The sequence below is a fragment of the Helicobacter pylori genome (assembly GCF_014497725.1).
In the GTDB taxonomy this organism is placed as follows: Bacteria; Campylobacterota; Campylobacteria; order Campylobacterales; family Helicobacteraceae; genus Helicobacter; species Helicobacter pylori_DE.
Genome location: NZ_JACTGF010000002.1, coordinates 287,735 through 332,592, shown reverse-complemented (window position 1 = coordinate 332,592; position 44,858 = coordinate 287,735). Strand labels below are relative to the sequence as shown.

Annotated in this window: 46 protein-coding genes and 1 tRNA gene (1 of these 47 cut by a window edge); 27 read left to right on the top strand and 20 right to left on the bottom strand. The window is 39.0% G+C overall.

All coding sequences use genetic code 11. The annotated features are described in order from the left end of the window. Nucleotides 1-276: 276 nt before the first annotated feature. The 5 genes from H7N69_RS03515 to H7N69_RS03495 form a co-directional block, all read right to left on the bottom strand. Nucleotides 277-1,032 (bottom strand): HugZ family heme oxygenase, encoded by a 756-nt coding sequence (locus H7N69_RS03515; protein WP_187884812.1) that lies wholly within the window; start codon nucleotides 1,030-1,032, stop codon nucleotides 277-279. 59 nt (nucleotides 1,033-1,091) lie between these two features. Next, nucleotides 1,092-2,717 (bottom strand): arginine--tRNA ligase, encoded by a 1,626-nt coding sequence (gene argS, locus H7N69_RS03510; protein WP_187884811.1) that lies wholly within the window; start codon nucleotides 2,715-2,717, stop codon nucleotides 1,092-1,094. 2 nt (nucleotides 2,718-2,719) lie between these two features. Beyond that, nucleotides 2,720-2,959, bottom strand: coding sequence for a twin-arginine translocase TatA/TatE family subunit (gene tatA / locus H7N69_RS03505; protein ID WP_000508590.1), 240 nt, complete (start codon nucleotides 2,957-2,959; stop codon nucleotides 2,720-2,722). Nucleotides 2,960-3,029: 70 nt separating this feature from the next. Beyond that, nucleotides 3,030-3,650 carry a guanylate kinase gene (gene gmk / locus H7N69_RS03500; protein ID WP_079305032.1) on the bottom strand — a complete coding sequence of 207 codons (621 nt, stop codon included), beginning with the start codon at nucleotides 3,648-3,650 and terminating at the stop codon, nucleotides 3,030-3,032. Continuing rightward, entirely contained in the window at nucleotides 3,643-5,070 is a 1,428-nt protein-coding gene (locus H7N69_RS03495) for a hypothetical protein (protein ID WP_187884810.1), read from the bottom strand. Before H7N69_RS03495 ends, gmk begins: the two co-directional genes overlap by 8 nt. Nucleotides 5,071-5,211: 141 nt before the next feature. On the opposite strand from H7N69_RS03495, the gene H7N69_RS03490 reads away from it, so the two are divergent. Further along, nucleotides 5,212-5,754, top strand: a complete 543-nt coding sequence (locus tag H7N69_RS03490) for a phospholipase D-like domain-containing protein (RefSeq protein ID WP_187884809.1) — start codon at nucleotides 5,212-5,214, stop codon at nucleotides 5,752-5,754. A gap of 7 nt (nucleotides 5,755-5,761) precedes the next feature. Here H7N69_RS03490 and H7N69_RS03485 read toward each other — a convergent pair whose 3' ends face one another. After that, nucleotides 5,762-6,499, bottom strand: coding sequence for an outer membrane protein (locus H7N69_RS03485; RefSeq protein WP_187884821.1), 738 nt, complete (start codon nucleotides 6,497-6,499; stop codon nucleotides 5,762-5,764). 131 nt (nucleotides 6,500-6,630) lie between these two features. On the opposite strand from H7N69_RS03485, the gene flgH reads away from it, so the two are divergent. The 4 genes from flgH to pseH are packed head-to-tail and all read left to right on the top strand — an operon-like array spanning nucleotide 6,631 to nucleotide 9,453. Next, nucleotides 6,631-7,344, top strand: a complete 714-nt coding sequence (gene flgH / locus H7N69_RS03480) for a flagellar basal body L-ring protein FlgH (RefSeq protein WP_187884808.1) — start codon at nucleotides 6,631-6,633, stop codon at nucleotides 7,342-7,344. A gap of 23 nt (nucleotides 7,345-7,367) precedes the next feature. Then, a complete protein-coding gene (gene pseF, locus H7N69_RS03475; protein ID WP_187884807.1) occupies nucleotides 7,368-8,051 on the top strand; it encodes a pseudaminic acid cytidylyltransferase in 684 nt (227 codons plus the stop codon). Beyond that, on the top strand, nucleotides 8,042-8,914 hold the full coding sequence (locus H7N69_RS03470) for a CMP-N-acetylneuraminic acid synthetase (RefSeq protein ID WP_232260177.1): 873 nt from the start codon (nucleotides 8,042-8,044) through the stop codon (nucleotides 8,912-8,914). The genes pseF and H7N69_RS03470 overlap by 10 nt, the downstream gene beginning before the upstream one ends. Continuing rightward, nucleotides 8,911-9,453, top strand: coding sequence for a UDP-4-amino-4,6-dideoxy-N-acetyl-beta-L-altrosamine N-acetyltransferase (gene pseH / locus H7N69_RS03465; RefSeq protein WP_187884806.1), 543 nt, complete (start codon nucleotides 8,911-8,913; stop codon nucleotides 9,451-9,453). Before H7N69_RS03470 ends, pseH begins: the two co-directional genes overlap by 4 nt. Here pseH and H7N69_RS03460 read toward each other — a convergent pair. Further along, the gene (locus H7N69_RS03460) at nucleotides 9,386-10,324 is read right to left on the bottom strand and encodes a tetraacyldisaccharide 4'-kinase (protein ID WP_187884805.1); all 939 of its coding nucleotides are present in this window, start codon (nucleotides 10,322-10,324) and stop codon (nucleotides 9,386-9,388) included. The genes pseH and H7N69_RS03460 overlap by 68 nt on opposite strands. Further along, nucleotides 10,321-11,103 carry an NAD+ synthase gene (locus H7N69_RS03455; RefSeq protein WP_097680779.1) on the bottom strand — a complete coding sequence of 261 codons (783 nt, stop codon included), beginning with the start codon at nucleotides 11,101-11,103 and terminating at the stop codon, nucleotides 10,321-10,323. Before H7N69_RS03455 ends, H7N69_RS03460 begins: the two co-directional genes overlap by 4 nt. Before the next feature lie 84 nt (nucleotides 11,104-11,187). On the opposite strand from H7N69_RS03455, the gene H7N69_RS03450 reads away from it, so the two are divergent. From H7N69_RS03450 to H7N69_RS03410, 9 genes are all read left to right on the top strand, one after another. Then, nucleotides 11,188-11,264 (top strand) — tRNA-Arg (locus tag H7N69_RS03450). An 87-nt stretch (nucleotides 11,265-11,351) separates the two neighbouring features. After that, nucleotides 11,352-12,344 carry a ketol-acid reductoisomerase gene (gene ilvC, locus H7N69_RS03445; RefSeq protein ID WP_187884804.1) on the top strand — a complete coding sequence of 331 codons (993 nt, stop codon included), beginning with the start codon at nucleotides 11,352-11,354 and terminating at the stop codon, nucleotides 12,342-12,344. Nucleotides 12,345-12,367: 23 nt separating this feature from the next. Next, a complete protein-coding gene (minD, locus tag H7N69_RS03440) occupies nucleotides 12,368-13,174 on the top strand; it encodes a septum site-determining protein MinD (RefSeq protein WP_001019048.1) in 807 nt (268 codons plus the stop codon). Beyond that, entirely contained in the window at nucleotides 13,171-13,404 is a 234-nt protein-coding gene (gene minE / locus H7N69_RS03435) for a cell division topological specificity factor MinE (protein ID WP_000051430.1), read from the top strand. The genes minD and minE overlap by 4 nt, the downstream gene beginning before the upstream one ends. Before the next feature lie 6 nt (nucleotides 13,405-13,410). Then, nucleotides 13,411-14,211: a DNA-processing protein DprA gene (gene dprA / locus H7N69_RS03430; RefSeq protein WP_187884803.1), complete on the top strand. Its 801-nt coding sequence runs from the start codon at nucleotides 13,411-13,413 to the stop codon at nucleotides 14,209-14,211. Next, nucleotides 14,208-14,612 (top strand): Holliday junction resolvase RuvX, encoded by a 405-nt coding sequence (gene ruvX / locus H7N69_RS03425; protein WP_187884802.1) that lies wholly within the window; start codon nucleotides 14,208-14,210, stop codon nucleotides 14,610-14,612. The genes dprA and ruvX overlap by 4 nt, the downstream gene beginning before the upstream one ends. Nucleotides 14,613-14,741: 129 nt before the next feature. Next, on the top strand, nucleotides 14,742-15,101 hold the full coding sequence (locus tag H7N69_RS03420; protein WP_232260176.1) for a tetratricopeptide repeat protein: 360 nt from the start codon (nucleotides 14,742-14,744) through the stop codon (nucleotides 15,099-15,101). A 186-nt stretch (nucleotides 15,102-15,287) separates the two neighbouring features. Further along, the gene (locus H7N69_RS03415) at nucleotides 15,288-15,626 is read left to right on the top strand and encodes a hypothetical protein (RefSeq protein WP_000699922.1); all 339 of its coding nucleotides are present in this window, start codon (nucleotides 15,288-15,290) and stop codon (nucleotides 15,624-15,626) included. After that, the gene (locus tag H7N69_RS03410) at nucleotides 15,610-16,170 is read left to right on the top strand and encodes a hypothetical protein (protein ID WP_187884801.1); all 561 of its coding nucleotides are present in this window, start codon (nucleotides 15,610-15,612) and stop codon (nucleotides 16,168-16,170) included. The genes H7N69_RS03415 and H7N69_RS03410 overlap by 17 nt, the downstream gene beginning before the upstream one ends. Before the next feature lie 210 nt (nucleotides 16,171-16,380). On the opposite strand, the gene H7N69_RS03405 is transcribed toward H7N69_RS03410, so the two are convergent. Genes H7N69_RS03405 through pyrG form a run of 3 tightly spaced genes read right to left on the bottom strand, consistent with a single transcriptional unit; the run spans nucleotide 16,381 to nucleotide 20,437 of the window. Then, entirely contained in the window at nucleotides 16,381-17,262 is an 882-nt protein-coding gene (locus H7N69_RS03405; RefSeq protein WP_187884800.1) for an RluA family pseudouridine synthase, read from the bottom strand. Next, nucleotides 17,262-18,812, bottom strand: coding sequence for a single-stranded-DNA-specific exonuclease RecJ (gene recJ / locus H7N69_RS03400; RefSeq protein WP_187884799.1), 1,551 nt, complete (start codon nucleotides 18,810-18,812; stop codon nucleotides 17,262-17,264). The genes H7N69_RS03405 and recJ overlap by 1 nt, the downstream gene beginning before the upstream one ends. Nucleotides 18,813-18,820: 8 nt before the next feature. Further along, entirely contained in the window at nucleotides 18,821-20,437 is a 1,617-nt protein-coding gene (gene pyrG, locus H7N69_RS03395) for a glutamine hydrolyzing CTP synthase (protein ID WP_100975237.1), read from the bottom strand. Nucleotides 20,438-20,696: 259 nt separating this feature from the next. On the opposite strand from pyrG, the gene H7N69_RS03390 reads away from it, so the two are divergent. From H7N69_RS03390 to H7N69_RS03350, 9 genes are all read left to right on the top strand, one after another. After that, nucleotides 20,697-21,359: a phosphatase PAP2 family protein gene (locus tag H7N69_RS03390; protein WP_097709829.1), complete on the top strand. Its 663-nt coding sequence runs from the start codon at nucleotides 20,697-20,699 to the stop codon at nucleotides 21,357-21,359. Nucleotides 21,360-21,402: 43 nt separating this feature from the next. Continuing rightward, a complete protein-coding gene (gene fliF, locus H7N69_RS03385; protein ID WP_187884798.1) occupies nucleotides 21,403-23,106 on the top strand; it encodes a flagellar basal-body MS-ring/collar protein FliF in 1,704 nt (567 codons plus the stop codon). Between the two features lie 17 nt (nucleotides 23,107-23,123). Next, nucleotides 23,124-24,155, top strand: a complete 1,032-nt coding sequence (fliG, locus tag H7N69_RS03380) for a flagellar motor switch protein FliG (RefSeq protein ID WP_000201853.1) — start codon at nucleotides 23,124-23,126, stop codon at nucleotides 24,153-24,155. Beyond that, nucleotides 24,142-24,918, top strand: coding sequence for a flagellar assembly protein FliH (gene fliH / locus H7N69_RS03375; RefSeq protein ID WP_000056265.1), 777 nt, complete (start codon nucleotides 24,142-24,144; stop codon nucleotides 24,916-24,918). The genes fliG and fliH overlap by 14 nt, the downstream gene beginning before the upstream one ends. A 2-nt stretch (nucleotides 24,919-24,920) precedes the next feature. Next, entirely contained in the window at nucleotides 24,921-26,771 is a 1,851-nt protein-coding gene (gene dxs / locus H7N69_RS03370) for a 1-deoxy-D-xylulose-5-phosphate synthase (RefSeq protein ID WP_187884797.1), read from the top strand. A gap of 14 nt (nucleotides 26,772-26,785) precedes the next feature. Next, on the top strand, nucleotides 26,786-28,576 hold the full coding sequence (lepA, locus tag H7N69_RS03365) for a translation elongation factor 4 (RefSeq protein WP_187884819.1): 1,791 nt from the start codon (nucleotides 26,786-26,788) through the stop codon (nucleotides 28,574-28,576). Nucleotides 28,577-28,590: 14 nt separating this feature from the next. Further along, nucleotides 28,591-29,349 (top strand): protein NO VEIN domain-containing protein, encoded by a 759-nt coding sequence (locus H7N69_RS03360; RefSeq protein ID WP_078243036.1) that lies wholly within the window; start codon nucleotides 28,591-28,593, stop codon nucleotides 29,347-29,349. 2 nt (nucleotides 29,350-29,351) lie between these two features. After that, on the top strand, nucleotides 29,352-29,588 hold the full coding sequence (locus H7N69_RS03355) for a hypothetical protein (RefSeq protein ID WP_187884796.1): 237 nt from the start codon (nucleotides 29,352-29,354) through the stop codon (nucleotides 29,586-29,588). Between the two features lie 251 nt (nucleotides 29,589-29,839). Then, nucleotides 29,840-30,058 carry a hypothetical protein gene (locus H7N69_RS03350; RefSeq protein ID WP_187884795.1) on the top strand — a complete coding sequence of 73 codons (219 nt, stop codon included), beginning with the start codon at nucleotides 29,840-29,842 and terminating at the stop codon, nucleotides 30,056-30,058. 32 nt (nucleotides 30,059-30,090) lie between these two features. Here the strand turns inward: H7N69_RS03350 and H7N69_RS08005 are convergent, their stop codons facing one another. Genes H7N69_RS08005 through H7N69_RS03340 form a run of 3 tightly spaced genes read right to left on the bottom strand, consistent with a single transcriptional unit; the run spans nucleotide 30,091 to nucleotide 32,424 of the window. Continuing rightward, a complete protein-coding gene (locus H7N69_RS08005; protein WP_021176328.1) occupies nucleotides 30,091-30,219 on the bottom strand; it encodes a hypothetical protein in 129 nt (42 codons plus the stop codon). 55 nt (nucleotides 30,220-30,274) lie between these two features. Further along, nucleotides 30,275-31,084, bottom strand: coding sequence for a flagellar hook-basal body protein (locus tag H7N69_RS03345; protein WP_001179205.1), 810 nt, complete (start codon nucleotides 31,082-31,084; stop codon nucleotides 30,275-30,277). 53 nt (nucleotides 31,085-31,137) lie between these two features. After that, entirely contained in the window at nucleotides 31,138-32,424 is a 1,287-nt protein-coding gene (locus tag H7N69_RS03340; protein ID WP_187884794.1) for an MFS transporter, read from the bottom strand. Between the two features lie 90 nt (nucleotides 32,425-32,514). On the opposite strand from H7N69_RS03340, the gene H7N69_RS03335 reads away from it, so the two are divergent. After that, entirely contained in the window at nucleotides 32,515-32,679 is a 165-nt protein-coding gene (locus H7N69_RS03335) for a hypothetical protein (protein WP_187884822.1), read from the top strand. A gap of 9 nt (nucleotides 32,680-32,688) precedes the next feature. Here the strand turns inward: H7N69_RS03335 and H7N69_RS03330 are convergent, their stop codons facing one another. From H7N69_RS03330 to H7N69_RS03305, 6 genes are read right to left on the bottom strand one after another with little or no spacing between them, the layout of a single operon-like run. After that, nucleotides 32,689-35,280, bottom strand: coding sequence for a DNA translocase FtsK (locus H7N69_RS03330; protein WP_187884818.1), 2,592 nt, complete (start codon nucleotides 35,278-35,280; stop codon nucleotides 32,689-32,691). Then, complete coding sequence (gene addB, locus H7N69_RS03325; RefSeq protein WP_187884793.1) at nucleotides 35,277-37,613, bottom strand: ATP-dependent deoxyribonuclease AddB; 2,337 nt, start codon at nucleotides 37,611-37,613, stop codon at nucleotides 35,277-35,279. The genes H7N69_RS03330 and addB overlap by 4 nt, the downstream gene beginning before the upstream one ends. Beyond that, nucleotides 37,610-39,535, bottom strand: coding sequence for a transketolase (gene tkt / locus H7N69_RS03320; RefSeq protein ID WP_187884792.1), 1,926 nt, complete (start codon nucleotides 39,533-39,535; stop codon nucleotides 37,610-37,612). The genes addB and tkt overlap by 4 nt, the downstream gene beginning before the upstream one ends. Nucleotides 39,536-39,581: 46 nt before the next feature. Then, nucleotides 39,582-40,424, bottom strand: a complete 843-nt coding sequence (locus H7N69_RS03315) for a bifunctional riboflavin kinase/FAD synthetase (RefSeq protein ID WP_187884791.1) — start codon at nucleotides 40,422-40,424, stop codon at nucleotides 39,582-39,584. Beyond that, nucleotides 40,390-41,097, bottom strand: coding sequence for a 23S rRNA (cytidine-2'-O)-methyltransferase TlyA (gene tlyA, locus H7N69_RS03310; protein WP_187884790.1), 708 nt, complete (start codon nucleotides 41,095-41,097; stop codon nucleotides 40,390-40,392). Before tlyA ends, H7N69_RS03315 begins: the two co-directional genes overlap by 35 nt. Next, nucleotides 41,097-41,612 carry a hypothetical protein gene (locus H7N69_RS03305; protein WP_000523532.1) on the bottom strand — a complete coding sequence of 172 codons (516 nt, stop codon included), beginning with the start codon at nucleotides 41,610-41,612 and terminating at the stop codon, nucleotides 41,097-41,099. The genes tlyA and H7N69_RS03305 overlap by 1 nt, the downstream gene beginning before the upstream one ends. A 66-nt stretch (nucleotides 41,613-41,678) precedes the next feature. Between H7N69_RS03305 and pyrB the strand changes: the two genes are divergently transcribed. From pyrB to H7N69_RS03290, 3 genes are all read left to right on the top strand, one after another. Continuing rightward, on the top strand, nucleotides 41,679-42,602 hold the full coding sequence (gene pyrB, locus H7N69_RS03300) for an aspartate carbamoyltransferase (protein WP_187884789.1): 924 nt from the start codon (nucleotides 41,679-41,681) through the stop codon (nucleotides 42,600-42,602). A gap of 294 nt (nucleotides 42,603-42,896) precedes the next feature. After that, nucleotides 42,897-44,336: an outer membrane beta-barrel protein HofB gene (gene hofB / locus H7N69_RS03295; protein WP_187884788.1), complete on the top strand. Its 1,440-nt coding sequence runs from the start codon at nucleotides 42,897-42,899 to the stop codon at nucleotides 44,334-44,336. 90 nt (nucleotides 44,337-44,426) lie between these two features. After that, on the top strand, nucleotides 44,427-44,858 hold the start of the coding sequence (locus H7N69_RS03290) for an ABC transporter ATP-binding protein (RefSeq protein ID WP_187884787.1). The gene runs 1,224 nt beyond the window's last position; only the first 432 of its 1,656 coding nucleotides appear in the window; the start codon lies at nucleotides 44,427-44,429; its stop codon lies beyond the right edge, outside the window.

Below are 44,858 nucleotides of genomic sequence, written 5' to 3'. Positions count from 1 at the left end.
TTTTATACATTGGAACGCATTTGCATTAGAATGCATTTGCATTGGAATGTATTTGGAGTATTATAGCATAAAGCGTTTTTTTTTTTTTTTTGTCATTTGGGGAAAATTTTGTCATTTTTTTGATTTTAGCGCTTTTTGTGGTGCTTTTTGTTTGGTGTTAGCCTAATAAAAAGGCTTTTAGTATTTTTTAAGATTAAATACTAAAGAGCTTGATTTTGCCGTAACCTCTTTAAAAATCGCTCTTTTGGGGCGTTTGCCCCTTATGAGCGAGAAAGTTTATTTCTTGTGAGCGAAATTGTGTGGGTTGCCTTTATCCCCAACATAAGCGATTTTATCGCCTAAAATATCATAAGCTTGACCAAAGCCTTTCACAAAACGCCCTTCTTTGAAATCCAATGCGATCAAATGGAAATCTTGCATGGCACGAATGGTTTTAATGCCCCCAGCACCGCCGGTTTTTTCAATGAAAGAATCAAACGCTTTGTCAAACTCCGCCCCTCTTTCAATAAAACGAGCGTTGGTTTTATAACGCAAGCGTTTTCTCAAAATAGCTGATTTAGCCTTGCTCTCGTCTTCTAAAAACATCACTTCCACATTGTGGGGGTTGTTTTTAAGGCCGGCAAAATGTTCAGCCACTTCGCTCACATAAATGTAGTATTGTTTGCCATCGCTCATTAAAGGCGCATAAGAGCATACCACATGCCCATTAGGGTGTAAGGTCGCCAAACAAACAGAATCAAAGCTTTCTTTAAAAGCCTTAACTTCTTCTTCCACGCCTTTTAAATCATGGGTTTTTTCTACGCTTTGACACAATTCAATGATAGCGTTTTTGTAGTCTTTGGGGTCTTTGACTTCGTGGTTAAATTCAATCCTTAAGGTTTGATTGTTATTGTAACCAATCACAACGCCTTGAGGATCCACGCTTTTAAAGGCGACATTTTCAGTATGATGGACTTGCCCGAATTTTTTCAACAAACCTTTCATGTCTTCTACATGGTGAGCGTTCATGTGTTCTATAATACGATTAAGCATAATATTCTCCTTAATTCCAAAAAATAAGGGAATGTTATAACAAAAAATTAAATATTAGCTTAATCTTTAGCGGAAATTTTGGTTTTTATCTCTATGCCTAAAAGTTTGAAAGCGTTACTTAAACTCAAGCTCACCATTAAACAAATCTTTAAAAGCTCTTTAGCTTTAGGGGTGTTTAAAATCTTGCCAGCGTTATAGAAGCGGTGGAATTCTGAGGCGAGGGTTTTTGCGTATTCGCACATTTTTTGCAAGCCGTATTCTTCAAAAGAGGATTCAATTGCTTTAGGCAAGCTTAAAGCGCTAAAAAGCAGGTATTTTTCCTCAGCGTTTAAATTTTTTAAAGGGGTTTGCAAAATTTCTTCTTTAGAAAAGGGGGATTTTTCTAGCATGGTGTGGATGCGCGAATTAGCGTAATAGATATAATAAATAGGGTTTGAGCTGTCTTGCTTTTTTAAAGTATTGACATCAAATTCTAAATGGGTGTCAAGCCGTTTGCTTAAAAAAATAAACCTCAAAGCGTCTTTACCCACATCATCAATCACATCTTTAATCAAAATAAAATTACCCGCTCTTTTGCTCATTTTGTAAGGCTCGTTATCTTTGAGCAAGCGCACCATTTGAGCGAGTAAGACTTCAAGTTTGTTGGAATCATGGCCCAAAAACTCAAGGCTAGCTTTCACTCTAGCGATATAGCCGTGGTGGTCTGCCCCCCAAATGTTGATATATTTGGTGTAATTTTGCTTGAATTTTTCATCATGATAGACAATATCGCCGGTTAGATAAGTGTAGCTCTTATCTTCTTTAATGAGCACCCGATCGCTTTCATCTTGGTATAGGGAGGATTTGAGCCAGATTTTAGAATCCTTTTCATAAAGGGCGTTCGCTTTTTCTAATCGCTCAAACACCGCATTTTTATGTTTAAAAACTTCTTTTTCGCTCGCATAGGAATCAAAATGAATGCCTAAAGCGTCTAAATTATCCTTAATTTCTAAAAGCATTAAATCTTTAGCGTAGCCGCTCAAAACTTCAATAATCGTTTCTTCGTTTTCTTTAAAAAGGCTTGGCTCTAAATCGTTACTCGCCTTTTTGGCGATTTCAATGATGTATTCGCCTTTGTAAAAAACTTCCGGATAAGTTACGCTCTCTCTTAAAACATGTTCTTTGTAAGCGAGCCATACCGAAAGCCCTAACAAGCGGATTTGAGATCCCATGTCATTGACATAATATTCGCACAAAACTTCATGCCCCAAAAAGCGAGCGATTTTAGCCAAACTATCGCCAAACACCGCCCCTCTAGCATGCCCTATGTGTAAAGGCCCTGTGGGGTTAGCGCTCACAAATTCTAAAAAGATTTTTTGAGAATGTTCGCTTTTAATTTGAGAGCCAAATTGTTCTTTTAATTCTAAAGCCTTTTGGGTGAAACGCTCTAAAAGATCTAAAGAAAGCGTGAAATTGATATAGCCCTTACAAGCCACTACGCTGTCAAAAAACCCTTGAGTTTTTTCGTGCGTGCTGATTTTAAGGGCTAACTCTTCAGCGATAACTAAGGGCGATTTTTTAAAAACTTTGGCGAGATTGAAAGCAATGGGCGTAGCGTAATGCCCATGCTCTCTGTCTTTAGGGTATTCAATAATGACTTCAGCTTCTAAAATCTCTTCTAAAACGCCCTTAATGAGAGTGTGCATGCTTAACTTTCTTGTTTGCTTTTAATCTCGCTAGTTTCATGCACCTTGGTTTGCGTTGCTTGAGCGTCTAGGGTTTTTGGCTCGTTTTTAGCCTCTTCTTCATCGTCTTTCACGGCCTTTTTGAAATTCTTAATCCCACTGCCCAAACCCTTAGCCAATTCGGGGATCTTTTTAGCCCCAAACAACAACACAATCACTAATAAAACGATGACCCAATGCCATATGCTTGTGAATCCGCCCATATTTTACTCCTTAATCTATTGGTTGGTTTTTATTTGAATTATAGCTTTTTTAAAAAATAATTGATAGGTTTTATAGGGTTTCGTTTTTCCAGGCCTTGCATATTTTTTCAAAATTAAACGCTTTTAAGCGATAAACTAAAGTTTTTGCGATGCTTAAGATGATTTCTTTGGATTTTTCTAAATCTTCATTGATAATGAGGTAATCAAAGCTTTCCAAGCACTGCATTTCTTTATAAGCGTTGATCAAGCGTTTTTCTATCGTCTCTTTAGAATCCGTCCCCCTTAAAAGCAAGCGCTCTTTTAAAATCTCTTGGTTTTTGGTGCTAATAAAGACTGAGCATGCGTTGGGGTAATGCTTTTTAAGGATCTCATGCCCTTGCACATCAATATCAAAAATGACGATTTTGCCCTCTTTTAAGGCTTTTTCTACAGGGATTTTAGAAGTGCCATAGTAGTGGTTATGCACGATCGCCCATTCTAAAAACTGCCCTTTTTCTATGCCTTGTTTGAATTCTTCTTCGCTGACAAAATTGTAATGCAAGCCATCAACTTCGCCCTCTCTGGGTTTTCTCGTGGTGGTGGAAAGGGAAAAATGGGTTTTTGGGATTTTTTCTTGCAAATACTTTGTAAGGGTGCTTTTACCCGCTCCGCTAGGGCCTGAAAGGATGAGTAAATTAAAATCGTTATTCATTAGGTTTTTTATCCTCTAAAGTGATTTTAATGTTTAAGGTTTTGTTTTCTAAAAGGCTTTTAAAGGACTCTTGATTCAGGCTTTTTAATAAATCCTGTAAGTTTAAGTGCAATTCTAGAGGGCTGGAAGTTTTGTCGCTTTCTTCTTTTTCTTGCGGGGTTTCTGTGTCGTTTTCATTCTTGGAGATTTCTGTAACACTCTCTTTAGGGGTTTCTGTGGCGTTTTCATTATTAGGGGTTTTTGCAACGGCTTCATTTAAAAAGGGCAATTCTTCCCCCATCGCTTTAGCCATCACCGGCTCAGGAATGTCTTCAATATTTTCGTAATGATCTTCTTGGGGGGTTTCTTTATCTTGTAAATTTTGTGCACTTTCTTGCATGCTTTCATCTTTGGGTGTTTCTTTTTCTTGGGTTTCTTCTTGCGGGGTTTCTTTTTCTTGCGCTTGGGGGATTTCTAATTCTTGCGGTGTTTCTGCGATTTCTTGTTTTTCTAACTCGTGTGCTTGGGTTTCTTGGAGAGCTTCTGCGCTTTCTTGCGTTTTTTCTTTATTCTCTTGGCCGTTAGAGTTTTCTTGGATTTCTTTGACTAATTCTTGCATGGCCTCTAATTCTTGCGCGCTTGGGGAATCTTGCGTTTTTTCTTGTTTTTCTTCTTTAATTTCTTGCGTTTCTTCTCTGATTGGCTCTTGTTCTTTGGTTTGCTCTTGCGTTTCTTCTTTAACTTCTTCTTGCGTTTCCAACTCTTTAGAAACTTCTTTATCTTTGAGAGTTTCACCCTCTTGCGTTTCATCATCTTTAGGCTTTTCTTCTTCTTGGGGCATTTCTTTAATCTCTTCTTTTTCTTCTTCTTGGGGCGTTTCTTTAATCTCTTCTTTTTCTTCTTCTTGGGGCGTTTCTTTAATCTCTTCTTTTTCTTCTTGCGCATCTAAAGTGGGGAGTAACTGCTCTTCATTATTAGGCTCTTCTTTGGCTAGGGCCTCTAAATCGCCTAAACTTTCTAACTCGTCCCAATTGGTTTCTAAAACTTCTTGAGTTGGGTCTAAATTCTGGCTAGGCTCTAGCTCGCTTGCGTTAGAACCAAGCTTTTTTTGAAGGACTTTCAACATTTCAGTGGGTAAAAAAGGTTTTTTGATTTTCATCTCAAAGCCCTCTAAAAAGGGCTGCGCTTCATTGCCCTTTTTATACATGCACACGCTGTTTTTATTTTGAGAGATGATTTCTTTTAATTCTAGCCAATCCACTTGGTCTAGTTTCTCCAAACATTCATCATCGGCTATCAAAATCCATTCTGGATCTTTTTTAAGGTGTGCGGATAGCTCTTGATAGCGGTTAAAATCTTCCATAGACAATTCTAATTTCTTAGAAACACTCTCAAGCAGCTTTGTGATCATGGGGTTTTGGTTGAATAGAATCATTTTCATTTTAGGGACTCCTTATTTGATAAGAAACGCTTCTTTAAGCCTATCAATTTTTATCGCTTTTTTTAAATCTTTTATTATAATCAAAAATCCACTTGGTTGGTTGTTTTTATCATGAGTGTAATTTAAAATAAGGATCATTTGATGTTAAACAAGTTTAAAAAAATCGTTAGCGCGGGTGTGTTAGTAGGCTGTTTAGGGGTTTTGCAAGCTAAAAACAGCTTATTTGTCTTACCTTATGAGCAAAAAGACGCTCTCAATTCTTTAGTTTCTGGCATTAGTAACGCCAGAGAGAGCGTGAAAATCGCTATCTATAGTTTCACGCACAGAGATATTGCAAGAGCGATTAAAAGCGTAGCGAGTAGGGGGATTAAGGTGCAAATCATTTATGATTATGAAAGCAATCATAATAACAAGCAATCCACTATCGGCTATTTGGACAAATACCCTAACACGAAAGTGTGCTTATTGAAAGGGCTTAAGGCTAAAAACGGGAATTATTACGGCATTATGCACCAAAAAGTGGCGATCATTGATGATAAGATCGTGTTTTTAGGCTCAGCGAATTGGAGCAAAAACGCTTTTGAAAACAATTATGAAGTGCTTCTAAAAACCGATGACACAGAGACGATCCTCAAAGCCAAGAGTTACTACCAAAAGATGTTAGGAAGTTGCGTTGGGTTTTAAAAGCCCTTTAGAAGTGGTAATTATACCCCACATAAAAGGCAAAGACCCTACGCATTTGAACCTTGAGTGCATCAGTGGTGTAGTATTTGTTATTAATGGTGGGGAATTTAAAACCGATTTCAAATTCATGTTCATCTACAAATAAAGCCTTGAGGCCAAAGTTGAATAGGAATTGAAAAGAGGTGTTATCAACCGCTCTGCTGTTAGTGATGCCTAATAATTCCTGCCCTTTATTGCCAATATACCAGCTATTCCCCGCAATCGCAATCCCCCCAAAAACGCCAATATCCACGCCAATATCATCTTGATAGAAACTCCCTTGGAAGAAATTCCATATCGCATCCACGCCCACGCCATAAGTGATCATGTTATTGCCGCCATAATAGCCTTTAGGGTATCTCATGCCATAGCCTTGCCAATCTAAAAAAGCAAAATAGCGCAAGCCCAAGATTTTATCCGGATGGAAAAAGTGGTTATAGCCCATGACTAAGCCAATCCCATTAGATCCCATGTTGGTGAGCTTTTTAACGCTATTAACGCTAGTCATTACATTGGTGTAACCGGTTTGATAGCTAGTCACTTCTCTAACTTCATGGATATTAGTCATTAAATTGATAGAACCTGTTTGGTAATTGACTCCCATATACAAATTTTTTGTCCAAGAAGGCGCTGCACTTTCTTCTTTAGCTACTAAGGCGTGTGTCAGTAAGCTTGCGCTAACTAACATTTTTAACAAGGTTCTCAATTTCATCTCCTGCAAGTTAAGTTTCATTATAAAGATCTAAATTTTACAACAACTTGCTCAAAATTAAGCATTTATTCTTTATAAGAGAGTATAATTTAGGGCTTAAAATAACTCAAAAGTAAGGCTAGTGGATGAAAAAAGCGCTTTATTTAGGGGCTGTTGCGTTTAGCGTTGCATTCAGCATAGCATCAGCCAATGAGCCAAAAATTGATTTTAACCCTCCTAATTATGTAGAAGAAACCCCCTCTAAAGAATTTATCCCTGAATTGAACAAGTTGGGGAGTTTGTTTGGGCAGGGTGAACGCCCTTTATTTGCGGACAGGAGGGCGATGAAGCCTAACGATTTGATCACAATCATTGTCTCTGAAAAAGCGAGCGCGAATTATTCTAGCTCTAAAGATTATAAAAGCGCTTCAGGGGGTAATTCCACGCCACCAAGGCTCACTTATAACGGGCTAGATGAAAGAAAGAAAAAAGAAGCGGAGTATTTAGACGATAAGAATAATTACAATTTTACTAAATCCAGCAATAACACGAATTTTAAAGGCGGTGGCTCGCAAAAAAAGAGCGAAGATTTAGAGATCGTGTTGAGCGCTCGCATCATTAAAGTGCTAGAAAACGGGAATTATTTCATCTATGGGAATAAGGAAGTGCTAGTGGATGGGGAAAAGCAAATCCTTAAGGTGAGTGGGGTGATCCGCCCTTATGATATTGAAAGGAATAACACTATCCAATCCAAGTTTTTAGCCGACGCTAAGATTGAATACACGAATTTAGGGCATTTGAGCGATTCCAATAAAAAGAAATTCGCTGCTGATGCGATGGAAACCCAAATGCCTTATTAATAAAGAGCGTTTGAAAGCCTAGCATGAGAGCGATCGCTATTGTTTTAGCCAGAAGTTCCAGTAAAAGGATCAAGAATAAAAATATCATTGATTTTTTCAATAAACCCATGCTCGCTTACCCTATTGAAGTGGCGCTAAATTCCAAGCTTTTTGAAAAGGTGTTTATCTCTAGCGATAGCATGGAGTATGTGAATTTGGCTAAAAATTATGGGGCGAGTTTTTTGAATTTGCGCCCTAAAAATTTAGCGGACGACAGGACCACGACTTTAGAAGTGATGGCCTATCACATGAAAGAATTAGAATTAAAAGATGAAGATATAGCGTGTTGTTTGTATGGCGCTTCAGTATTTTTACAAGAAAAACATTTAAGAAACGCTTTTGAAATTTTAAAAGAAAATACGGATTATGTTTTCACATGCTCTCCCTTTAGCGCTTCGCCCTATCGTTCTTTTAGCCTTGAAAACGGCGTTCAAATGGCTTTTAAAGAGCATTCAAACACGCGCACACAAGATTTAAAAACGCTCTATCATGACGCAGGGTTGCTTTATATGGGGAAGGCTCAAGCCTTCAAAGAAATGCGGCCTATTTTTAGTCCAAATTCTATCGCTTTAGAATTATCGCCCCTAGAAGTCCAAGACATTGACACTTTAGAAGATTTAGAATTAGCCAAGCTCAAATACAGCCGTTTGAAAAACGCATGCCAGTAAAAATTTTGTGCGATGCGTTTGTAACAAGCGGTTTAGGGCATGTGAGGCGTTGTGAAAAAATCCTTTCTTTTATAGAAAGATTAGGGGTTGAAGCGAGCCTTTATTTACACAAGCAAAATGATATAAGCGCTTTTTTAGAGGGCGTTGGCAATGATGATTTGTTGATTGCAGACAGCTATTGTTTAAATTCAAAAGATTTTTATCTTTTAAAAGAAAAAGCCAAAAGCCTTATGGTGATAGAAGATGAAGAGCATGCTAAGGGGTTTTACCCTAAAAACACTAAGATCATGAATTTCACGCTGAACGCTTTAAAACACTACCATCATTTATCAAAAGATTATCAGTATTATTTGGGGGTGGGGTTTTACCCTGTTGATATTCGTTTTGTTTATGAGCGCCCTATCAATACGGAAAATAAAGAAGTGCTGATCACTCTAGGAGGGAGCGAGCAAAAAACGCTCAAAGAGATAGTCAAAATTTTAGAAAATAAGAACGTGAATTTGCATATCATTTCACCTTATACGCCTAAAAATCCTCCCAAAAACGCGCGCTATTACAGCCCTTTAAGCCCTTTAGAGTTCAGTTCTTTGATGAAATTTTGTGCTTGCGCTATTAGCGCTTCTGGTCAAACCCTCTATGAATTAGCCCTTTCTCAAACGCTCTCTCTTATCCTTCCCATCGCTTCTAATCAGATCGTTCAAAGCAAGGAATTTGAAAGTTTGGGTATTTTCAAGCAAACGAGCTTAAAAACTCTAGCTAAAGATTTTGAAAAATTACAAATTCAAAAAAATCAAGCTTGGGCAAAAACCCTAGCCTTTGGGAGTGAGCTAGAGGGCGCATTGAGGGAGTTTTTAGAAATTTGAAAAAAAATTATTCTTATAAAAATATCCAAGCGATTGATTTTACCCAGTTAAACGATGAAGAAAAGCTGTTGGTTTTAGAGTTTCGCAACCACCCAAACACTGCCTTATGGATGTATAGCGCTAATATTTCTTTAAAAACGCATTTGCAATTCATAGAAGATCTCAAAAATTCGCCTAGCCACCGCTATTTTTTGTTTAAAGAAGAGGGCGTTTATTTAGGGGTTGGCTCTATCACTAAAATCAATTTTTTTCATAAGCATGGGTATTTGGGGATTTATAAAAACCCTTTTTTGAAAAATAAGGGGGGGACTATTTTAAAAGCTTTAGAACGCATCGCTTTTGAAGAGTTCCAATTACATTCTTTGCACTTGGAAGTGATGGAAAACAATTTCAAAGCGATCGCTTTTTATGAAAAAAACCATTATGAGTTAGAGGGGCGTTTGAAAGGCTTTATCTCTAAAGATAAGGAATTTATAGACGTTCTTTTGTATTACAAGGATAAGAAAGGATATAACGATCAATTTTTTCTAAAACTTTAGGGCAAATTTCTAGTTTTAAATCCAACACGCTTAAAGGCAAGTTGCAATCTTGTAATTTGACGAGATCTTTTGAAGTAACCAATAAGGAAGTGGCGTTATTTTGATAAAACTCTTTTTCTAAAAGCTCCAAATCAAAAGGGGCATGGTCTCTAAAATACAATTTTTTAACCACTTCTTTGGGTAAAAACGCATCAAGCCTGCTAGGGTTAGCGATAGCCGTTACTAAAAGCATGCACTTGGTGGGGTTAGTGATAGAGGTGATTCTTTGATAATCCTTATCTTCTGTAACGACTAAATGGGCTTCTTTATAGCTTTTAATACTTTCTCTATACAACCCACTAGGCAAGCAAAAAGGGTAGTAGGGGGGGACTTTAGGCTTTAAAAGCGCATTGAATTGGTTGAAATTAAACCTAAAACCATCGTCTAAAAACACAATCTTTGCCCCTAATTCAAGGGCTTTTAAAACGCCTAGCTCTCTTTTTTCGCTCACAATCACGCTCGCTTGTTTTAAATTTAAGGCCAAAAGATAGGCTTCATCGCCCGCCGTTTTTTGAGGAACTAAAATGTTTCCTTTAACGCTCACCACCACTAAACCTTTAGAATCCCGTTGGTACCCCCTAGAGACAACCGCCACTTCTTGGTATCTTGGAGCGATCTCTAAAATAAAGGGCGTTTTACCGCTTCCCCCAGCGATGAGATTGCCTATGCTGATAAGGGGGATTTTAAAATCATGTTTTTTAGCGATTCTTCGTTTAAGGGTGGCGATGCCTTGATAGATCAAAGAAAAAGGATAGAGCGCGAAAATCAACCCCTTTTGCAAAAGAGTGGGATCATAAAAATAGCGTTCTAAAAAGGGTTTATCGCTTTTCATTCAGGGTTAAATCGTTTAGCGATGGTGGGTAATTCTAATTTAAAAGCGTTTTTTTGGATACGGCTTGTGATGTTTTTCACTAAAATTTCATCATAGCCTAATTGAGTGAGCGTTTCTAAATGGATGGGCTTTGTTTGAAACAACGCTTCAATATCTTTCAATAAAGGATCAATCACGCTATAAGGATAGCCTAAATCTTGTTCATCGCTTTGCCCTACAAATAAATCTGCGCTAGGGGGCTTATTTAAAATCTTTTTGGGGATATTTAAATAATAAGCGAGTTCATAAACTTCGGTTTTAAATAATTCCCCAATCGGGTTAATCGCGCACGCCAAATCCCCAAATAAAGTGCCATAGCCCAGCATTCTTTCGCTTTTATTGCTCGTGCCAATGACTAAAGAATCGCTTTTTAAAGAATAGTCGTATAAAAAAGCCATGCGCAATCTTGCGCAAAAATTCCCCTTTCTAGTAAGGCTTGCATCTTTAAAATGAGAGCCAAAAATTTTATCATAGGGAGCGATAGAATATTCTGTATAAGGGATAGAAAATTTTTCGCACAAAGTTAAAGCGTCTGTTTTACTTTCTGGCATAGAGACTGAAGAGGGCATTAAAAGGGCATGGGCGTTTTCTTTAAAAACCTTTTGACACAGCACCCCAACGACCGCACTATCCAGCCCCCCACTCAGCCCGTAAACGACTTTTTTAAAGCCTTTTTTTTGAACTTCTTTTTCTAAAAAATCGCATAGATAAGCGATGAGTTTTTGGTAATCTTTTTGCATGCCTTAAATTATAATAGAAAAAACGCATCGTTTAAGTGAAAAATTAGCTTTTCTTGCTATAATCATCGTTTCACTTCTTTAAAAGTGCTCGTAGCTCAGCTGAATAGAGCAACAGGTTGCGGTCCTGTAGGTCGGGGGTTTGAATCCCTCCGAGCACACCATTTCTTAACATTCTGCATGTTTTTAAACATTATCGCTCCCATTATGGTAAAATAAATACTTGCTTAAACACGCTAGGAGATTTGATTTTGGCATTACCCGTTTATTATGATAAAGACATTGATTTAGGCGTTATCCAATCCTTACAAGTGGGCGTTATTGGCTATGGCGCGCAAGGAGAAGCCCAAGCGCTCAATTTAAGGGACTCTAAAGTAAGGGTGCGTATTGGCTTGTATCAAGGGAGTTTGAGCGTTTCAAAGGCAAAAAAAGAGGGCTTTGAGGTGCTAGGAGTCAAAGAATTAGTCCAACAATCGGATGTGATCATGGCACTACTCCCAGATGAATTGCATAAGGAAGTGTTAGAAAAAGAAGTGATCCCTTTTTTAAAAGAGGGGCAAATTATAGGCTTTGCTCATGGTTTTAGCGTGCATTTCAATCAGGTTATTCTTCCAAAAGGCGTGGGCGCGATTTTAGTCGCGCCAAAAGGGCCTGGGAGTGCTTTAAGAGAAGAATACCTTAAAAATAGGGGCTTATACCATTTGATCGCCATAGAGCAAGAAAGTTCAAAATACAATGCTAAAGCGGTGGCTTTAAGCTACGCTAAAGCGATGGGCGGAGGGAGAATGGGGGTTTTAGAAACGAGCTTTAAAGAAGAATGCGAGAGCGATTTATTCGGCGAGCAAGCGGTTTTGTGCGGAGGGTTAGAAGCGGTTGTGAGAATGGGGTTTGAAACTTTAATTAAGGCAGGATACCCTGAAGAATTAGCCTATTTTGAATGCGTGCATGAAGTGAAATTGGTGGCGGATTTATTGCATTATAAGGGGGTAGAGGGCTTAAGGAAACACATTTCTAACACCGCTGAATTTGGGGCGATTAAAGCTAGAGAGCCTATGGGAAATCTGTTGGAAAAACGCATGCAAAAAATCTTAAAAAAGATTCAAAACGGCTCATTCGCTAAGGATTTTTTACTGGAAAAGAGCTTGAATTACCCCAGGTTAAACACAGAAAGAAAAGCCCTTAAAGAGACTAAAATAGAACAAATTGGGGAAATTTTACGCGCCCCATTCAATCATAAAAAATAAATCATTAAATTAAAAGGAATCATATGGCAATAGTAGTTACTATCACTTCAGGTAAGGGGGGCGTGGGTAAAAGCACCACCACGGCTAATTTAGCGATCGGCTTGGCTGAGAGCGGTAAAAAAGTCGTAGCGGTTGATTTTGACATAGGCCTTAGGAACTTGGACATGATTTTAGGCTTAGAAAATCGCATTGTTTATGATGTGGTGGATGTGATGGAAAAAAATTGCAACCTTTCGCAGGCTTTAATCACGGATAAAAAGACGAAAAACCTTTCTTTTTTAGCGGCCTCACAAAGCAAGGATAAAAATATTTTAGATAAGGAAAAAGTAGCGATTTTAATCAACGCTTTAAGGGCGGATTTTGACTATATTTTGATTGACTCACCGGCTGGGATTGAAAGCGGCTTTGAGCATGCGATTTTGCATGCGGACATGGCGTTAGTGGTGGTAACGCCGGAAGTGAGTTCCTTAAGGGATAGCGACAGAGTGATTGGCATTATTGACGCGAAGTCTAATCGGGCCAAAAGGGGCGAAGAAGTGCATAAGCATTTGATCATCAATCGCTTAAAACCTGAATTAGTGGCAAATGGCGAGATGATTCCTATAGAAGAAGTGCTTAAGATTTTATGTTTGCCTTTAATTGGGATCATTCCAGAAGATCACCATATTATTTCAGCGACCAATAAGGGCGAGCCGGTGATTCGCACGGATTGCGAGAGCGCGAAGGCTTACCAACGCATCACCAGACGGATTTTAGGCGAAGAAGTGGAATACGTGGAATTTAAGGCTAAAAGAGGCTTTTTTAGCGCGTTAAAAGGGATATTTTCATGAGTTTGTTTGATTTTTTTAAAACCAAAGGGAGCGCGGCTACTGCAACCGATAGATTAAAATTGATTCTAGCCAAAGAGCGCACCTTAAATTTACCCTACATGGAAGAAATGCGTAAAGAAATCATTGCCGTTATTCAAAAATACACTAAATCTTCAGACATCCATTTCAAAACTCTTGATAGCAACCAGAGCGTGGAAACGATTGAAGTGGAGATCATACTGCCTAAATAGTTTGAAATGAAAAGCCATTTCCAATACAGCGCGCTAGAGAATATCCCTAAAGCCTTTGACATGCTCAAAGACCCCCCTAAAAAGCTCTATTGTGTGGGCGATACCAAGCTTTTAGAAGCGCCTTTAAAAGTGGCTATCATCGGCACAAGAAGACCCACCCCTTACAGCAAGCAACACACCATCACTCTAGCCAGAGAGCTTGCTAAAAATGGCGCGGTTATTGTGAGCGGGGGAGCGTTAGGCGTGGATATTATCGCTCAAGAAAACGCCTTACCAACAACGATCATGCTTTCGCCTTGCAGTTTGGATTTCATCTATCCTACAAACAACCATAAAGTGATCCAAGAAATCGCGCAAAAGGGCTTGATTTTAAGCGAATATGAAAAGGATTTCATGCCCATTAAAGGCTCTTTTTTAGCCAGAAACCGCCTGGTGATCGCTTTAAGCGATGCGGTGATTATCCCCCAAGCGGATTTAAAAAGCGGCTCTATGAGCAGCGCAAGACTAGCCCAAAAATACCAAAAACCCTTGTTTGTTTTACCTCAGCGCTTAAATGAGAGCGATGGCACTAATGAGCTTTTAGAAAAAGGGCAGGCTCAAGGGATATTTAATATTCAAAATTTTATAAATACCCTTTTAAAAGACTACCATTTAAAAGAAATGCCTGAAATGAAAGATGAATTTTTAGAATATTGTGCCAAAAACCCTAGCTATGAAGAGGCGTATCTCAAATTTGGGGATAAGCTTTTAGAATACGAGCTGTTGGGTAAGATTAAGCGCATCAATCATATTGTGGTGTTAGCGTGATTTTGGCATGCGATGTGGGGTTAAAACGCATTGGCATCGCTGCGTTTTTAAACGGCGTTATCTTGCCTTTAGAAGCGATTTTACGCCACAACAGGAATCAGGCCTCTAGGGATTTGAGCGATTTATTGAGAGAAAAAAACATTCAAGTGCTAGTGGTGGGCAAGCCCAATGAAAGCTATGCGGATACGAACGCCCGCATTGAGCATTTTATCAAGCTTGTAGATTTTAAGGGCGAAATCGTTTTTATTAATGAAGATAATTCTAGCATAGAAGCTTATGAAAATTTAGAGCATTTGGGTAGGAAAAACAAGCGGCTCGCTATCAAAGACGGCCGGTTAGACTCTTTGAGCGCTTGCAGGATTTTAGAGCGCTATTGCCAGCAGGTTTTAAAAAATCATTAGATCTGATTGCAATTTGATTATAATAAAGTCTAAATTTTTTAATAAAGGGAGAAGCGTCATGCTGGAAAATTTCAAAAAAGCCATTTTTAGGGTTTTGTGTTTGTGTTGTGTGTTTATTGGGGGGGGTTAATGGCGGAGCCAAACCCTGAAGAGCTTTTTAATTTGGGCGTAGAGAGTAACAAAGCGAAAGATTACATTAAAGCTAAAAAATATTTTGAAAAAGCATGCGATTTGAATAATGGTGGGGGGTGTAGTAATTTGGGGGTGTTATATCAAAATGGTCAGGTAGTGCAAAAAGACTTAACAAAAGCCGCTTATTTTTATTCTAAAGCATGCGAGTTAAAAGAGAGTTTTGGGTGTGGTGCTTTAGCGGTGCTTTATATTAATGGTCAAGGGGTGGAAAAAAACTTAACAAAAGCCGATCAATATATCTCTAAAGCCTGCAAATTAGGAGATCAAGAAGCATGCGAGGCGCTCAAAGAAAAATAAGGGACAAAAAGCATGCGATAGTCTCACCTAGAAACTATCCCACAAAAGCCCTATTTTAGGGGGTTAGAACATCGCCAAAACGCTCCCTATTCTTTTAAGAAAATATTTTTACTAGGGAGTTTTAATCTTTTTTTGGTATTCTTTTAGGGATCATTAGTTTTAAAAACTCTTTAAAAACGGATAATAATGAAAATCATGCATCAAGTTAGGGATTTTTTAGATTTTTGCAAACAAACGATCCACAAAAATTCTAATGAAGCGTTTCAAAAAACCAAACGAGCACTTTTTAAAGAAAAATCTCAAAAAATCAGGGAGCAAGCGGTTAAAATCGTAGAAAAACGCTTGATAAAAGAGAACATGCAACTGAGCGATTTTAATGAAGAAGAATTAAAAATCATGTTTGAAGCTGAAGAAAAAAGGTTGTTAGAGCAAATCCACGCTAAAGAATTGAAAGAAAAACAAGAAAAAACCACCAAGCATTTTAAAGAAGTTTGGGAAAAGGGCGACAATGAACAAGAAAAATAGCGTGATTTCTGGTTTAATGAATTTTTTTAGCGAAAAGAATGAGCACTGGCTGTTAGCCCACAGGCACACGAGAGGGTTTGTGATAGTGGCATGGCTTTTTAGGTTTAAAAGCATTGCGTTTTCTATTTTGATCACTTTGTTGGTTATTTTAGTGGATATTTGGGTGTATAGCGATGTGCGCCAGTTTTTATTGGACACTTCTAGCTCTTTTATTTGGCTTTTAATCGCTTTACTGATCAAGTGGGGCGTGATTGTCATAAGTGCGCGTAAATGCTACCAATTCAGCCAAAAAATGTTTGCGCTCATTCAAAGAAAAAGGCAAATCAGAGAGAATTTAAAAAACCGCTCCAACCGCAAAGACACCAAAAATGCAGAAAAACTCTCTGACACTGCTGAAGAAATCATTTCAAAAAAACAAGAAGAGTTCCACCATAAAGAAGATTCTAATAACAAAAACCATAAAGACAAGCTTTCTAGTATTACCGAAGAAATGATTCTTAAAAAACAAGAGGAATTGAAAGCTAGAAAGGATAAGGGGGATTAAAAAAAGGCGTATAGGAAACCTTAATCAAAAAAACCCCCCAATAAAAATAATCAATAAATAATCAAAAAATAATCAAAAAATAATCAATAAATAATCAATAAATAATCAATAAATAATCAATAAATAATCAATAAATAATCAAAAAATAATCAAAAAATAATCAAAAAATAATCAATAAAAGCAATCAGGGGATAATCAATAAAAAAGGGATCAATCTTTTAAAAAAGGCATGAAGCGTTTGGGCATGGGAGAAGCGATTTTATAATGTGCCCCTTTAAATTCAAATTCTAAACTAGCGGCATGGAGCATGAGGGTTGGGGCGTGATTTTCGCGCTTCAATTGAAGGTATCCTCTCGCTTCTTCATCGGCCACCCCATAAAGCCCCTCGCCCACGATCCTGTGATTTATACTGCTTAAATGCAAGCGGATCTGGTGCGTGCGCCCGGTGAGCGGGGTGATTTTGAGTAAGCTTATATCCAAAAAAGGGTTATAGCTTAAAGGCTCAACAAGCGTGATTGAAGGCTTACCCAAGGGAGAAATTTTAGATCGAATGCGCAAATCTTTTTGAATGTTTTGTGGCGTTAGAATGGGCTTATTTATGATGATACTTTTATCCACCAACCCATGCGTTAGCGCCAAATAAGTTTTTTTCACTTTTTTTTGCATGAAAAGCGCTTTTAAATCCTTAGTGCTTTGTAAAGTCTTGCCTGCTAAAACCAACCCGCTCGTTTCATAGTCCAGTCTGTGGGCTGGGTGGGCGTTTTTGCCCAAATGCGATTGGATGCAATCTAATAAGCTTTCATGGTAAAAATAGCCTTTAGGGTGGGTATAGACTTGATGGGGTTTGTCAAACACGCCAAAATCCTTAGTCTCAAAAACAAGCTTTTCTTGTTTTTCATTAGGCTTGAAATAAATCAAGCGAATGACCCCTTGAATGATTTGAGATTTACGCACGGCTTGTTGGTTTTGTTTTAGGCGTTGTTTGTCAAGGTGCCGTTGGGCTTCTTTTAGAGAGCATTTTAAAACGTCGCGCACCAAAAACAAGGCTTTGGTGGGTTTTAAAATTTCAAATTCTTCTTCAACAAAAGGCACTACAACAAACTTTTAACAAACATTTTAGGCTCATTAGAATACTCATCTAATTCCACGCTAAAAAGCACGCTCACCTTTTCGCCCGCTTTCAAAAACCGCTCAGCGTTAAAATAAATAGCCTCTTTGACGCATTCTTTATCCTTAAAACGCAAAACCTGGTGGCTTTCTTTAATGATTTTTTCTTCTATGACTTCTAAATTTTGTGCTTGGAATAAAGGCTCAGGGTTTTCTTGCCCATAAGGTTCGCCCATTTCTATAATCTCTAAAAGCTCTCTGTCAATGTCTTTTAATTTGAGCGTTAAAGGGGGCTCTGTTTCACAAAAAGGTAAGACTTTAAAATCAAAATTTTCTAAAGTTTCAAAGAGCGAGACGATATTGTTTTTTCCAACGCTCAATCCGCAAGCTTGCCTATGCCCCCCATAGCCGAGCAACAAAGAAGAAACCCCATTCAAAGCGTCAATGAGATCAATATTTGGAGAGCTACGAGCGCTCCCTTTATACACCCCTTCTTTAAAGGTAAAAACCAGGCTTGGCTTTTGAGTGGCTTCCACTAATTTTGAAGCCACAATCCCCAGCACGCCCTCATGCCAATTATCCTTAAAAGCGACGATAATTTTTTCTCCAACCATCGCATGCTTAAAAGCCTCTTCAAAAACCTGCTGTTGGATCATTTTACGCTTCAAATTGCATGCTTTCAAGCGTTCATACAAAGAATAGCCATCTTGAAAATTATTCGCGTTTAAAAAATCTAAAGCCATTTTAGCGTCTTGCATGCGCCCTGCGGAGTTGATTAAAGGGGCGATATTAAAAGAAATATCGCTCGCTTTTAAAGAGCGTTTTCTAAAAACTTCTCTTTGGCGCAAAAACCCCATCGCCCCTAAGGATTCTTTTTGCAAAAAATACAAGGCTTTAGAAACTAAAAAGCGGTTAAAAAAAGTCAAAGGCATCATATCAGCAATAGTCGCCACGCCCGCTAAACACAACAACTCACTAGAATGGCTTTTTTCTTTGCCTAAAAGTTGGTGGATACCATAGCACAAATAAAACGCCACCAACGCCCCGCACACTTCCTTTTGGATAAAATCACAATCCGGTTGCTTGGGGTTGATCACCGCATAAGCGTCTGGGACTTCATCATTATTTAAGCAATGGTGATCCGTAATGATAAGGGTGTAATTTTTTTCTTTGCAAAATCGCGCGGCTTCAAAGGCGTTAATCCCGTTATCCACCGTGATGATTAAAGGGGCGTGGTGTTTTTCTAAAAATTTTTTAGAAATCCCATAGCCATCCATGAAGCGATTAGGGATTGCAACGCGAACATGCTTGTAATCTAAACTTTTAAAGAATTTTGCCATGATAGCAGAGCTAATCACGCCGTCAGCGTCATAATCGCCCACCACTAAAATTTCTGTGTTTGCACGCATGGCTTCTATGATTTTGAGCGCGGCTTTTTTCAAGTCTTTAAATAAAAAGGGGCTAGGAAACCCTTTTTCACTATAAGCGATAGAAGCCACTCGCTCTTTGATTTGAGCTTTAAGCTTTTGTTTCATTTTTTAGATTAGGATTTATGAAGAGCGCTCTTAATGAAATCCAAAATAATAGGGTTAGGGCTTTGCAGCCTGGAGGTGAATTCCGGGTGGAATTGCACCCCCACAAAGAACGGGTGATCTTCTAACTCAATCGCTTCTATCAAATGATTCGCTCCAAAGCCCACCACTTTCAAGCCCTTATTTTCCCACTCTTGGCGGTATTTGGGGTTGATTTCATAACGATGGCGGTGCCTTTCTTTAATGCTAGGCTTTTTATAAGCTTTTTCTAACAAGCTATTTGGCACGATTTCGCATTCGTATTCCCCTAATCGCATGGTGCCTCCTAAAGGCGAATTATAGGTACGCACCTGTTTTTGGTGGTTTTGATCCATAAAATCTTCAATCAAATACACCACAGGGTATTCGCAGCGTTGGTTAAACTCCGTAGAGTTAGCCCCTTTTAAACCCAAAACATTGCGACAAAATTCAACGATCGCTAATTGCATGCCCAAACAAATCCCTAAAAAGGGGAGTTTTTCTAACCTTGCTCTTTGAATGGCGCAAATTTTGCCCTCAATCCCCCTTTCTCCAAAGCCCCCAGGCACTAGAATCGCATCAACGCCCTCTAAATCGGTCTTTTCATTAAAATTCTCGCTATCTAGCCATTCAATATTGACTTGCACATCCAAATGCGCACCCGCATGGATTAGGGCTTCAATCAAGGATTTATAAGATTCTTTTAAGCTTAAATACTTGCCTACAAAACCAATTTTGACCTTGTGTTTAGGAGCGATAATCTTTTCTACTAAAGTGTTCCAAGCCGCCATTTTGGGGTGCAATTTATTCAAGTTAAAGCGTCTGGCAATGGGGGTCAAAATGCCTTCTTGCAAGAAAAGAATAGGGCATGCGTAAATGCTCTTAGTGTCTGTGGCCACAATCACGCTGTCTTGCTCCACATCGCAACTCAAAGCGATTTTCTTTTTCAATTCTTTATCCAAAGGCTTAGGCGATCGCGCCAAAATGATTTGAGGGGTTACACCAAGGCGCCTTAATTCCTGGACGGAGTGTTGCGTGGGTTTGGTTTTTAGTTCGTTAGTGGTTTGGATATAGGGGATCAAGGTTACATGCACATTGATGACTTTTTCATTCCCTAATTCCAGTTTAAGCTGGCGGATCGCTTCCAAATAAAACATGCCCTCCATATCGCCCACGGTTCCGCCCACTTCCACGATTAAAAAATCCAACCCCTTAGCCGCGCTTTTAATGCGCCTTTTGATTTCATCGGTTACATGGGGGACGATTTGAATGGTCTTGCCTAAATATTCCCCTTTCCTTTCGTTTTCTATCACGCTTGAAAAAATCTGCCCGGTAGTGAAATTGTTCAACCTCGTTAAATTCCTGTTCAAAAAGCGTTCATAATGCCCGATGTCTAAATCCGTTTCAGCGCCATCGCTTGTTACAAACACTTCCCCATGCTCTAAAGGGCTCATGGTGCCTGGATCAATATTAATATAAGGATCAATCTTCAAAATGGAAACCTGATAATTGCAATGCTGTAAAAGCGTAGCGATTGAAGAAGATGAAATCCCTTTCCCTAGAGAGCTTAACACGCCCCCTGTAACGAATATAAATTTGGCTCTATCCATAAGTTATTGCGTTCCTTTGATTTTTACTTCTTAAAATTGTAGTCTAAAAAGGGTTAAAAAGCTTTAAAAGAGGGTAAAAATTAAAGCGATTTCAAAAAAAAAAAAAACAATTTCAGTTTCTTATTAGCTAGGTTTGATTAAAATGAAAAGCTTTTATGTGTTTAAACTTCATTGTCTTAAAACTTTTAAGAGCAATTTTAAAATTCGTTGGCGTATAATATCAATTTTGAATGAACTACTAAAAAAAGGGTTTTAAATAATGGCTGAAAATTCTTTCAAAAATGTTTCCACACAACCCAAACCATTTTTCTTATTACCAGTTAAAACCCTGTTTCTTTTAGGAGGCGTTTTTAGCGCGTTTTTTATCCTTATTGTTGGCTTGGTTTTTTTTGATTACACCAACTCAATGGATAATGCCATTTTTAGCTTGATGCGTTCAAATTCTTCTAGCCCTATTTTAGATCAAACGCTCCGACGCGTTGTTTTTTTAGGCTCTTCTCAATTCGTGTTGCCTTTGAGCTTGTTAGTGGGGGTGTTTTTAAGCCTGTATCGCAGAAATTTAGCGCTTGGGGTGTGGTTTGTGCTAAGCGTGATCTTATTTGAAGCCCTTTTAGAATCTTTAAAACACCTTTTGGCACACTCCATTCAATGGCTTTCGCACAGCGCTAATTTCCCTAGCGCTATTGCGCTTTCTTTGACGCTATTTTATGGGTTGCTTGTTTTATTAATACCCCATTTGATCACGCATCAAATATTTCAAAACATTCTTTCTTGTAGTTTGCTTGGTTTGATTTTTTTAATAGGGTTGGTGTTGGTTGTTTTAGGAGTGTCTTTTAGTAGTGTTTTAGGAGGTTTTTGTTTAGGGGCGTTAGGGGCTTGTTTTTCCATAGGGATTTATTTGAGCGTGTTCCAAAAGATCTAAGCGAACGGCTTAAAAGAATGAAAATTTTATCAAGGTTTTAATATTGGATTTAAAGGTATTATTGCAACGGATTGTTGATTTTTTCATCAAGCTCAATAAAAAGCAAAAAATCGCCCTGATCGCAGCCGGGGTTTTAATCACCGCCTTGCTTGTGTTTTTATTGCTCTATCCCTTTAAAGAAAAAGACTACACGCAAGGGGGTTATGGGGTTTTATTTGAAGGCTTAGACTCTAGCGATAACGCTTTAATCTTACAACACCTCCAGCAAAACCAAATCCCTTATAAAGTCTCCAAAGACGACACCATTCTTATCCCTAAAGATAAAGTGTATGAAGAAAGGATCACGCTGGCTTCTCAAGGGATCCCTAAAACGAGTAAAGTGGGCTTTGAAATCTTTGACACTAAAGACTTTGGGGCGACTGATTTTGATCAAAATATCAAACTCATTCGCGCCATTGAGGGCGAATTGTCGCGCACGATTGAAAGTTTAAACCCCATTTTGAAAGCCAATGTGCATATTGCAATCCCTAAAGACAGCGTGTTTGTGGCTAAAGAAGTCCCTCCTAGCGCTTCGGTGATGCTCAAACTCAAGCCTGACATGAAGCTTTCACCCACTCAAATTTTAGGGATTAAAAATTTAATCGCTGCAGCTGTGCCTAAACTTACGATAGAAAATGTGAAAATCGTGAATGAAAACGGCGAATCAATAGGCGAAGGCGATATACTAGAAAACTCCAAAGAATTAGCCCTAGAGCAATTGCATTACAAACAAAATTTTGAAAACATTTTAGAAAATAAGATTGTCAATATCTTAGCCCCTATTGTGGGGGGTAAAAACAAGGTGGTCGCAAGGGTTAATGCGGAGTTTGATTTCAGCCAAAAGAAAAGCACTAAAGAGACTTTTGATCCCAATAATGTCGTAAGGAGCGAGCAAAATTTAGAAGAAAAAAAAGAAGGCGCTCCTAAAAAACAAGTCGGCGGCGTGCCGGGGGTTGTGAGCAATATCGGGCCTGTGCAAGGATTGAAAGACAATAAAGAGCCAGAAAAATACGAAAAGTCTCAAAACACGACCAATTATGAAGTGGGTAAAACCATTAGCGAGATTAAGGGCGAGTTTGGCACTTTAGTGCGTTTGAATGCGGCGGTTGTGGTGGATGGCAAGTATAAAATCGCGCTTAAAGATGGGGCAAACACTTTAGAATACGAGCCTTTGAGCGATGAATCGCTTAAAAAAATCAACGCTCTAGTGAAACAGGCCATTGGCTATAATCAAAATAGAGGCGATGATGTGGCGGTGAGTAATTTTGAGTTTAACCCTATGGCGCCTATGATTGATAACGCTACTTTGAGCGAAAAAATCATGCACAAAACTCAAAAAATCTTAGGCTCATTCACGCCTTTAATCAAGTATGTTTTAGTGTTTATAGTGCTATTTATTTTCTATAAAAAAGTGATTGTGCCTTTCAGCGAACGCATGCTAGAAGTGGTGCCTGATGAAGATAAGGAAGTGAAATCCATGTTTGAAGAAATGGATGAAGAAGAAGATGAATTGAACAAACTGGGCGATTTGAGAAAAAAAGTAGAAGATCAATTAGGGCTTAATGCAACCTTTAGCGAAGAAGAAGTAAGATACGAAATTATCTTAGAAAAGATTAGAGGGACCCTTAAAGAACGCCCTGATGAAATCGCCATGCTCTTTAAACTCCTAATCAAAGATGAAATCTCTTCAGACAGCGCGAAAGGTTAAAAGATAAAAGGTTAAAAATGGCAACCAAGCTTACCCCCAAACAAAAGGCTCAATTAGACGAACTTTCCATGAGTGAAAAAATCGCCATTTTACTCATTCAAGTGGGCGAAGACACCACAGGTGAGATTTTAAGGCATTTAGACATTGACTCCATTACAGAGATTTCTAAGCAAATCGTGCAATTAAACGGCACAGACAAGCAAATCGGCGCGGCGGTTTTAGAGGAATTTTTTGCGATCTTTCAGTCTAACCAATACATCAATACCGGCGGTTTAGAATACGCTAGAGAGCTTTTAACTAGGACTTTAGGGAGCGAAGAAGCTAAAAAAGTGATGGACAAACTCACTAAAAGCTTGCAAACGCAAAAAAACTTCGCTTATTTAGGCAAAATCAAGCCCCAACAACTCGCTGATTTCATCATTAACGAACACCCTCAAACCATCGCCTTGATTTTAGCCCACATGGAAGCCCCTAATGCGGCTGAGACTTTGAGCTATTTCCCTGATGAAATGAAAGCCGAGATTTCTATTAGAATGGCGAATTTAGGCGAAATATCGCCCCAAGTGGTTAAAAGGGTTTCCACGGTATTAGAAAACAAACTAGAATCGCTCACCAGTTATAAAATTGAAGTGGGCGGCTTGAGAGCGGTGGCTGAAATCTTTAACCGCTTGGGTCAAAAGAGCGCTAAAACCACGCTCGCTCGCATTGAAAGCGTGGATAACAAGCTCGCCGGTGCGATTAAAGAAATGATGTTCACTTTTGAAGACATTGTGAAATTGGATAATTTTGCTATCAGAGAGATTTTGAAAGTAGCGGATAAAAAAGACTTGTCTTTAGCCTTAAAAACTTCCACGAAAGATTTAACCGATAAATTCTTAAACAACATGAGCAGTAGGGCTGCAGAGCAATTTGTAGAAGAAATGCAGTATTTAGGGGCGGTTAAAATCAAAGATGTGGATGTGGCCCAAAGGAAAATCATTGAAATCGTGCAGAGCTTGCAAGAAAAAGGCGTGATCCAAACCGGTGAAGAGGAAGATGTCATTGAATAGCCGCAAAAATTTGATCCAAAAAGACCATTTGAATAAGCATGACATTCAAAAATACGAATTTAAGAGCATGGCAAACTTACCCCCTAAAACTAATCCTAATGGCGCGTCTTTAGAAACGCCTAACCCACAAGAGCCTTTGGAAAAAAAAGCGATAGAAAACGATTTGATTGATTGCTTATTGAAAAAAACCGATGAGCTTTCAAGCCATTTAGTGAAATTGCAAATGCAATTTGAAAAAGCCCAAGAAGAGAGCAAAGTTTTGATTGAAAACGCTAAAAACGACGGCTATAAAATCGGCTTTAAAGAGGGCGAAGAAAAAATGCGTAACGAACTCACTCACAGCGTGAATGAAGAAAAGAACCAGCTTTTGCATGCGATCACCGCTTTAGATGAAAAAATGAAAAAATCACAAGATCATTTAATGGCTTTAGAAAAGGAATTGAGCGCGATTGCGATAGATATAGCTAAAGAAGTGATCCTTAAAGAAGTGGAAGACAACAGCCAAAAAGTGGCCCTCGCTTTAGCTGAAGAGCTTTTAAAAAACGTTTTAGACGCAACGGACATTCATTTAAAAGTCAATCCCTTGGATTACCCTTATTTAAACGAGCGTTTGCAAAACGCTTCTAAAATCAAATTAGAGAGCAATGAGGCTATTTCTAAAGGAGGCGTTATGATCACTAGCTCTAACGGGAGCCTTGATGGGAATTTAATGGAGCGCTTTAAAACGCTCAAAGAAAGCGTGTTGGAAAATTTTAAGGTGTGATTTTGCAAAATAAAACTTTTGATTTAAACCCTAACGATATTGCAGGCTTGGAGTTGGTGTGTCAAACGCTAAGAGAGCGTATTTTAGAAGTGGTGAGCACTAATGGGGGGCATTTAAGCTCTTCTTTAGGGGCTGTGGAGCTGATTGTGGGCATGCATGCCTTATTTGATTGCCAAAAAAACCCTTTTATTTTTGACACTTCGCACCAAGCTTACGCTCACAAGCTCTTAACCGGGCGCTTTGAAAGCTTTAGCACTTTAAGGCAATTCAAGGGTTTGAGCGGCTTTACTAAACCCAGCGAGAGTGCATACGATTATTTTATCGCCGGGCATAGCTCCACTTCAGTGTCTATAGGCGTGGGGGTGGCTAAAGCTTTTTGTTTAAAACAGGCGTTAGGCATGCCTATCGCTTTATTAGGCGATGGGAGCATTAGCGCAGGGATTTTTTATGAAGCCTTAAACGAACTGGGCGATAGGAAATACCCCATGATCATGATTTTGAACGATAATGAAATGAGTATCAGCACGCCTATTGGCGCTTTATCCAAAGCCCTTAGCCAGCTGATGAAAGGCCCATTTTACCAGTCTTTCCGCTCTAAAGTTAAAAAAATCTTAAGCACCTTACCTGAAAGCGTGAATTACTTAGCGAGTCGTTTTGAAGAATCTTTCAAACTCATCACCCCAGGCGTGTTTTTTGAAGAATTGGGTATTAACTATATAGGGCCTATTAACGGGCATGATTTAGGCGCGATTATTGAGACCTTGAAATTAGCCAAAGAGCTTAAAGAGCCGGTGCTAATCCATGCGCAAACCTTAAAGGGTAAAGGCTATAAAATCGCTGAAGGGCGCTATGAAAAATGGCATGGGGTGGGGCCTTTTGATTTGGATACCGGTTTGTCTAAAAAATCCAAAAGCGCGATTTTATCGCCCACTGAAGCGTATTCTAACACCCTTTTAGAATTAGCCAAAAAAGATGAAAAAATCGTAGGCGTAACCGCTGCTATGCCTAGCGGCACAGGATTAGACAAACTCATTGACGCTTACCCTTTGCGCTTTTTTGATGTCGCTATCGCTGAACAACACGCCCTAACTTCTAGCAGCGCTATGGCTAAAGAGGGGTTTAAACCTTTTGTGAGCATCTATTCTACTTTTTTGCAAAGGGCTTATGATTCCATTGTGCATGACGCTTGCATTTCTAGCTTGCCGATTAAATTAGCCATTGATAGGGCTGGGATTGTGGGCGAAGATGGCGAGACGCACCAAGGGCTTTTAGACGTGTCGTATTTGCGCTCTATCCCCAACATGGTCATTTTTGCCCCACGAGATAATGAGACTTTAAAAAACGCCGTGCATTTTGCCAATGAACATCATTCAAGCCCTTGCGCGTTCCGCTACCCTAGGGGGTCGTTTGCGTTAAAAGAGGGGGTTTTTGAGCCTAGCGAGTTTGTTTTAGGGCAAAGCGAATTGTTGAAAAAAGAGGGCGAAATTTTACTCATTGGCTATGGTAATGGCGTGGGGCGGGCGCATTTAGTCCAACTGGCTTTAAAGGAAAAAAACATAGATTGCGCGCTGTTGGATCTCAGGTTTTTAAAGCCCTTAGATCAAAATTTAAGCGCCATCATTGCCCCTTATCAAAAGCTCTATGTTTTTAGCGATAATTACAAGCTTGGGGGGGTGGCTAGCGCGATTTTAGAATTTTTGAGCGAACAAAATATTTTAAAGCCTGTTAAAAGCTTTGAAATCATGGATGAATTCATCATGCATGGGAACACCGCTTTAGTGGAAAAATCCTTAGGCTTAGACACAGAGAGTTTGACTGACGCTATTTTAAAAGATTTAGGACAAGAGAGATGAAAACAAAAGCGCCAATGAAAAATATCCGCAATTTTTCCATTATCGCTCACATTGACCATGGTAAAAGCACTTTAGCGGATTGTTTGATCGCTGAATGCAACGCTATCAGCAACAGAGAAATGACCAGCCAAGTGATGGACACTATGGATATTGAAAAAGAAAGGGGCATTACGATTAAGGCTCAAAGCGTGCGCCTAAATTACACGCTTAAGGGAGAGGATTATGTTTTAAACCTCATTGACACCCCAGGGCATGTGGATTTCAGCTATGAAGTGTCGCGCTCTTTGTGTTCATGCGAAGGGGCGTTATTAGTGGTAGATGCCACTCAAGGCGTGGAAGCGCAAACCATTGCAAACACTTATATCGCTTTAGATAACAATTTAGAAATTTTACCGGTGATCAATAAAATTGATTTGCCGAATGCGAATGTTTTAGAGGTCAAACAGGATATAGAAGACACGATAGGGATTGATTGCTCCAATGCTAATGAAGTGAGCGCTAAAGCTAAGCTTGGCATTAAAGATTTGTTAGAAAAAATCATTACGACCATTCCTGCCCCTAGCGGTGATCCTAACGCTCCCTTAAAAGCGCTCATTTATGATTCATGGTTTGACAATTATTTAGGGGCGTTAGCTCTGGTGCGTATCATGGATGGGAGCATCAACACCGAGCAAGAAATTTTAGTGATGGGGACGGGTAAAAAACACGGCGTTTTAGGGCTATACTACCCCAACCCTTTGAAAAAAATCCCTACTAAAAGTTTAGAATGCGGCGAGATTGGCATTGTGAGTTTGGGGCTAAAAAGCGTAACTGATATTGCGGTGGGTGATACGCTCACAGACGCTAAAAACCCTACCCCTAAACCCATTGAAGGCTTTATGCCGGCTAAACCCTTTGTGTTTGCGGGGCTTTACCCTATAGAAACGGACCGGTTTGAAGATTTAAGAGAAGCGTTATTGAAACTCCAGCTTAACGATTGCGCTTTAAATTTTGAGCCTGAAAGCTCGGTGGCGCTTGGCTTTGGCTTTAGGGTGGGCTTTTTAGGGCTATTGCACATGGAAGTGATTAAAGAAAGGCTGGAAAGGGAATTTGGCCTTAACTTAATCGCTACCGCTCCCACGGTGGTGTATGAAGTGCATTTGACGGATAATAGCGTCAAATATGTCCAAAACCCTAGCGAATTGCCCCCTGAAAACCATATCGCTTGCATCAAAGAGCCTTTTGTGAGGGCGACGATCATCACGCCGAGTGAATTTTTGGGTAATTTAATGCAGTTATTGAACAATAAAAGAGGCATTCAAGAAAAAATGGAATATTTAAACCAGTCTCGTGTCATGCTCACTTATTCCTTGCCGAGCAATGAAATTGTGATGGATTTTTATGACAAACTCAAATCTTGCACGAAAGGGTATGCGAGCTTTGATTATGAGCCGATAGAAAACAGAGAGGCTCATTTGGTGAAGTTAGATGTGAGGGTGGCAGGCGATGTGGTGGATGCACTTTCTATCATTATAGATAAAAATAAGGCGTATGAAAAGGGGCGCGCTTTAGTGGAAACGATGAAAGAGCTTATCCCAAGACAGCTTTTTGAAGTCGCTATCCAAGCGAGCGTGGGGAATAAAATCATCGCTAGGGAGACGATTAAATCTGTCGGTAAGAATGTAACGGCTAAGTGCTATGGGGGCGATATTACACGAAAAAGAAAACTCTTAGAAAAGCAAAAAGAGGGCAAAAAACGCATGAAGGCTATCGGCAAGGTGGAGCTTCCCCAAGAAGCGTTTTTAGCGATATTAAAGATTGATTAGGGCGTTTAGCTTCTATGACAAAACACAAGAACTATGAAATTTTAAATCTCATAGGCTATGCTTTGGCAAAATTTGATAATGACTTCATTAAAGAATTTGGTTTTTCTACTAAAAATGCTTTTTTTGAATATTGCGTCCAAATCGGCTTGGCTGAAACGACTGGCGTTATCAAAAATCGCATGGATTTATTTGATTATTTTTTTCCTAATAAACGCAAAGGCTGGTGGCAAAAAGGCGATGCCTATATCCATAGAAAATTATGGATTGATAGTTTGTTTGGAAATGAAAGCGTTAAGGGTTTTAGCCATATTGTGAAATTGTTTTTGCAGGAACAATACGGAATCAAAGATTTAGGCGTTACCCCTAACGCTTACCTTAAAACCCGCTATAAAAGCATGCAAGAAACAGGTTTAGAAGCCGAATTGTATTTTTTAAACCACTATAAAAATATCAAAACATTTTCTCATGGGCATTTAAAAGACATGCGTCTTTTTGGCGATGGGTATGACTTCTATATTCAAACCAACAAGCAAGCGTTTTTAGTGGAAGTTAAGGGGATTAGAGAAAAACAAGGAACATTGAGATTGACCCAAAAAGAATACGAGCAAGCGCAAGCGTATAGCCATGATTATGTGCTTGTAGTGGTATTGAATTTGAGTGAAAAACCCTATCTTTTATCTGTCGCTAACCCTTTAAAGCATTTAGAGTTTAAGGCATGCGAGAGGAAGCAAAAAAGCATTTTAGAATACCACTTAATAGGGCAAATAAAATAACTTTGAATTTTACAGGGGGCTATAGGAGTGGGGTTCAAATTGATAGGAATGCCCCCAAACGCATTTACAAATACACCAAAAAAGATTGCGATTTGATTTTAGGGACAGACACTCGCACGAGCGAATGCTATATTATCCCTATTAAAGACATACAAGAATGGGGCAACACAAAGAGCTTGTCGCAACTCCAACACTATAAAGAGAATTGGCAGATTTTGATTGACTTGGCGTTGGAGTAAGAATATAAAACTACATTCACAAATAAGAAAAAAGATCTCTTTAGATATAGTGTTGGTTATTCCAAAAAGACAAAATCAAATTGGACTTAAAAAACAAAAGTTTTCGCTCACACACCGCCTATACAAGCGCTTTAAAGAATGACTTGCTCTTACACCCTAATTTAGTGGAAGCAGAAAGAAAATTTTTACAAGCTTTTGGAATGGCTCTATCTTAAAATGAACGCTGATAGTCAAGTGGGTAATCAAAAAGCTTGATTGGGGCAACAAAAACATTAAGGGAATTAGAAACCAAGCCGACACTCTCTAACCATTACAGAGACGGCATCAACTATAGCGTCTCAAACCTTAATGGGAATATCCTACCACAAACGAGTTTAAAACACAAGAACCATAACAAGAAAAATGGGGGCGTTTGCTTACAGAATACCACAATAAAGAGCGTTTTAAACAACAAACGAAATAATAAATAATTAAAATTGAATCATTGTTGAATAGCTAGCGGCTATAAAGAGAAGCTTGCGTTACCGTCTACTTTGCAAGCGACTACAAAAGAAAAGGCATTTAATTCTTTAAACTCTTTTAAAACTAATCCTATATAAAAAAGATTAACAAGGCTTTTAAAAAGCGTCATTAGGGAGTTAGGGTATCGCAAAAACCCTCCTATGGATTTTAAAATCGCCAAAAGTTTAAGCTTTTGTGGCGAGTTTGTTGATCGCTTCGGCGTTCATGTCATCTTGATGGGTTTTTAGCACTTTAGAATACATGTCCAAAAAGCGGTTGATTTCAATCAAAGCGCTCATCTCACGCACTGCATTGACATTGCTTTTTTCTAGCATGTATTGTTTTAACGCGCCAGAGTCAGAGACTTGATGGATGCCTTCGCCCTGATAGGTATAAAGGTTTTGCCCTATCTTTTTAAGGTTTTTAGGTTCGCTAAAACTCACTAAAGCTAACGCGCCCGCTTGAATTTGGGCTTCATTATCCCTAAAAGTGATTCCACCATTTTGATCCACTTCAATTTCAGCGTCAGGCATGAGCATGATCCCTCCTTTTTCGTTCAAGCCAGAGCGTGAAAGCACCTTAAAGCCATTAAGAGTAACTAAAAAGCCGTCTTTATCCACGCTGAAATGCCCGTCTCTGGTATAAGCGACGCCCTCATTAGTTTGTATCGCAAAATAGAGGTTAGGGCTTGTTAGGGCAAAATCCAGGGGGTTATGCGTTTCTTCAAACGCGCCAAGACTCCTATCCGTATAGATTTCTGATAAAATAGGCACACGATTGAGGTTGCGGTTTAGATACTTCGCGCTCGCTTTGGTTTGATCTTCTAAGGGCAGTTGCTCTCGGTATTGTTGGTAAAGCCTTAAAAAATCGCCTGTAATCGCATCGTCTCTTTTAAAGCCATTAGTGTTTAAATTAGCTAAATTATTAGAGGTTAAATCCAAGCGGTTAAATTGTGTCGCCATAGCCCCTGTGGCCGCATAATACCCATTTTGCATGCAAGAATCCTTTTAAAAGGAAAAATTATAGCAAAAATTAAATAAAAACAGATTCATTCCAAATAGGTTTTTTTAGGGAATATGATAACCATAACCATAAAGATAACAATACTAAACATGACATAGCCCACAAACCCCGCTTCAAAACCATGCTGTTTGAACTCTAACGCTACATAACTCGCGCTCCCTCCAAAAAGCGCATTGGCGATCGCATAGGCTAGACCCACGCCAAGCGCTCGCACATGTTCAGGGAATAATTCCGCCTTAATGACCCCAGCAATGCAAGTGTAAAAACTCATGCTGCTCAATGCGAGTATTTCATAAAATAGGGCTTCATACACGCTAGTGGCATGCTTGATACCATAAAAGACAACAGGCGTTACAATAAGCCCTGTGATAGCAAAAACCATCAGCATTTGGGTGCGTTTGATTTTATCCGCAAGCATCCCGCATAAGGGCTGTAAGAAGATGAAATAAGAGAGCGCTAAAAGCATGATGAAACTGCTTTCTTTAGGGCTGAATGATGAGCTGTTGGTTAAAAAGATTTTTAAATACACCGTAAAAGTATAAAAACACAAACTCCCTCCCATAGTTAGCCCAAAGACTATCATTAAGGCTTTTTTATGGTTGAGCAATTCCTTCAAACTGCCTCTTTGGGTTTCTTCTTTAATAGCGTTTTTGGAAGTTGTTTTGCTATCCATGGTTTCTTCCATGATATTTCTTAAAAAGAGCGAGAGTAGGGCTAATATACCCCCTAAAGCGAATAAATAACGCCAAGCAAACGCGCTGATTTGCTCATGCGTGTAAATGTTTTCAACGATAAAGAGCGAAAAAATAGCTAAGAGTTGCCCTCCAACTAAAGTTACATATTGGAAAGAGCCATAAAAACCTTTTTTGCCATTCTTGCCTAATTCAGAGAGGTAAGTGGCGACCACGCCATATTCGCCTCCCACGCTAAAGCCCTGTAAAAGCCTGGCTAATAATAAAAACAAGAACGCCCATTCCCCTACGATTTCTTTAGTGGGGAGCAATGCGAGCAAAAAAGAGCCTAGCGCCATAAGGATAATGGAATACACCATGGAAGTTTTACGCCCCTTTTTATCCCCCAATTTACCAAAAAACAAACTCCCCAAAGGGCGCATGAAAAACCCTAGCATGAAAACTAAAAAAGCTGAGATGAGCGCTAAAGTGGGGTCGTTAGTGTGGGTAAATTCCTTAGCGAAATAAGGGGCAAGGAACGCATAAGCGTAAAAATCATACCATTCCACTAAATTACCTGAACTAGCGGCTAAAAGGGATTTTAAGGGTTTTTTAGTGGTGGGTTGGATCTGGGTATTCATGGCTATCCTTGAACATGAAATTTTTAGGTAATTTTACTAGGAGTTAGGGAAACCACAGATAATATTTGATTAATAGGTTAAAGGATTATGGTGTTTGTATCATTGAGAAAAGTTTTTGTTTTTAATAAAGGATTGGTGATAAAATCTAAAAAATACGCAAAGGCATTTTTAAAATCAATCATAAAAAGCTTGCGAAAAGCAAGCGGTAACTTTTTAAAAATTAAAAATAATGTTTCTATTGCCAATATCCAATGAAAACAAAGCCTAAAAGTTTTGCAAAATCTCTCTGTTGCCTTTGGCGTTTCTTGGGGATAGAAAGCCTTGAGCTTCTAATTCGTCAGTAATGGTAGCGGCTTGGTTGTAGCCGATTTTTAATTGGCGTTGTAAAAAACTCGTAGAAGTGATCTTTTTTTCTAAAATCACCGCTTTAGCCCTTTCTAGAATGTCATCGCCTTGATAGTTAGGGGTGTCTAAAGGCATGCGCGATTCTTCTAGCAAGAAATCTTTATCGTATTGTACCTCTTTTTGGGCTTTAATAAAATCCACGATTTTTTTGATTTCATCTTCAGTGGCAAAGGGGGCATGCAAGCGCACTAACCCGTTTGTTCCTGGGGGGGTAAAGAGCATATCGCCCCTTCCTAACAAGCTTTGCGCCCCATCGGTGTCTAAAATCACTTTAGAATCAATCTTAGTGCCTACCCTAAAACTCACCCTTGAAGGCAAATTGGTTTTAATCAAGCCGGTTACGACATCCACGCTTGGGCGTTGGGTCGCTACAATGAGGTGCAAGCCGCTCGCGCGCCCCATTTGAGCGATTCTAGCGATAGGAAACTCCGCTTCCTTGCCCCCTGTCATCATCAAATCCGCTAATTCATCAATCACCACAATCAAATAAGGGAACGCTTCAACGCCATTATTTGGGGCTTGCTCGTTATAAGAATCAATGGTTTTAACCTTGTATTCGCTCATTAAAGAGTATCGGCGCTCCATTTCTTTAGCCACGCTTTGTAAAGCCCCAATAGCTTTTTTAGGGTCGGTGATAATGGGCGTGAGTAAATGAGGGATGTCCGCATAAATGCTAAATTCTACCATTTTGGGATCGATCATCACTAATTTGAGTTGATCGGGGGGGTTTTTATAAAGTAAGGATAAAATCATCGCATTCACGCCCACGCTCTTACCGCTTCCTGTCGTGCCGGCGATGAGCAAGTGGGGGAGCTTTTTTAAATCCGTGATGAAAGGGTTACCCACAATGTCTTTGCCTAAAGCTAGAGTTAAGGGCGAGCTGGATTTTTGAAACAATTCGCTTTCTAAAATTTCTCTTAAATAAATAATTTGGCTTTGGCTGTTAGGGATTTCAATGCCAACGACATCTTTACCCTTAATGGGGGCTTGAATGCGGATGGATTCAGCGCATAAAGTCATCGCTAAATCATCGCTCAAGCCTAAAATGCGGCTCACCTTAACGCTAGGGGCTGGGCGGAATTCAAAAGTGGTTACAATAGGGCCTGAATAAGTGCGGATAATATCGCCATCAATTTTAAAGGTGCGCAGTTTGCTCAATAAATCCTGGATTTTTTGGTCAATCTCGTTTTCGTCTAAAGAAGTTTCTTTCAAACAAACCGTATTCAATAATTGCGTGGTGGGAAGCTCATAATCTTTGGGTTTTTGCACTTCGCCATAATCCAATCCGTCTAATATCTCTTTATTTTCGCTCAATTCTTTAACCATAACGGGTTTTTTAGCGCTTGTGGGGGCTAGTGGGCTAAAGTTTGGAGCGTTTTGTGTTTCTTTTTCTTCTTCTTTAAGATTTTCTTTTTCTTCTATATTTTCTTTTTGATTTTCTTTTTGTGGGTTTTCTTGTGGGCTTTCTTCTTTTATGGGGTGGTTGGGGGCTTTGTGGTTTTGTGTTTTGTTGTCATTTTCTAGGTTGGGTGCAGATGTGGGCATGATGGGTGCTGATATGATAGGTTTGAGTGTGGCAGGTTTGGGCGTGGCGGGCGTAAGAGTTTCTTTTGTGGGCATGGGTTCTCTTTCTTTGGTTTCTTGCTTAGGTTCTTTTAAAGGGGGGTTAGTGGGGTTAGTCAAATCATCAAATCGGTTTCTTTTAGGGTAAATGGTGTAATGGGTAGGGGGGTGAGGGGAAATTTGAACCAAGCCTTCTTGCGGCTCTAGATCGTTTAAAGTCGTGTTATAGGGGGTAGGGATCGCTAAAAACGATTCTTCGTTAGGGGTGTTGTGGTTTTCATCAATAAGGTTTTCTTTAAGGTTTTCTTTTTCTTTGTCGTTGTTGGTTTCTTTTTTTTGAAGATCTGATAAGGTGTTTTCAAAATCCTCTTTTTTTGGGCTAAAATTAGGGCTAAAGGCTTGTAAGCATTGTTTGTAAATCTCTTTTAAAAGGTTTTGTGTTTTGTTCATATAAGGATAAAAAACGCTTTTAGGGGGTAGTTTGAATAAAATCAAATAAGAAATAACTACCATAAGCGTTATCAGCGCATAAAGCCCAAAGTCCCCTATAAAAGGGCGTAAAAACAAACGCACGCTGTTGCCGATTTCCCCTTGATTTAATAGGCTAGATTGTAAAAAAAGCAAAGATAAAATGCCTAATAGATGCCCTAAAGTTTTTTCTAAAACGATTTCTGTAAAAGGGTTTTTAGTCTTGTATAAAAGGAATAAAACCCATGCTAAATAGGGTAAATTAATGAATGAAAGATACCCAAAATATTTTTTATTGAGTGCGGCAAACCACACCCCAAAACGCCCCACTAAACCGCTATTACCTAGCCATGAAGATAGGGTCAAAAACGCTAATAAAACCCCTATGATTAAAGCCAAATAAAGTTTTTTAGATTTCATCGGTTGCACATGTCTTTAAAAGAGCAATATTCACAATCTTTAGCCTCTAAAGTTTTTTCAAAATCAATTTCTTGCTTGAGCTTGGGGATAAGAGAAAATTCCAAATGATCCATTTTAGCCTGCAAAGTAAGCTCGTCTTCTTCTAGTAACTCGCCCTTCCTCAAATCATAAAAAAAGGCTTTTATAGGCTCTTTGTAACCCAGATTTTTAAGGGTGCACGCGTAGATGGCCATTTGATAATCGGTGCTGATTTGAGCGATTTCTATGGGGTTTAAGCCTCCTCTTTGTGTTTTACTCATGTTGTCTAATTTCAAATCGTTTTTGAATTTGTAATCCAATAAAATAATCTCATTGTCAGCCGTTTTGTCAATCCTGTCTATACGCCCCTTAAAAATAACGCCTTGAATGATCGTTTCAAAGCTTTTTTCAAGATCAAGGATTTTGATTTTTGTATTAAAGCGTTCTTTTTCTTTAAGATAAAAAGCCTGGATTTTTTTGAGCGCTACAAGAGTGTCTAAACGCTCTTTAGGGGTAATGTTTTCTCTTGTTTCTAAGAGCCAAATGAGCCTCTCTTCTAATGCATAGGGGTTTTTGTCTTTTTCATAAGCTTCTTTTAAAAGTTCATGGAGCAAACTGCCCACAGCGCTATTGCTTTCATCTTTAGGGCTTTCTTTGAAGCGCTTCATGTAGTGGTAGTAAAAACGGCGCTTGCAAGTTAAAAAAGCGTTTAATGAGCTAGCGCTAAAGTTAAAATCTTTAGGGATAGCGGCTTTGATTTCTTCTTCTTGGTAGTCTTTTAAAGGACTTGTTGCAAAAAGCGTGTAAGCGTCTTTGATAGGCTCTATATGCAAATCTAATTCTAAAAGCATGTTAGAGGCTTTTAAAGTTTCACTCTCTATATAAGAAAGTGTTATTTCTTTAGAGTTTTTAAAGAGCTGGTAGTAATAGTGTTTTTGCAAATTTTTCTTATCCAATAAAGTGGGGAGATTGAGCGATTTTCTTAAAGCAGAGTTTAAAAACAAATCGCAATCTTTAAGACTTGGCACACAGGTTTCATTAAAATCCACAATAACCACTTTATCAAATTGCATGCCCCTTGTTTCTAAAGTGTCCATGACTCGTATTTTGCCCCCACTAGAATCGTCTAAGCGGAAGTTGGCTTCAAATTCTTGCAAATACAAATGCAATAAATCTTTAAGGCTGTAGTTTTGAAGCGTGTCTTTTAAAAGATGATACTGGTGCATGATTTGAGAATGCACTTCTTTTAAGGGAGCTTTTTCTTTAGAGCTTTGTTGTTCTAAAAGCGGGATTGTAAGGTTTTCTAAATCCAATAAAGGCGATGCACTCAAATTAAAACCGCTTGTTTGTAAATCTTCTAAGATTTTGACAAGCTCTGTATAATAAGGGCTGTTTTTAGCCCCTAAGCCCATAGCGAAATTCAAATTATTGTTTTTGTCTAAGAGCTTTAAAAAAGGTAAAAAATCCGCATTGGGCGTGATGATCGCCATTTTATTAGGGTCGTTATCTTTTTGCAAATACTCTTCTATGGTTTGTAAAACTAAAGTGCCTTGTTTTAAATAACTGGAGTTAGCATAAAGCTTTGGCTCTATTTTTTGATCATTAAAAGTTTGAGAAAGGATCTTTTGGGTTTTAAAATCAATGGAATAATCGCAATCCGTTTCTAATTTGAGATTTAAAAATTCCAAGAATTTTTGATTGTATTTATCGCATGACAGGTGTAAAGTGATAGGCACTAATTCGGCCACTTCTAATAGGCATTGCCTTTCAAAAACGCTCATAAAGCCATCTAAATGCCATTCAATGGAGGAAAAATGCTCAAAAAATTCTTTTAAAATCGTGGGCTTTTCTTGCATGATTTTGTCATAAAAGCCTAATTCTTCTAGTTTTTTAATGTAGCGGTCATAAATCATTTCTAAGACTTCTAAATGCTTTTCATAATCCAAGTAAATGTCTTTAGAAGAAAGCTCATTGAGTTTGATATAAGCAGAACTTAACTCATCAAACAAATCAAACAAAAAAGAAGTGCTTTCCAAATACCCTAAAAAGCTGTTTTCAAAAAGCAAAAGCCCTTCAAGAATGGATTTTTTTTCTTTAGCGATGGCTTTAATGGTGTCTATCATTAAGATTTGGCGCGCGTTTTTAGGGATTTTCTTTTTATTAGGGATGTAAAAAGCCTGTTCAAAAAAACTCCCCATGCTCATTGCGCTAGGCAAAAACCCTTCGCCTTGCTCTAAATAGAAATGTTTCAAACGCCTGGTGGAGCTAAAAACAAATAGGGGGGTTTTTTCTAAAAAAAGTTTTTCTAAGTTCATGCGTTGAGTAATCTTTTCGCTTGAGCGGTAATGTTTTCAACGCTAAAGCCAAATTTTTCAAAGAGTTTATCGCCCTTTGCTGAGCTCCCAAAAGAATCCATGCCAATGATTTTATCCGCAAAACGATACCACTCTATCGCACGGCTCGCTTCAACCACTAAAACCTTACCCTTAAAGAGTTCTTTAAGATAGCTTTCATCTTGCTCTATCAATAAATCAAAGCAAGGCGCGCTCACCACTTGAGTGGGGATGTTTTCTCGCTCTAAAATTTTAGCGCTCTCTAAAGCCAAAGACACCTCGCTCCCGCTCGCAACGAGCGTGATAATGGGATCTTTAGAATGGTGTTTAACATACGCCCCTTTTAAAACCTGCTCTTTAGAAACCTCATCAAGCACGGGTAAATTCTGTCGTGATAAAATAAGCCCACTAGGAGCGTTCAAATTTAACGCTATTTGCATGCAAGCGGTATTTTCAAAAGCATCGCTAGGCCTGAAAGCATAGAAGTTGGGCAAAGCGCGCAAATGGCTCAATTGCTCTATGGGTTGGTGCGTGGCTCCGTCTTCGCCCACACCAATGCTGTCATGCGTGAAGATAAAAAGGGCTTTCAGTTTCATTAAAGCACTCAAACGAATGCTGGGCATCAAGTAATCGCTAAACACAAAAAAGGTCGCGCAAAAAGGCACAAACAAGCCATACGCCGCTAAAGCGTTAGTGATAGCCCCCATGGCATGCTCTCTGATCCCAAAATGCAAGTTTTGCCCTAAAGGGAAATCGCCAGAGTGTTTTAATTGAGTGTTGTTAGAGGGGGCTAAATCCGCGCTCCCCCCTAAAAAGCCCTCGCATTCTTTAGCGATAGCGTTTAAAATCATGCCGTTACTCACTCTCGTGGCTAAAGATTCGCCTTTTTTAAAGGTGGGGTAATGGATGGCGCTAAAATCAAAATCCTTTAACGCATGGATTTTTTCTTTTGTTTTAGGGCTTAAGGATTTTTCCCATAAGGCTTCTAAACTAACGCCCCTAACTTTCACTTCTTCAAAATGCATTTTGTTTTTTGGGCTAATGATAAAGCTTTCACTAGGATTGATTTGAGCGTTTTCTTTGGATTGTTTTAACACTTCTTTATTTAAAGGCGAGCCATGCGTTTTTTCACTCCCCTCTAAGCCAACAGCCCCCTTACCAATAATCGTATGAGCGATTAAAAGCGTGGGTTTATGGGATTTTTTGGCTTCTTCTAAAGCATCATAAATCGCTTGATAGTCATGCCCATCGCATTCTAGAACTTCCCAATTTTGCGCTAAAAAGCGTGTTTTAACCTGTTCGCTAAAACTAATATTAATAGCACCTTCAATGCTTATCTGATTACTATCATAAATCACGATGAGGTTATCAAGGCGAAGGTGCCCAGCCAAAGAAGCGCTCTCATAACTAATGCCTTCTTGCAAATCCCCATCCCCACACAAGCAATAGACTTTATGAGAAATCGCTTCTTTATCCAAAAGGTTTTGAGCGTATTGGCTCGCCATGCTAAAGCCCACAGCGTTAGCAAAACCTTGCCCTAAAGGGCCTGTGGTGATTTCAATGCCTTCGGTGTGGTGCAATTCGGGGTGTCCTGGGGTTTTAGAGTGTAATTGCCTGAAACGCTTTAAATCTTCTAAACTCAAATCAAAGCCCCACAAATGCAACAAACTATACGCTAACGCGCTCGCATGCCCTCCGCTAAAAACCAACCTGTCCCTATTGAGCCATTTAGGGTTAGTGGGGTTGAGGTTTAGGTGCAAGCTTAAAACCACCATCACATCAGCTAGCCCTAAGCACACGCCCGGATGCCCGCTATTAGCCTTATCTATCATGTCCGCGCACAAAAAGCGAAGCGTGTTCGCCATGCTTTTTAATCGTTCTAAGTCAGCGTTACTCAATTGCATCAAATTTTTCCATTTTTAAGGTTTTTAAAAGCCATTTTAACACAAATTATCTCAAAATCTCTTTGGCCATTAAGATGTCTTGTTGGATCTGATTTTTAAGCTCTTTTAACGAAGAAAAACGCATGTTGTCTCGTATTTTTTGAACCCAACGCAAAGCGATTTCTTTGGGCGGGTTTTCTATGATAGTATCAAGAACATGGCATTCTATGGCGAAATTGTGATCCGTGCTTAAGCGATTGCCTATAAAACTCACGCTTTTTTGATAAATCTGATCTTTTATTTTCACCAAACTCGCATACACCCCAAAGCTAGGGAGGATAAAATCTTTAGTTTTGATATTTAAAGTAGGCGCTAATTCTTTATGCCCTAAGCCTTGATCGCTAATGACTTCCCCACACACTTCATAAGGCCTGCCTAAGAGCTTGTTAGCTAAAAGCAAGTCGCCATGACTTAGGGCTAGTTTGATCATCTTAGAATGCACGCTAATATTTTGGACTTTCACTTCAGGCACAATAATGGTTTTTTCAAAACGCTCTTTTAAAAATAAAGCGTCATTTTGCCTCCCATGCCCAAACCTGAAATCATAGCCTACGACTAGGCGTTCTAAGTTGGGGAATTTCTTTTTTAAAAGCTCTAAAAAATCTAGGGCGTTTAATTGTGAAATTTCTTCTAAATACACAAAAAATAAAGGCATCTTAACGAGTTTGGCGCGGTATTTTAGGGGGGTTAAATAGCCTTTAGTGTAATGCTTTTTTTCTATGATTAAAAGGGCTTTGGGATCTTTTAATTCCTTAAAAAGGGCTTGATGCCCTAAATGCAAGCCATCAAATTTACCGATAGCTAGGCTTTTAATCTCAGGCTCGCTTGAAATGGATAAAAAATTCAACATTCCCGTTTTTCCCTTTCACTAAGCTTTCTTGGATCTTTAAGATTTGAAAATCCTTTGTTTTTAAATGGTTTTTAAAGTTTTCTAAAGCGTTTAAAATGGCTTCTTTATCCATTACCACCCCCTTTTTATTGCGTTTTATGGCTTTGCCCACTTCAAATTGCGGTTTGAAAAGCACCAAAAATTCACCGCTTAAAGGCACAATCGCTTCTAAAATACAATATAAAGAAATAAAGCTCACATCACAAAGCACTAAATCAATTGTTTCTGGCGTTTTAAACCCTCTAATATCGCATTCTTCATAACATTCTATGCGCTGGTCGTTTTTCAAACTTTCATCTAATTGCATTTTCCCCACATCCACGCAAAGCACCTTTTTAGCCCCTTTTAAAAGAGCCACTTGACTAAAGCCTCCCTTACTCGCTCCCACATCTAAAACGACCTTTTCTTTAAAATCTATAAAATGATCTTCTAAAAAAGCCCCTAATTTTTCCCCAGCCCTACTAACGAATAGATTGGGAGCGATGAGTTCAATTTGATCACTCTCTTTAACGATAAAAGAGGGTTTAGAAACCACCATTTTATTGACTAAAACCTGTTTTTTTAAAACCAACGCTTTAGCTTTTTCTCTGCTATTTGCTAAATGCTGGTTGAATAGGGCGTAGTCTAGGCGCATTAAAATTGAGGTAAGGGGACTTGGTAAGCGAAATTAAAAACAATTTTGCCTAAACTATAGGCATCAAGCTCTAGTTTGGCTTCTTGCACCGCTAAATAATCCAATTTGTCAAAAGCGATCAAAAAGGCTCGGCTCCACCGGTTCGTGGTTTCTAAAATGCCATCAAATTCATCTTTTGTGATTTCTCGCACCCATAAAGGCTCTGAGCCTGTAGGTTTTGTGCCAAAAAGTTCATAAGAGATATAACCATCATCTATCCAGTCGTTATTTTGCGTGAAAATTTCCACTAAAAAATACTCATGATCGTAGTAAGTGCCGCTATCCACATCGTTTAAATGCGTAGCGATAGCCGTGATGATAGGCACATTATCTTGGGTGATTTCGCCTTTCCTGCTGGCTTGGATCTTTTTTTCTAAAACTAAGTCTAGCGTGTAGGTGTCTTCATTGAAATTGCTCACACACCCCAAACAAAAGAATAAAAACACCAGAAGTGTTGAGAGATTTTTCAAGCCCATTCCTTGCTAAAACCCCTACCATTTTTAGCTAAAATAAAACCGATATTATAACTAAAAGGGGGTTTTATGCCAAAAAAATGCCGACACTTGCTCCAAACCAGCGATTTAAGCTTAGATGAAATCAAGCTTTTATTAAACAAAGCGAGCGTTTATGCGAACGATTTTAACGCCGTATCTTTAGAGACAAAAGAAAAAATGCAAGATAAAATCATCGTGGCGTTGTTTTTTGAAAATTCCACCAGAACGGTGTCTAGTTTTGAAATCGCAAGCTTGAGGTTAGGGGCAAAAATAGTGAAATTAAACATGCAAACGAGCTCCACTTCAAAGGGTGAAACTCTAATAGACACTTTTAAAAATATCCATGCCATGCAGCCTGACGCTATTATCACACGGCATGCTTTTTCAAGCGCGCCTTTTAAATTAGCCGAATTTTCACAATGCCCCTTGATTAACGCAGGAAGCGGCACAAGCGCTCACCCTACCCAAGCGTTATTAGACTTGCTTACCCTTTATCAGCATTTTGGCAGTTTAGAAAATCTAAAAGGGAAGAAAATCGCTTTCATAGGCGATGTGAAAAATTCCAGAGTGGCTAATAGTAACATTAAATTGCTCCAAAGACTAGGGCTTGAGATCATGCTGTGCGCTCCAAGCTCCATGCTCCCTACCACTTCTTTAAAAACGACGCATAACGTTGAAGAAGCGATAGCATTTGCAGACATTTTAATGAGTTTGAGGACTCAAACCGAACGGCACAACGCACCCATTTTTGCGAGCTTGAAAGATTATGGCAACGCTTATTGCATCACCCAAAAACGCCTAGAGGCTCACGCTAAAAATAAAGAGGTCATTATTTTACACCCAGGCCCGGTGCATAGGGATATTGATATAGAAAGCGCGGTGTTAGAAGATAAGCGATCTAAAGTTTTAGAGCAAGTCAAAAACGGCGTGGCGATGCGCATGGCGGTGTTGGAGTTTTTGCTATTAGATTGATTGTCAAACTTAAAAAATGCTTTTTGGCATTTTTAAAATCAATATGAGAACTTTCATATTAAAAAAATGGGTTTGGTTATAAAACAGCACAAAAATCCCACTTTGATCAAATTTTGATTTACCTTATCTCATTTTAGTATGAAACTAAAAAAATTTCGTTATAATCTAAAATAGTTGAGTTAATTAAAAGTAAATAAATAGCTTGATTACGCTTCTTTGTTTTTAGATCAGTTAAGAATTGTATAGTCTTTAAGTCATAATCTTTAAGATGTATTGGTTATTAAAAGGAAAAAAATGAGAAATAGCACGCCTTTAAAGAATAAAGTTTTTTGCGGGTTATATGTTTTAAGTTTGAGCGCTTCTGTGCAAGCGTTTGATTATAAAATTGAAGTTTTAGCGGAGTCCTTTTCTAAAGTTGGCTTTAATAAAAAAAAGATTGACATAGCTAGGGGGATTTATCCTACAGAGACTTTTGTAACCGCTGTAGGTCAGGGCAATATTTATGCGGATTTTTTATCTAAAGGCCTTAAAGATCAAGGGCATGTTTTAGAGGGAAAAGTCGGTGGCACGCTAGGAGGGGTCGCTTATGATAGCACGAAATTCAATCAAGGCGGATCGGTTATTTATAACTACATCGGTTATTGGGATGGCTATTTAGGGGGTAAAAGAGCCTTGCTTGATGGCACGAGTATCCATGAATGCGCGCTTGGATCTGATGGCAAGGTGATTGATTCTATAGCGTGCGGGAACGCTAGAGCCAATAAGATCCGCCGTAATTACTTGATGAATAACGCTTTTTTAGAATACCGCTATAAAGATATTTTTTTAGCTAAAGGAGGGCGTTATCAATCCAATGCCCCTTATATGAGCGGTTACACGCAAGGTTTTGAAATCAGCGCTAAAATCAAGGATAAAAATGAGGGGAGTCATAAATTATGGTGGTTTAGCTCATGGGGTAGGGCGTTCGCTTATGGGGAGTGGATTTATGATTTTTACTCTCCAAGAACCGTGATTAAAAATGGGCGCACTTTGAATTATGGTATCCATTTAGTGGATTACACTTATGAAAGAAAAGGGGTTAGTATCAGCCCCTTTTTCCAGTTTTCGCCCGGGACTTATTATAGCCCTGGGGTGGCTGTAGGCTATGATAGCAACCCTAATTTTGATGGCGTGGGCTTTAGATCCGAAACGAAGGCTTATATTTTGCTCCCTGTCCATGCCCCCCTTAAAAGGGATACTTATCGTTACGCTGTGAAAGCGGGCACCGCTGGGCAAAGCTTGCTCATTAGGCAACGATTTGATTACAATGAATTTAATTTTGGGGGAGCGTTTTATAAAGTATGGAAAAACGCAAACGCTTACATAGGCACGACAGGAAACCCTTTAGGCATTGATTTTTGGACCAATAGCGTTTATGATATAGGGCAAGCGATAAGCCATGTCGTAACCGCTGATGCCGTCTCTGGTTGGGTTTTTGGTGGGGGCGTGCATAAAAAATGGCTGTGGGGGACTTTATGGCGTTGGACTAGCGGCACTTTAGCCAATGAAGCGAGCGCGGCTGTTAATGTGGGCTATAAGATCAGCAAGAGTTTGACAGCGAGCGTGAAATTAGAATATTTGGGTGTGATGACGCATGCAGGCTTTACGGTAGGGAGCTACAGACCCACGCCTGGCTCTAAAGCGCTTTATTCAGACAGAAGCCATTTGATGACAACTCTTAGCGCCAAATTCTAATAAATAGCTTTAAGCTGTTTATTAAAGCGTTAAAAATCCCTTAATAAAAACACTATAATACAAGTTTAATCAAATCCAAAGGTTAAGCATTTGAAACTCTTTTTCAGGCGGTATTCTAAATACCTTAAAGAGCATTATAAAAGTTTTATAGTGGTTTTATTTTCTTCTTTAGTGGTGGCTTTAAGCACGGCTTGGGGGACTTATTTAGTCAAGCCCACTTTAGATGAAATTTTTATCAATAAAGACACTCACATGCTCAAAATCCTGCCTTTTTTAGTGATCTTAGCGTATTTGGGGAAGAGTGGGGGCATCTATGTTGGCACTTATTTCACTAACTTTATCGGGCTTGATATTGTCAAAAAAATACGCAACGCCATGCTAGAAAGCCTTCTCAAAATGGAAATGGATTTTTTTAACAGGACGAAAAAGGGCGAATTGATCGCAAGGATCACCAATGATATAGGTTTGATCAGAGCGAGTTTGTCCAATTACCTTTCAGAAAGCCTAAGAGAAGGGCTAACG

Coding starts and splice junctions, on each gene's coding strand:
- H7N69_RS03515 (WP_187884812.1), bottom strand. CDS start 1,032: ATGCTTAATCGTATTATAGAACACATGAACGCTCACCATGTAGAAGAC.
- argS (WP_187884811.1), bottom strand. CDS start 2,717: ATGCACACTCTCATTAAGGGCGTTTTAGAAGAGATTTTAGAAGCTGAA.
- tatA (WP_000508590.1), bottom strand. CDS start 2,959: ATGGGCGGATTCACAAGCATATGGCATTGGGTCATCGTTTTATTAGTG.
- gmk (WP_079305032.1), bottom strand. CDS start 3,650: ATGAATAACGATTTTAATTTACTCATCCTTTCAGGCCCTAGCGGAGCG.
- H7N69_RS03495 (WP_187884810.1), bottom strand. CDS start 5,070: ATGAAAATGATTCTATTCAACCAAAACCCCATGATCACAAAGCTGCTT.
- H7N69_RS03490 (WP_187884809.1), top strand. CDS start 5,212: ATGTTAAACAAGTTTAAAAAAATCGTTAGCGCGGGTGTGTTAGTAGGC.
- flgH (WP_187884808.1), top strand. CDS start 6,631: ATGAAAAAAGCGCTTTATTTAGGGGCTGTTGCGTTTAGCGTTGCATTC.
- pseF (WP_187884807.1), top strand. CDS start 7,368: ATGAGAGCGATCGCTATTGTTTTAGCCAGAAGTTCCAGTAAAAGGATC.
- H7N69_RS03470 (WP_232260177.1), top strand. CDS start 8,042: ATGCCAGTAAAAATTTTGTGCGATGCGTTTGTAACAAGCGGTTTAGGG.
- H7N69_RS03460 (WP_187884805.1), bottom strand. CDS start 10,324: ATGAAAAGCGATAAACCCTTTTTAGAACGCTATTTTTATGATCCCACT.
- H7N69_RS03455 (WP_097680779.1), bottom strand. CDS start 11,103: ATGCAAAAAGATTACCAAAAACTCATCGCTTATCTATGCGATTTTTTA.
- minD (WP_001019048.1), top strand. CDS start 12,368: ATGGCAATAGTAGTTACTATCACTTCAGGTAAGGGGGGCGTGGGTAAA.
- minE (WP_000051430.1), top strand. CDS start 13,171: ATGAGTTTGTTTGATTTTTTTAAAACCAAAGGGAGCGCGGCTACTGCA.
- dprA (WP_187884803.1), top strand. CDS start 13,411: ATGAAAAGCCATTTCCAATACAGCGCGCTAGAGAATATCCCTAAAGCC.
- H7N69_RS03420 (WP_232260176.1), top strand. CDS start 14,742: ATGGCGGAGCCAAACCCTGAAGAGCTTTTTAATTTGGGCGTAGAGAGT.
- H7N69_RS03415 (WP_000699922.1), top strand. CDS start 15,288: ATGAAAATCATGCATCAAGTTAGGGATTTTTTAGATTTTTGCAAACAA.
- H7N69_RS03410 (WP_187884801.1), top strand. CDS start 15,610: ATGAACAAGAAAAATAGCGTGATTTCTGGTTTAATGAATTTTTTTAGC.
- recJ (WP_187884799.1), bottom strand. CDS start 18,812: ATGAAACAAAAGCTTAAAGCTCAAATCAAAGAGCGAGTGGCTTCTATC.
- pyrG (WP_100975237.1), bottom strand. CDS start 20,437: ATGGATAGAGCCAAATTTATATTCGTTACAGGGGGCGTGTTAAGCTCT.
- H7N69_RS03390 (WP_097709829.1), top strand. CDS start 20,697: ATGGCTGAAAATTCTTTCAAAAATGTTTCCACACAACCCAAACCATTT.
- fliG (WP_000201853.1), top strand. CDS start 23,124: ATGGCAACCAAGCTTACCCCCAAACAAAAGGCTCAATTAGACGAACTT.
- fliH (WP_000056265.1), top strand. CDS start 24,142: ATGTCATTGAATAGCCGCAAAAATTTGATCCAAAAAGACCATTTGAAT.
- lepA (WP_187884819.1), top strand. CDS start 26,786: ATGAAAAATATCCGCAATTTTTCCATTATCGCTCACATTGACCATGGT.
- H7N69_RS03360 (WP_078243036.1), top strand. CDS start 28,591: ATGACAAAACACAAGAACTATGAAATTTTAAATCTCATAGGCTATGCT.
- H7N69_RS08005 (WP_021176328.1), bottom strand. CDS start 30,219: ATGACGCTTTTTAAAAGCCTTGTTAATCTTTTTTATATAGGATTAGTT.
- H7N69_RS03345 (WP_001179205.1), bottom strand. CDS start 31,084: ATGCAAAATGGGTATTATGCGGCCACAGGGGCTATGGCGACACAATTT.
- H7N69_RS03340 (WP_187884794.1), bottom strand. CDS start 32,424: ATGAATACCCAGATCCAACCCACCACTAAAAAACCCTTAAAATCCCTT.
- H7N69_RS03330 (WP_187884818.1), bottom strand. CDS start 35,280: ATGAAATCTAAAAAACTTTATTTGGCTTTAATCATAGGGGTTTTATTA.
- addB (WP_187884793.1), bottom strand. CDS start 37,613: ATGAACTTAGAAAAACTTTTTTTAGAAAAAACCCCCCTATTTGTTTTT.
- tkt (WP_187884792.1), bottom strand. CDS start 39,535: ATGCAATTGAGTAACGCTGACTTAGAACGATTAAAAAGCATGGCGAAC.
- H7N69_RS03315 (WP_187884791.1), bottom strand. CDS start 40,424: ATGTTGAATTTTTTATCCATTTCAAGCGAGCCTGAGATTAAAAGCCTA.
- tlyA (WP_187884790.1), bottom strand. CDS start 41,097: ATGCGCCTAGACTACGCCCTATTCAACCAGCATTTAGCAAATAGCAGA.
- H7N69_RS03305 (WP_000523532.1), bottom strand. CDS start 41,612: ATGGGCTTGAAAAATCTCTCAACACTTCTGGTGTTTTTATTCTTTTGT.
- pyrB (WP_187884789.1), top strand. CDS start 41,679: ATGCCAAAAAAATGCCGACACTTGCTCCAAACCAGCGATTTAAGCTTA.
- hofB (WP_187884788.1), top strand. CDS start 42,897: ATGAGAAATAGCACGCCTTTAAAGAATAAAGTTTTTTGCGGGTTATAT.